Annotated in this window: 40 protein-coding genes, 1 pseudogene and 1 riboswitch; of the genes and pseudogenes, 16 read left to right on the top strand and 25 right to left on the bottom strand. The window is 45.1% G+C overall.

All coding sequences use genetic code 11. From position 1 onward, the window contains the following. Nucleotides 1-617 precede the first annotated feature (617 nt). Both purH and purD read left to right on the top strand, forming a co-directional pair. Nucleotides 618-2,207, top strand: a complete 1,590-nt coding sequence (purH, locus tag Xbud_RS04805) for a bifunctional phosphoribosylaminoimidazolecarboxamide formyltransferase/IMP cyclohydrolase (RefSeq protein WP_099134996.1) — start codon at nucleotides 618-620, stop codon at nucleotides 2,205-2,207. A gap of 30 nt (nucleotides 2,208-2,237) precedes the next feature. Continuing rightward, complete coding sequence (gene purD, locus Xbud_RS04800; RefSeq protein WP_099134995.1) at nucleotides 2,238-3,536, top strand: phosphoribosylamine--glycine ligase; 1,299 nt, start codon at nucleotides 2,238-2,240, stop codon at nucleotides 3,534-3,536. 34 nt (nucleotides 3,537-3,570) lie between these two features. Here purD and Xbud_RS04795 read toward each other — a convergent pair whose 3' ends face one another. The 5 genes from Xbud_RS04795 to hemE form a co-directional block, all read right to left on the bottom strand. Continuing rightward, on the bottom strand, nucleotides 3,571-4,227 hold the full coding sequence (locus tag Xbud_RS04795) for a DUF1481 domain-containing protein (RefSeq protein WP_099135141.1): 657 nt from the start codon (nucleotides 4,225-4,227) through the stop codon (nucleotides 3,571-3,573). A gap of 47 nt (nucleotides 4,228-4,274) precedes the next feature. Continuing rightward, a complete protein-coding gene (gene hupA / locus Xbud_RS04790; protein ID WP_010848914.1) occupies nucleotides 4,275-4,547 on the bottom strand; it encodes a nucleoid-associated protein HU-alpha in 273 nt (90 codons plus the stop codon). Nucleotides 4,548-4,734: 187 nt separating this feature from the next. After that, nucleotides 4,735-5,322, bottom strand: coding sequence for a YjaG family protein (locus Xbud_RS04785; protein ID WP_099134994.1), 588 nt, complete (start codon nucleotides 5,320-5,322; stop codon nucleotides 4,735-4,737). 76 nt (nucleotides 5,323-5,398) lie between these two features. After that, a complete protein-coding gene (gene nfi, locus Xbud_RS04780) occupies nucleotides 5,399-6,076 on the bottom strand; it encodes a deoxyribonuclease V (protein WP_099134993.1) in 678 nt (225 codons plus the stop codon). A gap of 3 nt (nucleotides 6,077-6,079) precedes the next feature. Further along, a complete protein-coding gene (hemE, locus tag Xbud_RS04775) occupies nucleotides 6,080-7,144 on the bottom strand; it encodes a uroporphyrinogen decarboxylase (RefSeq protein WP_099134992.1) in 1,065 nt (354 codons plus the stop codon). A 113-nt stretch (nucleotides 7,145-7,257) separates the two neighbouring features. Between hemE and Xbud_RS20370 the strand changes: the two are divergent. Continuing rightward, a pseudogene (locus Xbud_RS20370) lies at nucleotides 7,258-7,453 on the top strand (hypothetical protein); the annotation flags it as partial. A 106-nt stretch (nucleotides 7,454-7,559) separates the two neighbouring features. Next, nucleotides 7,560-9,767, top strand: coding sequence for a peptidyl-dipeptidase Dcp (gene dcp, locus Xbud_RS04770; RefSeq protein ID WP_099134991.1), 2,208 nt, complete (start codon nucleotides 7,560-7,562; stop codon nucleotides 9,765-9,767). Between the two features lie 170 nt (nucleotides 9,768-9,937). Here the strand turns inward: dcp and nudC are convergent, their stop codons facing one another. Further along, nucleotides 9,938-10,705, bottom strand: coding sequence for an NAD(+) diphosphatase (nudC, locus tag Xbud_RS04765; RefSeq protein ID WP_211283492.1), 768 nt, complete (start codon nucleotides 10,703-10,705; stop codon nucleotides 9,938-9,940). Between the two features lie 237 nt (nucleotides 10,706-10,942). Here nudC and Xbud_RS04760 point away from each other — a divergent pair, with 237 nt between their 5' ends. The 7 genes from Xbud_RS04760 (at nucleotide 10,943) to thiH (ending at nucleotide 17,633) form a co-directional block, all read left to right on the top strand. Continuing rightward, on the top strand, nucleotides 10,943-11,605 hold the full coding sequence (locus Xbud_RS04760; RefSeq protein WP_099134990.1) for an HAD family hydrolase: 663 nt from the start codon (nucleotides 10,943-10,945) through the stop codon (nucleotides 11,603-11,605). A 101-nt stretch (nucleotides 11,606-11,706) separates the two neighbouring features. Further along, nucleotides 11,707-11,831, top strand: a riboswitch (TPP riboswitch). A 206-nt stretch (nucleotides 11,832-12,037) separates the two neighbouring features. Next, the gene (gene thiC, locus Xbud_RS04755; RefSeq protein WP_099134989.1) at nucleotides 12,038-14,023 is read left to right on the top strand and encodes a phosphomethylpyrimidine synthase ThiC; all 1,986 of its coding nucleotides are present in this window, start codon (nucleotides 12,038-12,040) and stop codon (nucleotides 14,021-14,023) included. Further along, complete coding sequence (gene thiE, locus Xbud_RS04750) at nucleotides 14,007-14,693, top strand: thiamine phosphate synthase (protein WP_099134988.1); 687 nt, start codon at nucleotides 14,007-14,009, stop codon at nucleotides 14,691-14,693. The genes thiC and thiE overlap by 17 nt, the downstream gene beginning before the upstream one ends. Next, nucleotides 14,687-15,472, top strand: coding sequence for a HesA/MoeB/ThiF family protein (locus Xbud_RS04745; protein ID WP_099134987.1), 786 nt, complete (start codon nucleotides 14,687-14,689; stop codon nucleotides 15,470-15,472). Before thiE ends, Xbud_RS04745 begins: the two co-directional genes overlap by 7 nt. Further along, nucleotides 15,469-15,681, top strand: a complete 213-nt coding sequence (gene thiS / locus Xbud_RS04740; protein WP_099134986.1) for a sulfur carrier protein ThiS — start codon at nucleotides 15,469-15,471, stop codon at nucleotides 15,679-15,681. Before Xbud_RS04745 ends, thiS begins: the two co-directional genes overlap by 4 nt. Before the next feature lie 15 nt (nucleotides 15,682-15,696). Continuing rightward, nucleotides 15,697-16,464, top strand: coding sequence for a thiazole synthase (locus Xbud_RS04735; protein ID WP_099134985.1), 768 nt, complete (start codon nucleotides 15,697-15,699; stop codon nucleotides 16,462-16,464). Next, nucleotides 16,461-17,633: a 2-iminoacetate synthase ThiH gene (gene thiH, locus Xbud_RS04730; RefSeq protein WP_099134984.1), complete on the top strand. Its 1,173-nt coding sequence runs from the start codon at nucleotides 16,461-16,463 to the stop codon at nucleotides 17,631-17,633. The genes Xbud_RS04735 and thiH overlap by 4 nt, the downstream gene beginning before the upstream one ends. Before the next feature lie 67 nt (nucleotides 17,634-17,700). Here the strand turns inward: thiH and Xbud_RS04725 are convergent, their stop codons facing one another. The 6 genes from Xbud_RS04725 to malT form a co-directional block, all read right to left on the bottom strand. Beyond that, a complete protein-coding gene (locus Xbud_RS04725; RefSeq protein WP_099134983.1) occupies nucleotides 17,701-18,306 on the bottom strand; it encodes a DUF1349 domain-containing protein in 606 nt (201 codons plus the stop codon). 14 nt (nucleotides 18,307-18,320) lie between these two features. Then, entirely contained in the window at nucleotides 18,321-19,472 is a 1,152-nt protein-coding gene (locus Xbud_RS04720; protein ID WP_099134982.1) for an MFS transporter, read from the bottom strand. A 159-nt stretch (nucleotides 19,473-19,631) separates the two neighbouring features. Then, nucleotides 19,632-20,264 carry an HAD family hydrolase gene (locus Xbud_RS04715; protein ID WP_099135139.1) on the bottom strand — a complete coding sequence of 211 codons (633 nt, stop codon included), beginning with the start codon at nucleotides 20,262-20,264 and terminating at the stop codon, nucleotides 19,632-19,634. A 24-nt stretch (nucleotides 20,265-20,288) separates the two neighbouring features. Beyond that, nucleotides 20,289-21,350, bottom strand: coding sequence for a zinc-dependent alcohol dehydrogenase (locus Xbud_RS04710; protein WP_099134981.1), 1,062 nt, complete (start codon nucleotides 21,348-21,350; stop codon nucleotides 20,289-20,291). After that, nucleotides 21,350-22,624, bottom strand: coding sequence for a class-III pyridoxal-phosphate-dependent aminotransferase (locus Xbud_RS04705; RefSeq protein ID WP_099134980.1), 1,275 nt, complete (start codon nucleotides 22,622-22,624; stop codon nucleotides 21,350-21,352). The genes Xbud_RS04710 and Xbud_RS04705 overlap by 1 nt, the downstream gene beginning before the upstream one ends. Nucleotides 22,625-22,829: 205 nt before the next feature. Next, nucleotides 22,830-25,544 (bottom strand): HTH-type transcriptional regulator MalT, encoded by a 2,715-nt coding sequence (gene malT, locus Xbud_RS04700; RefSeq protein WP_099134979.1) that lies wholly within the window; start codon nucleotides 25,542-25,544, stop codon nucleotides 22,830-22,832. A 346-nt stretch (nucleotides 25,545-25,890) separates the two neighbouring features. Between malT and malP the strand changes: the two genes are divergently transcribed. Further along, nucleotides 25,891-28,326, top strand: coding sequence for a maltodextrin phosphorylase (gene malP, locus Xbud_RS04690; protein ID WP_099134977.1), 2,436 nt, complete (start codon nucleotides 25,891-25,893; stop codon nucleotides 28,324-28,326). A gap of 9 nt (nucleotides 28,327-28,335) precedes the next feature. Further along, nucleotides 28,336-30,471 (top strand): 4-alpha-glucanotransferase, encoded by a 2,136-nt coding sequence (gene malQ, locus Xbud_RS04685; RefSeq protein WP_099134976.1) that lies wholly within the window; start codon nucleotides 28,336-28,338, stop codon nucleotides 30,469-30,471. Between the two features lie 126 nt (nucleotides 30,472-30,597). Here the strand turns inward: malQ and malG are convergent, their stop codons facing one another. The 3 genes from malG to malE all read right to left on the bottom strand — a co-directional run bounded on the left by malG (nucleotide 30,598) and on the right by malE (nucleotide 34,435). Beyond that, nucleotides 30,598-31,488: a maltose ABC transporter permease MalG gene (gene malG / locus Xbud_RS04680; RefSeq protein ID WP_099134975.1), complete on the bottom strand. Its 891-nt coding sequence runs from the start codon at nucleotides 31,486-31,488 to the stop codon at nucleotides 30,598-30,600. 12 nt (nucleotides 31,489-31,500) lie between these two features. Beyond that, complete coding sequence (gene malF, locus Xbud_RS04675) at nucleotides 31,501-33,090, bottom strand: maltose ABC transporter permease MalF (protein WP_099134974.1); 1,590 nt, start codon at nucleotides 33,088-33,090, stop codon at nucleotides 31,501-31,503. A 145-nt stretch (nucleotides 33,091-33,235) separates the two neighbouring features. After that, nucleotides 33,236-34,435: a maltose/maltodextrin ABC transporter substrate-binding protein MalE gene (gene malE / locus Xbud_RS04670; RefSeq protein ID WP_099134973.1), complete on the bottom strand. Its 1,200-nt coding sequence runs from the start codon at nucleotides 34,433-34,435 to the stop codon at nucleotides 33,236-33,238. 377 nt (nucleotides 34,436-34,812) lie between these two features. On the opposite strand from malE, the gene malK reads away from it, so the two are divergent. From malK to malM, 3 genes are read left to right on the top strand one after another with little or no spacing between them, the layout of a single operon-like run. Continuing rightward, complete coding sequence (gene malK / locus Xbud_RS04665) at nucleotides 34,813-35,922, top strand: maltose/maltodextrin ABC transporter ATP-binding protein MalK (protein WP_099134972.1); 1,110 nt, start codon at nucleotides 34,813-34,815, stop codon at nucleotides 35,920-35,922. 35 nt (nucleotides 35,923-35,957) lie between these two features. Continuing rightward, nucleotides 35,958-37,235 (top strand): maltoporin, encoded by a 1,278-nt coding sequence (locus tag Xbud_RS04660; RefSeq protein ID WP_099134971.1) that lies wholly within the window; start codon nucleotides 35,958-35,960, stop codon nucleotides 37,233-37,235. Between the two features lie 20 nt (nucleotides 37,236-37,255). After that, nucleotides 37,256-38,197, top strand: coding sequence for a maltose operon protein MalM (gene malM / locus Xbud_RS04655; protein WP_099135138.1), 942 nt, complete (start codon nucleotides 37,256-37,258; stop codon nucleotides 38,195-38,197). 135 nt (nucleotides 38,198-38,332) lie between these two features. Here malM and Xbud_RS04650 read toward each other — a convergent pair whose 3' ends face one another. The 10 genes from Xbud_RS04650 to Xbud_RS04605 form a co-directional block, all read right to left on the bottom strand. Next, complete coding sequence (locus tag Xbud_RS04650) at nucleotides 38,333-39,628, bottom strand: polysaccharide deacetylase family protein (RefSeq protein WP_099134970.1); 1,296 nt, start codon at nucleotides 39,626-39,628, stop codon at nucleotides 38,333-38,335. A gap of 100 nt (nucleotides 39,629-39,728) precedes the next feature. Next, the gene (gene rpoC / locus Xbud_RS04645; RefSeq protein WP_099134969.1) at nucleotides 39,729-43,952 is read right to left on the bottom strand and encodes a DNA-directed RNA polymerase subunit beta'; all 4,224 of its coding nucleotides are present in this window, start codon (nucleotides 43,950-43,952) and stop codon (nucleotides 39,729-39,731) included. A 176-nt stretch (nucleotides 43,953-44,128) separates the two neighbouring features. Continuing rightward, nucleotides 44,129-48,157, bottom strand: coding sequence for a DNA-directed RNA polymerase subunit beta (gene rpoB / locus Xbud_RS04640; protein ID WP_099134968.1), 4,029 nt, complete (start codon nucleotides 48,155-48,157; stop codon nucleotides 44,129-44,131). 424 nt (nucleotides 48,158-48,581) lie between these two features. Continuing rightward, complete coding sequence (gene rplL, locus Xbud_RS04635) at nucleotides 48,582-48,947, bottom strand: 50S ribosomal protein L7/L12 (RefSeq protein ID WP_099134967.1); 366 nt, start codon at nucleotides 48,945-48,947, stop codon at nucleotides 48,582-48,584. Between the two features lie 63 nt (nucleotides 48,948-49,010). Next, entirely contained in the window at nucleotides 49,011-49,508 is a 498-nt protein-coding gene (gene rplJ / locus Xbud_RS04630; RefSeq protein ID WP_099134966.1) for a 50S ribosomal protein L10, read from the bottom strand. A 328-nt stretch (nucleotides 49,509-49,836) separates the two neighbouring features. After that, nucleotides 49,837-50,538 (bottom strand): 50S ribosomal protein L1, encoded by a 702-nt coding sequence (gene rplA, locus Xbud_RS04625; protein WP_099134965.1) that lies wholly within the window; start codon nucleotides 50,536-50,538, stop codon nucleotides 49,837-49,839. Between the two features lie 3 nt (nucleotides 50,539-50,541). After that, nucleotides 50,542-50,970 (bottom strand): 50S ribosomal protein L11, encoded by a 429-nt coding sequence (gene rplK / locus Xbud_RS04620; RefSeq protein ID WP_099134964.1) that lies wholly within the window; start codon nucleotides 50,968-50,970, stop codon nucleotides 50,542-50,544. Nucleotides 50,971-51,200: 230 nt separating this feature from the next. Continuing rightward, a complete protein-coding gene (gene nusG, locus Xbud_RS04615; RefSeq protein ID WP_038260749.1) occupies nucleotides 51,201-51,746 on the bottom strand; it encodes a transcription termination/antitermination protein NusG in 546 nt (181 codons plus the stop codon). Between the two features lie 2 nt (nucleotides 51,747-51,748). Further along, entirely contained in the window at nucleotides 51,749-52,132 is a 384-nt protein-coding gene (secE, locus tag Xbud_RS04610) for a preprotein translocase subunit SecE (protein ID WP_099134963.1), read from the bottom strand. Nucleotides 52,133-52,489: 357 nt separating this feature from the next. Beyond that, nucleotides 52,490-52,588, bottom strand: a complete 99-nt coding sequence (locus tag Xbud_RS04605) for an EF-Tu C-terminal domain-related protein (RefSeq protein WP_422645762.1) — start codon at nucleotides 52,586-52,588, stop codon at nucleotides 52,490-52,492. Between the last annotated feature and the right edge of the window lie 10 nt (nucleotides 52,589-52,598).

Genomic DNA, 52,598 nt, shown 5'->3' with positions numbered 1-52,598 from the left:
TTCCTCCCGCTGCCGCCCGACTTGCATGTGTTAGGCCTGCCGCCAGCGTTCAATCTGAGCCATGATCAAACTCTTCAATTAAAAGTTTGCTGCTCAAAGAATTAAACTGTCTGCTGTTAGTTCATAATGAATTAACTGTTCAGTCACTCTTCAAGACTTTTATCTTTTTTGCCTTGCGGCTTTTCGATAGTGTCCTGCGAGTGCCCACACAGATTGTCTGATTAACTTGTTAAAGAGCGGTGCAACCGAACGTTCGTTCCGGGTTGCGAGGCTGCGTATCTTACGCTTTTCGCCTCCGGAGTCAAGCCTTTATTTTCGCGGCTTTTAACTCCTGTCACGCTGATTCATTTGTGTGTTCATCGTGACAACAGATGCGCATTATAGGGCGTTTTCCGGCGCTGACAATAGTTTTTTTGAAAAAAAATTATCATTTGCTGAATTACACAGCAAAACCTCGACTTATACGAAGTTACACACAAGTTATTAACAGATGGGTATTTCGATAAAATTTATCGGGCATCGCGCAAACGTTTGCGTTACAATCATAACAGAAAAAATTACCACATAATTTTTTCAATAACACATTCTTGTTTGATGAAATCCAAGGGATCACACCAATGCAACAGCTTCGTCCAATCCGTCGTGCCCTGCTGAGTGTTTCTGACAAAGCGGGTATTGTTGAATTTGCTAAGGCCTTATCCAATCGCGGTGTCGAACTGCTTTCAACAGGGGGAACAGCACATCTGCTGGCCGAAGCAGGTCTAAATGTTACTGAAGTTTCCGACTATACTGGTTTTCCTGAAATGATGGATGGACGAGTGAAAACACTTCATCCTAAAGTACATGGCGGCATTCTTGGTCGACGTGGACAAGATGATGCAGTGATGGAACAACACCAGATTACGCCGATTAATATGGTAGTCGTCAATCTTTACCCTTTCGCACAAACCGTCGCGAAGCCGGATTGCTCTCTGGAAGATGCGGTGGAGAATATCGATATTGGCGGCCCGACCATGGTTCGCTCCGCTGCCAAGAACCATAAAGATGTCGCAATTGTTGTTAATTGCCAAGATTACAACAAGATTATAGAGGAAATGGATAACCATCAGAATTCTCTGACCCAATCAACCCGCTTCGATCTGGCTATTAAGGCATTTGAACACACAGCCGCTTATGACAGCATGATCGCCAACTATTTTGGCAAACTGGTTCCTGCTTATCACGATGAATCCGACCAACCGTCAGGTAAATTCCCTCGTACGCTAAATCTGAACTTCATCAAGAAGCAAGATATGCGTTATGGTGAAAATAGTCATCAGGATGCTGCTTTCTATATAGAAGAGAATATAGAAGAAGCTTCTATTGCTACAGCCACACAACTACAAGGCAAAGCACTTTCTTACAATAATATCGCAGATACTGATGCCGCTTTGGAGTGTGTGAAAACCTTCTCCGAACCTGCTTGCGTGATTGTCAAACATGCCAATCCTTGTGGCGTTGCGATTGGAACTGATATCCGTACAGCTTATGATCGTGCATTCACAACTGATCCTACCTCAGCATTTGGTGGAATTATTGCCTTTAACCGTGCACTGGATGCAGATACTGCCAGAACCATCATTGAGCGTCAGTTTGTTGAAGTCATCATTGCACCTACTATTAATGAAGCAGCCTTACCAATTCTGGCAACCAAACAAAATGTCCGCGTTCTGGCCTGCGGAGAATGGTATTCACCCGCTGCCGGGTTAGATTTCAAACGCGTCAATGGTGGTTTATTGGTACAGGATCGTGATTTAGGCATGGTAACAGAAGCTCAATTACGGGTAGTTTCTAAACGTCAACCAACAGAACAAGAAATGCAGGATGCGCTATTCTGCTGGAAAGTAGCTAAGTTTGTTAAATCTAATGCCATTGTTTATGCCAAAGATAATATGACAATCGGTATTGGTGCAGGCCAGATGAGCCGTGTTTATTCAGCTAAGATCGCAGGAATTAAGGCAGCCGATGAAGGGCTGGAAGTTCAGGAATGTGCTATGGCTTCTGATGCTTTTTTCCCGTTCCGAGATGGTATTGATGCTGCCGCAGCCGTGGGAGTGAGTTGTGTGATCCAACCAGGCGGCTCTATACGTGATGATGAAGTGATTGCTGCTGCTGATGAGCATGGCATCGCCATGATTTTTACCGGCATGCGTCATTTCCGCCATTAACCTATCTCAGCTTTATAATAGGAAAACCTGATGAATATACTGATTATTGGTAGTGGCGGAAGGGAACATGCACTGGCGTGGAAAGCAGCTCAATCTCCGCTGGCAAGTCAAGTTTATGTCGCACCGGGTAACGCTGGAACAGCATTGGAAGTGAATCTAAAAAATGTAGATATTGCCGCAACAGATATTGATGGTTTATTGGCCTTTGCTCAAAGCCATGATATTGCTCTCACTATTGTAGGGCCAGAAGCCCCTCTGGTTATCGGTGTGGTTGATGCTTTTCAACAGGCAGGGCTGACAATCTTTGGCCCGACTAAGGCAGCCGCCCAACTGGAAGGTTCTAAGGCTTTTACCAAAGATTTTCTCGCACGTCACCATATACCGACAGCGGCTTACCAAAATTTCACAGAAGTTGAACCCGCTCTCGCCTATTTAGAAAAAATTGGAGCACCTATTGTCATTAAGGCCGATGGTCTGGCAGCAGGTAAAGGAGTGGTTGTCGCCATGACGATGGAAGAGGCTCAAAACGCTATTAAAGATATGCTGGCGGGCAATGCATTTGGTGATGCAGGGCATCGGATTGTCATTGAAGAATTTCTGGACGGAGAAGAGGCCAGTTTTATTGTCATGGTAGATGGTAAAAATGTGGTTCCCATGGCAACCAGCCAGGATCACAAACGGGTCGGTGATGGAGACACTGGACCAAATACTGGCGGAATGGGCGCATACTCTCCAGCACCAGTTATAAATGATGAGATCCACCAGCGTGTGCTGGAGAAAATCATTTATCCGACAGTAGAAGGTATGGCTGCGGAAGGACATACCTATGTCGGCTTTCTCTATGCAGGTTTGATGATTGATAAACAAGGCGAGCCGAAAGTCATCGAATTTAACTGCCGCTTTGGTGATCCTGAAACCCAACCAATTATGATGCGCTTGCGCTCTGATTTGGTCGAACTGTGTCTCGCTGGAGCAAAAGGCCAGTTAGATGGCAAAATATCCGAATGGGATGCCCGCTCTGCGCTGGGTGTAGTGTTAGCGGCAAATGGCTATCCGGCTGATTATACCAAAGGTGATGTGATCACTGGCCTGAATCAAGAAGCGCCATTCAACGAAACTCAATCTGATGAAAAAGTTTTCCACGCGGGAACGGCTTTCAAGGATACAGAGGTAGTAACCGCAGGTGGCCGCGTTTTATGTGTTACGGCATTGGGTGGCAATATTGCAGAAGCACAAAAAAAAGCTTACTTGAAAGCTGAAAAGATTAGCTGGGAAGGTTGTTTTTATCGGAAAGACATTGGTTATCGCGCCATTGCGCGTCTGAAATAAAATAGTCGGAAATGAAGAGCTGGCGAATACAGGCTTACAACTTATCTTTCGTCGGCTCCCAGCGACAAAAATCATCATTGGCGACCAGTAATAACTGCCTCCCTGCTGGCGCTTCCAACCATGCAATTGTGAGTGTACCATAGCTATTCTTGTGCCTTTCTTCGAGCCATACCCGATCCTGAGGCTCAAACTCAATAAATAATTTTTTCCCCGTACAAGTAGTCACTTCACCATTCTGCCAATGTCCCTGAACCAATTTAACTTCTCCTGCAATTAAAGCATCGCTGATTTCCTCTGTCCGCTTAGCACCAAACTGCAAGCTAATAATGTCATCATTGGAGAGTTGTTCACGTCGGCCATCAAACTGGCGCTGCATAAAAATAACGTTGTCCTCTCTATCCAACCGCAAGAGCTCTTCTGTCGGATGATTATTGAGTACATTACGACGCACTTGCCACAAATTTCCTCGGCGGTACTCATAGAAAGAGACAGTGGTATTTTTATGATGGTAAGGACTGAAAACACTCATAATAACTTGAGGTTTACTGTTTTGATCATTCAAGCGCCATAAGCGGATAACACCACCATCGGCAATGAAACCACTGGCGCTGAAAATTGGAGTTTTTGGTTGAACTGAACAGGCGCTGAGCAATGAGATAACCCCCAATGCTAGCAGCCCCTGTAGCGTCAACAAAAGGGGCGCTGAACTCCCCTCTCTCTTCTTTTTTCGCAATACGATTACTTAACTGCGTCTTTTAGTGCTTTACCAGCAGAGAAAGCAGGTACGTTTGCTGCTGCAATTTTGATTTCTTTACCAGTCTGTGGGTTACGACCAGTACGCTCTGCACGATGATTAACTTTGAAAGTACCAAAGCCAACCAGTTGCACTGCATCACCATTTTTCAGAGATTCAGTGATTGCATTCAAAGTTGATTCCAGGGCAGCTTTAGCCTGAGTTTTGGTCAGATCAGCACCTGCTGCGATTGCATCAACTAATTCAGTCTTATTCATAGATTATCCTTACAGTGTGTTTATCGTTTGCAAAGCATCGAGTGCGACGGATATGCCGATTTGACAGCACCCCTGCATACACGCACCGATAGCCACTTCTTTTCGCCCTCAATGTAGAACAGAGTGAGGGCAAATGTGAAGTCTTTAAATCCGGCAATTCAAGCACTAAGTCACGTTTTATGACTTATCACTCCAAATTTATGCCGATATTGCTGACCCCGCACTCACGGAGATCAGCCTTTAATCCTTTAATTAATTCTATGTCCCGTTCTTCGCAGTTCGCCAATAAACGGTAAATCTCCCATTGAATATCCCATTCTTCTTCAATGGCAGGCAATGCCTTTAATTCATCCTCTGTCATTTCTTTACCAGCTTGAGTCATTTCCAGCATGGCGACAGTACGGATGGATATTTCACTGACGGCTATTGCATGCTCTAACGTTGAACCACTCAAACGCGAATGAATGACTTCACCTAATGCAATACACGCATCAATTGCTGGATACACACCATAAATATCATAGCCATCTGCTGATGGGATAATGGTTTCCAGTTTTTCCAGCTGATTATCAAAATTTACTTTTGCGTCTTTGACAACTAATGTCTCCCAAACCAGATCGAGAATACAACGATATTGCGCAGGATCTGCAAACTCAGTTTGGCGACAAAATGCTTGATAGTTTGGATACATCCGCTCACATAGACTAGCCATAAAAGTCAAATGTTGCCAACTTTCAAGTTTCTCCAACCTCAGGTGGATCGGGTTTCTTAACATTAGCTGTTACTCATGATGCTTAATTTGCGCCGAAGTTTACCTGAAAATCAAGAATATCCACATATTTCCGCCTCAATTATAGATTTTTCTGCATTGTTTGCTTAAAAAACGGTCTATTTGAAGCAATTCCATCAGCCCAACGGGTCGGTTCAGGCAGTTTATATCCTTTCATACAATGCTCAACCCAGTAGATGGCACTCTTAATACTGATCTTATGACCGATGGAAATATAGAGTGGATTACATCTTTTTTTACTCCGCCATACGAGACCAATCTGTTCACCATGATCGATCAACGGCTGACTACTACCCAATGCCTCACCCACAAGCTCATGCTCACCACATAAGCGACTTTTAGCGATCCCGATTGTCGGAACATCCACCAGCAAGCCAAAATGGCTGGCAACCCCCAGACGTCTCGGATGGGCAATACCCTGACCATCAACCATCACCAGATTAGGTCGTAGATTTAGCTTATTCCACGCTGCAAGCAATGCTGGATATTCACGAAATGAGAGTAAGCCGGGAATATAGGGGAGTACAGTTTCTACCCTCGCGATTTGATATTCTACCAGTTTAAGGGTGGGATAATGCAAGATAGCAATGGCGGCACGGGTTATCGTACCGTTTTCTTCAAACCCAACGTCCGCACCCGCAATGAACTCCGGTACAAAAGACGCAGAAAAAGCATCATGGCGGATAACCTGCCGTGCTTTTTCTATCTGTTCCTGACGTAATGCCTTCGTATCAATCATAGGCTATTGATGATATTTTACTGAAAGTCTGTGCACTGCTTCGACAAAAGCCCCTGCATGTTCTGGCGGAACATCCTGATGGATCCCATGCCCCAGATTGAAAACATGCCCGCTGCCTGCACCAAAGTCCTGTAGGATAGTCGAAACTTCTTGTTCAATTCGCGCTGGCGCGGCATACAGCATGGATGGATCCATATTACCTTGTAAAGCAACTTTATCCCCGACACGGCGGCGGGCGTCAGCAATATTCGTTGTCCAATCCAGCCCAAGGGCATCACAACCTGTTGCTGCCATCGCTTCAAGCCACTGCCCGCCGCCTTTTGTAAACAGAGTCACAGGTACACGGCGGCCTTCATGTTCACGGATCAATCCATCGACAATTTTATGCATATATTGCAACGAAAATTCCTGATAATCACGCTGAGATAACACACCACCCCAAGTATCGAAAATCATGACAGATTGAGCACCAGCTTTAATTTGCGCGTTCAGATATAGAATAACGCTGTTTGCCAATTTATCCAGCAGTAGATGCAATGTCGCGGGCTCAGCATACATCATGGCTTTGATCTTAGTAAATGCCTTACTGCTTCCCCCTTCGACCATATAAGTCGCCAGCGTCCAAGGGCTACCAGAAAAACCGATCAGAGGAACTTGTCCTGCTAGCGCCTTGCGGATCGCTCGAACAGCATCCATCACATAACCTAGCTCCATCTCTGGATCGGGGACCGGCAACTTTTCCACATCGGCATGATTAAGGATCGGAAATTGAAAACGCGGCCCTTCGCCTGCTTCAAAATAGAGCCCCAATCCCATTGCATCGGGGATAGTCAAGATATCAGAAAACAGGATCGCCGCATCCAATGGAAAACGTCGCAGGGGCTGGAGCGTAACTTCGCAAGCCAACTCAGTATTTTTGCATAACGAGATGAAATCCCCCGCCTCCTGACGCGTAGCTTTATATTCAGGTAAATAGCGTCCTGCCTGACGCATCATCCATACTGGTGTAATATCAACAGGCTGACGTAATAAGGCGCGCAGATAGCGGTCGTTTTTCAACTCATTCATGACAAGCTCCCTTGATTATCGACAAAAAGCGCGCGCATGATAACACGTCGGAAGCCGAACTTCCGTCCTGACCGCCAATAAATAAACGTTCAAGCGCCAATCCCCCATAACGTATGATCCCAGATGAAAAAATTTATGTGCAGAGTCACAAAACCCAGAACAAGGACTATGCACATCGGCTCATCGCTCTCATTATGTTACATTCATGTAACACGCGTGTTGCGTGAAGGCAATACCGTTTCTCACGTTGCCATAAGCCTTCATTGTTCGCGCTCTTCAGTTAATCGTTGGATGAATTGGTTTACGTTAGTTAATTGTTTAGTTAATTAATTATTTAGTTAATTAACTGTATCAAAGCGCTTATGAAGTCATTTTCATTGATAAATAAACTATTTACATGAAGGAGTTTCGACTAATGCGTTTATCCACTTTAGTACTAGCTATTGGCTTGGCACTAGGCACTCAGGCGCAGGCCGAAGAAAATAAACTGGGATCTGACCACACGAACATATCAAGTGATCAGGTTAAGGAGGTGAGTGCGACCGGTGAAGCTAATCAACAGCAACACAAGAAGAACAAAAACCCGTTCTTCTATCCAAGTGTACTACCATTCCAGGCTCCTCCGTTCAATAAGATAAAAGAAACAGACTATGCGCCCGCGATTGCTGCCGGTATTAAACAGAAACTGAAGGAAGTAGAGAAGATCGCCAATAATCCCGCCATACCTGATTTTGAAAATACATTTGTCGCGCTGGAGAAATCGGGTGCAATGTTGACACGGGTGATGAATGTATTTGGGGCGATGACGTTGGCTAATACCACTGACCGGCTGCAAAAACTGAATGAGGAAACCTCACCAAAGCTGGCGGCGATGAATGATGAAATTACGCTGAACAGTAAACTGTTCAACCGTATCAAAGCCATATACCAGCAGCGCGGGACATTGAATCTGGATCCAGAATCACACCGATTGGTGGAAGTGACTTATCAAAGCTTCGTGTTAGCAGGGGCCAACTTGTCTGATACGGATAAAGCGAAGTTAAAAGCTTTGAATCAGGAAGCAGCAAAACTCAGTACCCAGTTTGCCAACAAACTGCTGGCGGCAACTAAAAATGGCGCGCTGGCGATTCAAGATAAAGCCAGGCTGGACGGGCTGTCCGATGGCGAAATTGCCGCGGCTGCGCAGGCCGCCAGTGAGCGTAAACTAGACAAGCAGTGGCTGTTGGTATTGCAAAACACCACCCAACAGCCGAGTCTGCAAAACCTGAAAGATCGTGATACGCGTAAAGCATTATTTGAGGCATCGTGGACCCGAGCCGAAAAAGGTGACGATAATGACACACGTCAAACCTTAGCCCGGTTAGCGAAGATCCGTGCTGAGCAGGCTAAACTGCTGGGTTTCCCGGATTATTCATCGTGGAAACTGCAAAATCAGATGGCAAAAACGCCCAAAGCTGCGTTGAAATTTTTGCGTGATATTGTACCGGCAGCAACTGCACGCGCTGAGCGCGAAGCCAAAGACATTCAGGCTGTGATTGACCAGCAAAAAGGGGGCTTCAAACTGGAGGCCTGGGACTGGTCATTTTATGCCGAGCAGGTACGCAAAGCAAAATATGATTTGGATGAATCACAGATTAAGCCGTATTTCGAGCTGAATAATGTCCTGAACAATGGCGTGTTCTATGCCGCCAATCTGCTGTATGGCATTACCTTTAAAGAGCGCAAAGACATCCCGGTTTATCAATCCGACGTCCGTGTGTATGAAGTTTTCGATAAAGGCGGACAGCCGTTGGCGTTGTTTTATACCGATTATTTTAAGCGCGACAACAAAGGTGGTGGTGCCTGGATGAATAATTTTGTCGATCAGTCAAAGCTCATCGGAACCAAGCCGGTGATTTACAACGTCGCCAACTTTACCAAACCTGCGCCGGGCCAACCAGCACTATTGTCGTATGATGACGTGATCACCATGTTCCATGAGTTTGGCCATGCCTTGCACGGAATGTTTGCCGATCAGGAATATCCGAGCCTGTCCGGTACTAATACCGCTCGTGATTTTGTGGAATTTCCATCACAATTTAATGAGTATTGGGCGCGTGATCCAAAGGTGTTTGCCCATTACGCCAAGCATTACCAAACTGGTGAAGCAATGCCACAAGCATTGGTGGATAAGATCAATAAGGCTGACAAATTCAACAAAGGTTATAGCATGACTGAGCTGCTGTCAGCCGCGTTGCTGGATATGCACTGGCATATGCTGACCGCTGCTCAGCCACAGCAGGACGTGGATAAGTTTGAAGCCAAGTCTCTGCAACAAGACAACATCTATCTCAGCTACGTACCACCGCGCTATCGTTCCAGCTACTTCAACCACATTTGGGGTGGCGGTTATGCTGCCGGTTATTATGCTTATCTGTGGACAGAAATGCTGGCAGATGATGCTTTTGCCTGGTTTACCGAACACGGAGGCCTGACGGCAGAGAATGGCCAACGTTTCCGCGATAAGGTGTTGTCACGTGGTAATAGTGAAGACTTGGAAAAACTGTATATCGACTGGCGCGGTAAGCCACCGAGTATTAAGCATATGCTGAAAAACCGAGGCCTAGAGGAACAAAAACAATAAGGTGTATTAAAGATTAAGAGTTACCCGTTTTGATATGGATATCGAATCCTTATACAAAACATAAGGTAACTCTCATGCTTTATACGGTCGCAGTAGGGGTAGCTGTTACCAGCTACCCCGCACAGATATGGACATGTTTTGAAAAGGATTAACTCATTGATCAATCAACATCACTGCTGACGACATAATGCAACCGCCTCCTCAATCAAACGGCGGGCAATCGTATCAGACGTAGGGATAAGGGGAAGCTGATCATAGCGATACCAATCTGCGCTAATAAGTTCGACAGGGTCATGCTCAATTTCACCGCTATCATAATCCGCCAGAAATCCCATCATCAATGAATTTGGGAAAGGCCACGGTTGAGAAGCGACATAACGCAATTTACGGATTTTTATCCCACTCTCTTCCATCACCTCACGATGTACAGCTTCTTCCAGTGTTTCCCCCACTTCAACAAATCCGGCAAGTACCGTATGGATACCGTTACGATGGCGCTGATGCTGTGCCAGCAGAATGTGATCATCGCGACGAATGCCGACAATAATGCAAGGTGCAATTTGCGGATAATAATGTTCATCACAGCTCTGGCACAAACAAGCCCATTCATGCTGGCTCTGTTGCATTTTTTGTCCACAGTAACCGCAGTAATGATGAGAACGATAGAACTCAGCCAATTGGATTCCGCGTCCTGCCAGTTGAAATAACTTGGGATCTTGCTCTGCAATCCGACGAGGAGAAGACATATCTGCCTCCATCTTATGGCCTACCAGCCAAACAGTTTCCCCTAACCATTCACCGATAGCGTAAGCTACATAACCTTGCAATGACCACTGGTTGGCTGTTCCTAATGGCAATTCCCCTTGTGGTAGCCAAACTCTGTTTTCAAGGCTGACAATCCACCAGCCTCGTTCTATGCCTGTTAATTTTTTTTGCATTATCGGTTCCATCATTTGTTGCATCGGATGTTGTGTCATAGCCACATTGAAATATTAATTAAATGTTATTAAATCTTAGTGTAAGTACAGCATACTCCTCTTCATCGAATTCTGTCTGCAGTCTGTTATATTAATTACGTTTCTGAATGTTCATTTAATGCAGATAAAGTGTTTGATTTGCTTTCAATCAATAATATGCAGGTATCAATAGGTATCCTAAATTGAGGAATAACAACTATGTCACAACAGGTTGCCGTATTTGATTTGGATGACACCCTGATTTGTGGGGATTCCAGCCAGCTCTGGACTCATTATTTATGGGAAAAAGGCATCATTACTGACCCACGCTTTATAGAGGCAGACCAGAAAATGATATTGGATTACTGTGCAGGAAAACTGAATATGCAAGAGTATCTGGCGACCAACTTACAGGCACTCAGCCAAATTCCTCATGAGCAAATAGATATCTGGCTGACCGATTTCGTGGAAACCAAAATCAAACCTGTCTTCTATCCTGCCGCCAGAAAACAATTAGATATCTACCACCATCAAAACATTCCTATTATCATCATTTCTGCCACCGTTTCTTTTGTAGTTAAGAAAATCGCTGCTGCATTTGGAGTACAAACAGCGATGGGGATTGATATGGTAATGAAAGATGGTTGTTATACCGGAGACATTCAGGGTATCCCTACCTTCCGGGAAGGAAAAGTTGCCCGTTTACAACAATGGCTGGCAGAGCAGAATTTATCGCCACAACATATCTATTTTTATACAGACTCTGCGAATGATTTACCGATGTGCCGATTTGCCAGCGAAGTTTTTACCGTCAATCCAGATATACAATTGCGGGCAGCAGCAGAAGTTCATGGCTGGAAACAATTGAATTGGGCTTTATAGTCAAATAATTAACCCCAGGAAGTCAGTTTCACACGAAGAGTTCTGGTTTCAGCTTAGTGCTTTCTGGTTGCAGTTTTCAGAATCCCCTTTATACTCTGGGTGTTTTCTTGTCGGAGTGCCTAGCGTTCACCCTATCTCACGGTGTACACAGGCTGAGACCGTTTATTCGGGATCCGCAGAACCTGATCGGGCTAATACCCGCGAAGGGAACAAGAGTAATCACCCCGCTGATGTGTTCTTCTTGTTGTTGTACAGATAAGTTGTACAGATAAATTGTTGTACAAACAAATCTGTCCGGATGACGTAATTCAGCAATCAACCATTACTCCCTGCGAGCTCCAGACAAGCAATTTTCTCAACTTAAGCCCTATCTGAGCGTCATGTTTTTTATTTGCGCAATGAGACAGGCGATAACACAGTCAGGAATTTGCTATGTCTAATGCTATTACTAACAACAGCGTTACCTCTACCGCTGACATTATCCCTGCAACCAATATTTCACCTAAAGCCCATCCAGCACGGCCACGTAAAGCCCAACGAGATGCAGCACAGGAATTTATCAGTTCGATTCAAGGTGTGACATTTCCCAATTCAAACCGTATTTATCTGGCAGGATCACGCGAAGATATTCGGGTTCCCATGCGGGAAATCCAGTTATCTCCCACACTGATTGGCGGAGAGAAAGAGAATCCTCAATTTGAGGAAAACGAACCCGTGCCAGTCTATGACACTTCCGGCCCTTATGGCGATCCAGAAGCCATACTGAACGTACAAACGGGTTTGCAAAAGCTCCGTCAACCGTGGATTGAAGAGCGCAATGATGCTGAATCTGTCGCAAGCCTCAGTTCTGATTTTACTCAACAGCGCCTTGCAGATGCCGGACTGGATCACCTGCGCTTCAAACATCGTTCCCATCCATTAAAAGCCAAACAGGGCAGGCGCGTGACTCAATTGCACTATGCACGCCAGGGTATCATCACACCGGAAATGGAATTTATCGCACTGCGTGAAAATATGGGGCGTGAGCGTATCCGTGGTGAAATTCTGCTCCAACAACATGCAGGGCAAAGTTTCGGCGCAAACTTACCGGATAACATCACACCGGAATTTGTTCGTCAGGAAGTGGCGGCCGGCCGTGCGATTATTCCTGCTAACATTAACCATCCAGAATCTGAACCGATGATTATCGGTCGTAATTTTCTGGTGAAAGTTAATGCCAATATCGGTAATTCCTCCGTCACTTCCTCTATCGAAGAAGAAGTCGAAAAATTGATTTGGTCTACCCGTTGGGGTGCTGACACGGTGATGGATCTCTCCACCGGACGCTACATCCACGAAACCCGTGAATGGATACTACGTAACAGTCCAGTACCCATCGGCACAGTTCCTATTTATCAGGCACTGGAAAAAGTCAATGGCATAGCGGAAAACCTGACATGGGAAACGTTCCGCGATACGTTACTGGAGCAGGCCGAACAAGGAGTGGATTATTTCACCATCCATGCAGGGGTGTTGCTGCGTTACGTTCCCATGACCGCCAAGCGCCTGACAGGCATTGTTTCCCGTGGTGGTTCAATTATGGCGAAATGGTGCCTTTCCCATCATCAGGAAAACTTTCTCTATACTCACTTTCGTGAAATTTGTGAAATCTGTGCGGCCTACGACGTTTCCCTCTCTTTGGGGGACGGATTGCGCCCCGGCTCCATTCAGGATGCTAATGATGAAGCTCAATTTGCCGAACTGCATACCCTCGGTGAACTGACCAAAATCGCCTGGGAATATGATGTTCAGGTGATGATAGAAGGGCCGGGGCATATTCCGATGCAGTTAATTCGCCGCAATATGACAGAAGAACTGGAGCACTGCCACGAAGCGCCATTCTATACCTTGGGGCCACTGACAACTGATATCGCGCCGGGTTATGACCATTTCACCTCTGGTATTGGTGCTGCAATGATCGGTTGGTTCGGCTGTGCCATGCTGTGTTATGTCACTCCCAAAGAGCATCTCGGCCTGCCAAACAAAGAGGATGTGAAGCAGGGACTGATCACCTACAAAATCGCCGCTCATGCGGCAGATCTTGCTAAAGGTCATCCCGGTGCTCAAATTCGTGATAACGCCATGTCAAAAGCCCGTTTTGAATTCCGCTGGGAAGATCAATTTAATCTGGCGCTTGATCCTGAAACTGCCCGCGCTTACCACGATGAAACCTTACCACAAGAATCCGGTAAGGTTGCTCACTTCTGCTCAATGTGTGGACCAAAATTCTGTTCAATGAAGATAACGCAGGATGTGCGGGATTATGCGGCAAAACTAGAGCAAGAAGCTGGCATGGAACAGATGTCCGAAGAGTTCCGTGTTCATGGTAGTGAACTGTATCACCGTGCCGAGGATATCAACGATGTCAAATCAGCTTAAAGCGATATCCTTTGCTCCAACTGAACACCGATTGGGGTTATATCCCGTTGTGGATTCCCTGATGTGGATTGAGCGATTACTGGAAGCGGGTGTCAGAACCCTGCAATTGCGCATCAAAGATATACCCGAAGAGCAAATGGAGGACGATATCCGGCAAGCCATTACACTGGGAAATCAATATAACGCTCGTCTGTTCATCAACGATTACTGGCGTCTGGCAATCAAACACCACGCCTATGGCGTACATCTGGGGCAAGAAGATTTGGATATCGCCGATCTTCAGTCCATCCAACAGGCCGGACTTCGTCTGGGTATTTCCACCCATAATGAGCAGGAATTGGCGCGGGCAAAAGCTCTGCGCCCATCTTATATCGCACTGGGACATATTTTCCCGACCACGACCAAGGAGATGCCATCATCGCCACAGGGGCTTATCGCCCTGAAACATCAGGTGGAGATCACGCCAGAATTTCCTACCGTTGCCATTGGCGGTATTTCACTGGAGCGTGTGCCGGATGTGGTTGCAACAGGTGTCGGAGGTGTGGCGCTGGTCACTGCCATCACTAAAGCCAAAGATTGGCGACAAGCAACATCCAGATTACTTCATTTAGTTGAAGGAATAATGGTTGAAAGAATCGTTGAAGGAAATGATCGGAGGCTCTTATGTTGAACGATCAAGAATTTATGCGGTACAGCCGCCAATTGTTACTGGAAGACATCGGCCCTGACGGACAGGAAAAATTAAAAGCAAGCAAGGTATTAATTGTTGGAATCGGGGGGTTAGGCTCCCCCGCCGCACTCTATCTCGCCGCAGCAGGAGTGGGGCACCTCTATCTTGCAGATGATGACAAATTACATATCTCTAACCTGCAACGCCAAATCCTCTATCGCACGGCAGATATTTCCGCCGGAAAAGCGGCTCTGGCGGCAGAGCAATTGGCCGATTTAAATCCCCTTGTCAATCTCACTGTTATAAGTGAGCGACAGGATAAGAAATCACTGACAAACCTTGCCCGGCAAGTCGATCTGATATTGGATTGCTGCGATAACATGGCAACCCGACACGCCATTAATGCTGCCAGTGTTGAGACCAATACCGCCCTTATCAGTGGCAGTGCTGTAGGGTTCAGCGGGCAACTTATGGTGTTTGAACCCCCTTACCAACATGGCTGTTATGCCTGCCTCTATCCCGATCAGGAAGAGCCGCAACGTAATTGTCGAACCGCTGGTGTTCTGGGGCCAGTAGTTGGTGTTATCGGCACACTGCAAGCACTGGAAGCAATCAAAATGTTGGCCGGTCTCCCTTCTCATCTGAGTGGAAAACTACGGCTGTTTGATGGCAGACAACAAAGCTGGAGCACATTACAGCTGACTGCATCACCGCAATGCCCAATCTGCGGAACATTATCTTTTATAGATAAAACAGTTTCAGGAAAAAAAATCGCATGAACATCATCGTCAACGATCAAACAGTCACACTGCCAGATCCTGTGAATAAGCCTATGACGGTACAACAGTTACTGGAACATATACAACGTACTCAATTGGGCACTGCGTTAGCCATTAATCAGACCATTATCCCGCGCTCAGAATGGGATATTCACCTGATTAATGATGGGGACAATATCCTGCTGTTTCAGGCCATTGCTGGTGGCTAATGCCGGAGGTTAGTCATGTTAAAAATCGCTGATACCCCCTTTCACTCCCGCCTGTTTACAGGAACAGGTAAATTCGCCAACGCCGGATTGATGATGGAAGCTATCCGTGCTTCCGGCAGCCAGTTAGTCACAATGGCCATGAAACGTATCGATCTGCATGGCAACGATGATGGCATTCTCGCACCATTACAAGAGTCAGGCATTAAACTCCTGCCCAATACTTCTGGGGCAAAAACCGCAGAGGAAGCTGTGTTTGCCGCCCGCCTTGCACGGGAAGCACTGGACACCAACTGGATCAAACTGGAAATTCATCCTGACGTAAAATACCTGTTGCCCGATCCGGTAGAAACTCTGAAAGGTGCAGAGCAGTTAGTCAAAGAAGGTTTTATTGTCCTGCCTTACTGCGGCGCAGATCCGGTTCTGTGCCGCCGCCTGGAAGAAGTGGGCTGTGCTGCTGTGATGCCATTAGGCGCTCCTATTGGTTCAAACAAAGGCTTGCTCACCCGTGATTTTCTGCAAATCATTATCGAACAATCCCATGTTCCTGTCGTCGTGGACGCTGGCATTGGCGCACCAAGCCATGCACTGGCAGCCATTGAAATGGGAGCTGATGCCGTACTGGTCAATACCGCCATCGCCGTTGCCCATAATCCGGTCAAAATGGCGCAAGCATTTAAAGCAGCCATTGAGGCAGGTGAACTTGCTTATCAGGCCGGTATAGCAAGCCAGAAATCCCATGCAGAAGCCTCCAGTCCACTGACTGATTTTCTGGGGGTGCTATGACAGGTAATACAGTAACCAGTAATACAACGACCAGTAATCGATTGACAGAAGCGACCTTCCGTCAACGCTGGCAACAGTTGGATTGGGATGACATCACTCTGCGTATCAACAGTAAAACCAGACAAGATGTCGAACATACCCTAAACAACGAACATCTGACATTGGATGATTTTATGGCACTGCTCTCCCCCGCAGCGCAGTCTTACCTTGAACCTTTGGCTCAGCGGGCACAACAATTAACCCGTCAACGATTTGGTAATACCGTGGGATTTTACATCCCACTTTACCTTTCCAACCTGTGCGCCAACGACTGCACTTATTGTGGTTTTTCCATGAGTAACCACATCAAACGTAAGACGCTCAATGAACAGGAAATTGAAGCTGAATGTCAGGCCATCAAAAAACTAGGGTTCGAGCATATCCTGCTGGTAACCGGGGAACATCAGAAAAAGGTCGGCATGGATTATTTTCGTCGTTATCTTCCCTTAATACACCGTTATTTCAGCTCTGTCACAATGGAAGTACAACCATTGGCACAAGAGGAATATGCAGAACTAAAAACGCTAGGATTGGATGGCGTACTGGTCTATCAGGAAACCTATCACGAACCGAGTTACCAATTGCATCATCTCAAAGGGAAAAAACAGGATTTCCATTGGCGACTGGAAACCCCTGAACGACTCGGACGAGCAGGTATCGACAAAATCGGTTTGGGCGCATTAATCGGTTTATCTCATAACTGGCGCACAGACTGTTACCTGGTGGCAGAGCATCTGCTCTTCCTGCAAAAAAAATTCTGGAAAAACCGCTACTCCATCTCTTTTCCACGCCTGCGTCCCTGTGCTGGTGGCATTGAACCCGCTTCTCTGATGAATGAAGCCGAGCTGGTACAACTGATCTGTGCATTCCGCCTGCTGGCACCAGATGTAGAGCTTTCCCTCTCCACTCGTGAATCCCCGTATTTCCGCGATCACGTCGTGCCACTGGCAATAAATAGTGTCAGTGCCGGTTCCAAAACCCAACCGGGTGGTTATGTCGATAATGACCATCACGAGCTGGAACAGTTCTCTCCAAACGATCATCGTTCTGTTGAACAGGTTGCAGATGCTTTGGCGAAATCGGGATTACAACCGGTTTGGAAGGATTGGGATAGTTATTTGGGACGGTAAAAGTCAACATATTCCCGTCCAATACTGGTGCGGGAATATTAAGATGATTTGCATTCATTCAAAAACACTAACTCAAATCATGCAGAGCTTTGTTCAATGATGACGTCAGTTTGAATTCAGAGAATTTCACCTGTAATCCTTCACGTTCTGGTGAACAACACATAGCCCCAACAAATACCCGTTGATCAATATGATTACTGATATTAAAAGGAGATAATCGCAGCAGTGGCCAGCGCTTACCATCGGTGGAATATTGCAACCGGATAGCCCCTTCCTGATAAGTCAGACGCAGCCAGAATTTATCAGGGTCACCCGGAAAAACTCCCATTGCCCAATCAGAGCAAGGAGCTGTCAGTACACTGCCAATGGTTGACTGCCCATCAGAATGCTCAATACCCGCTTTCAACCAGTGGTGCTCATCCACTAGCAACATAATACCGGCCTGATCGTATAACTGCTCAAAACGCCCTTCAATACAGAGCTGAAAAGTGAACCCTTCTTCGACAAAAGCAGCCTCTACATAACCACCAAAAACATGTCCACTATGACGTTGGAAGCCATACCATGTATCACGCCAAAAATCTGTTTGATTATCAGTTACCACATGCAATTCATCATCTTGATGCTTCCACAAAACGGGTTCATTAAGCCAATGGCAGTGCAACAAATTCATCAATATTTCCTCTGTTATTTTCGGTCGGGTGCAATTAACCAATATCCCGCCAATAATGAAAGAGATAACAAAGCGATACAGCCAAATGCACTATGCAATGTTATCTGATGGGCTAAACCACCAATAATCGCAGGCCCAAGCAGAATACCTGAATATCCCATCGTAGAGACAGCAGAAACAGCCAGAGAGTCAGGCATCACTTTTTGCCGTCCCGATGCGGTAAAAAACATCGGAGCCAGATTGGACAAACCAGCGCCGATCATCAGGAATGCCAACGCTAATGCAATTACACCGGATGCCAGATAAATCAAGATAAACCCTGATGTCGCCAACATAGCGCTTGCCAAAAAAACCTGCCGATACCCACAGGCGGCGATCAGCCTGTCTCCGAAAAATCGACCGCATGTCATGGTAATGGCAAACAGGGTATAACCCAGTCCCGCCTGATGGCTATCTATGCTATGAACACTGCTTAATAAGATCCCACTCCAATCCAGCATGGAACCTTCCATCAGATAAACAACAAAGCAGAGAAAACCTATCAGGATCACAATACCACGCGGCAAAGCAAAAAACGGGGTATCTCCGTCTTCTGCATCATCCAGCAATCCATTCCATACCGGAAACAGCAACAGGATAATCAATAATGTCACAGCGACCATTACTAAAAATGGGGATATTCCCATAAACAACAACAAACTCACCGAACCAGCCCCAGCTATTCCCCCTAAACTGAACAGGGCATGAAAACCTGACATCACAGGACTCTGTACTCTTTTTTCAATATTAACTGCGTGGATATTGGCCGAGACATCCATCGCCCCAATCCCTGCCCCAAATAGAAATAGTGCACAAGCCAGAACTGCGGGAGTAGGCAGGATACTCAATCCCGGCAACATCAAAATTGCCAGTAACGTGAAGAAAGTAAAAACTTTCCGACAACCAAATCGTGCGGACAACATTCCTGCGACTGGCATCATAATGAAAGAACCAATACCAAATGCCAGCATCAGCAACCCCATTGCACCATCGTCCAAAAACAGTCGCTCTTTGACTAATGGGATCAGAGGAGCCCAACTCGCCATACTGAAACCTGCGATAAAAAAAGAGTTTTTTGTCGCCATAATAGGCTGTTTAACCAAAGAAATCGCATACTCCCCAGACATCCGCTCCCTCCATCAATTTCTGCTTATGCAACGTTGTTTTACATACACAAGCCTGATAAAAAATCACCCTTATTCAAACAATGCCCTTCTCTATTTTTTGAGAAAGGCATGAGCATGGGATATAAAACCCAAATCATACTGGCTGAAAATCTTTTTGGATTATATTGAGATTAACCCTGCAAATTGAGGAATATCTGCCAGCCTCTTAATAACACACGTTGCCTGCTTGTACTGTTCCATTACTGACAAGGCATGAGGCCAGGCATATATCTGTGGAATACCCGCTTGTTTTGCTGCCATAATTCCCAAATCAGTATCCTCAATGACCAAAGTCTGCCGGGCATCCATTCTTTTCAATTTAAGCATAGCCAGATAGGGATCGGGAAAAGGCTTAGTTTGTTCAACATCATCACCAGAAATCAACGCTGGTTCTTCCGCCAGACCCAACAACCCAAGATTGGCCAAACACACTTCACGTGGAGCGGTCGAAACAAAGCCAAAAACAACTCCATTTTGCTGTAAGGCTGTTAGCAAGCCAGCAATGCCTGGTCGCAGGTAATGTGTAGATAATTTATCTTGATAAACCGAGATAATCCTATTGGTAATACTTTGCTGTACTTGTGATGGAATACCAATCGCATTCAGTGTTTCTGCCAGACTCAGGCCGATCAATTGTTGCGGCTGAATATCGCGTGTCTGTTCAGGTGCCAATTCACATAGCACATCAAAATGTAACTGTTCACTATCAACAATGACCCCATCGATATCAAAAATGACATTGAATTTATCCATCATCACTATTCCAATACTTATCGATTACTTCAAATCAGCCACACGAATTAACACTTTACAGTTTGGCGTGCTAAGCGGTATTTGAGCCTTGCCTGCAACATCACAACCAACTGTCAGAAATGCCTGCTGATAATCATCAAAATCAAAAACATGACTAATCAGACGATCTGCCGGGATCACACCATCACGGATCATGGTGTAAGCCCGTTCAAAACTGTTGTTCAGGGAATCAATAGAACCAATCACAGAAAGGCTTTTATCCGCAATTTTTAAGATATCGAGATTGGCATGCTTATCTTTTAAGGCAACATTCAACAACTTACCTCCCGGTGCCAAATGACCGAAAATATACTCTGTCAGTTGCCCGGTAGTATCTACACACAGGTCTATCAATGCGGATTTATCACCGTATTCCTGTGTCAGTGCTTCATCAAAATCAGTATATAGTCTGCATTCCGCAGGTAAATTCTGGCAGGCAAATTGTATACGGTTCGGGTTTTTCTCAATCATGAACGCCTTAACGCCTCGCTCATGCAACGCCCAAAGGTACAGCATCCCCATTGGCCCTGCACCTGCCACTACTGCACGAATATTGGTATGAGTAATCCCCAATTTATCCACGCCAGTCAATGTACAACTTAATGGCTCTGTCAATGAAGCTGCTTCCATACTGACATGAGGCTCCAATTTAATCAGTGAACCCTCTTTTGCCAGATACTGCTCAGCAAATGCGCCATCATAGGAAACACCCGCTTCTGTACCCATTTTCTTCTCACAATGATTTGGGTTGCCTGTCTGACACATTCTGCAACACTCGCAAGAGTATGTCGGGTTAATAACTACACGATCACCAACTTGAAAACGCGTCACCCCACTACCCACCTGTGCTACAACGCCTGTCGTTTCATGACCCAATGTCGTTCCGGGTACTGCAACAGGGTAAGAACCAGTGATAATACCTACATCAGTTCCGCATATCCCACATACAGCGATATTCACCACCACATCATCCGGTTCAATACAGTGCAACGGCTCAACGTCCTGGACTTGAATATCCCATACTTGATTAAATTTAAGCGCTTTCATTATGCAACCTCCCTGTGTCCCTGGGCAGAAACCGTCAGCTCCGCAAAAGTCAGATCCAATTTATGGAGGATTTCGTTCAAGTGTACTTGTGTACAAATCAAAGGAGGACGTATCTTGAGTGCTCGCCCCTTACCATACCGGGAACCACGCAGGATAAGTTTATGGTAGTTGGCAACCGCAATCGCCCTTGCTGCAAACTCTGGGCTTGGCGTATCAAAACCAAACATATAACCAATGCCCCTGACTCCAGTGATTTCAGGATATTTATGTTGTAAATCCAGCAACCCGTTACGCAGGAAGGTTTCGTTCTGACGTACATTTTCTAAGATATGTTCATCTTCAATAATATCGATGATTTCGTTAAGCGCGACCAAAGACAACGGATTCGCGCCGGAGGTGCTTGAATGCTCGAATGATTCCAATACATCCAATGAACTACGCATCAGCACACCGCCGATTGGGATGCCAATGCCGCCGGCACCTTTGGCAAAAACGATAATATCTGGCTCTAGTTCTTTGGCATAACCTGTAGAAGCGAAGAAAGTACCAGTACGCCCAAACCCTGTCTGAACTTCATCTGCAATAATGATGATGCCATGCTGGTGGCAAATTTCCCGGATCTTGCGATAGAACTCCACAGGGAAAACAATATTTCCGCCATTCCCCTGAATCGGTTCAATAATCAGACATGCGATATTGTCGCTTGAGCCCAACTGAATGAACTGCTCCAGATCGATATACTGTGTTGCTTCATCTGGGGGTTCAGCCATGACACTACTTGGCGCTGGAATTTTTATGGAGCCTTCGATATTGATATGAAAATTTTTAAGCCGGAACGCATTACCAGAAACCTGCGCCGTAGCAAGAGACTGACCGTGATGGGCAAGAAAGAAAGAAACAATACCAGAACGTCCTGTCGCTTTTTGAGCAATACGAATGGCACACTCCACAGCACCAGAGCCAGAAACATCCCGTAACCAAATACTGTCTATACCTTTAGGGGTATGTTTAACCAACTTACTCAAAATATACTGCGACATTTCTCGTGTATAGGCAGAACTCAAATGCGTGCACCTATCAATCTGCTGCTTTAATTTTTCGGCGATCCTGTGATTGGTGTAACCAAGCGGCAAATTAAACGTTCCTGATGCTGTATCAATATATTTTTCACCATCAATGACCAAATACGGGCCATGACCGACATAACGAGAAAGCATTTCTTCAAGGTGATTCTCTTTAAGGTGATCTTCTTTAAGGTGATAGTTATTTTCCATAATCACTCTCCATCATTAGTTATATTTAACAAAAAACCCGCCAACTATGGAGAATAAGATTAGACCTCTTTCAAATGTGATGTCTATCACAGAACTACCATAAAAAATATTAAATAGTTTTAAAAATTATTTTATATTTTTAAGTTGTATTTTTATTTCTTCATATTTATGTTCTTATCAGTAAGGTCACATCTGGAAAAAATTATCAGACTCCTAATCCCATCATTTGCATTAAATACTGTGCTTGCTGAATAGCTTCCTGACGATGGGAAATACCCATTTTCTGATACAGATTGCGGATATGAGTTTTAATTGTCGTCGCTGCCACTTCCAGTTCAACAGCAATCTGCTCATTACTGTAACCAGAATAAATTAACCCCAATACCTGCCATTCACGTTGAGTTAATGGACTATTGCGAATAAGTTCAGGAACATCAGGATGAGTAAGAAGCTGCTCAACAAAGGTTTCATCAAAGTGGGCAAATTTATGCCGATTCTGGCGATTGATTTCCCGCAGGATACGCTGCGCCCGATGTTGCTCAAATTCAGGCAAAATATTGAGTTGAATGAGCTGGCGCAATTGCTGAGCCATTAATTCACCTTCAAGCACAAAATGACTGATAAACCCCGTGCGATTAGCCAAATGCAAGGCTTCCATCAGCACTTGTTGCGCTTCAGCCTTACGCTCAAGCTGCCAGTAAAGTAAGTTGCATAACAACAAATTGCGATTCAGATCGCTTACCAGTTCCAGCTTTAAAGCGTATTCATTCAGCGTTTCCAAAATGGTTTCTGCTTCTTCATACTGACCAAGCAAGATCTGAGCACGGGCAATATTACGCCACTGGTTCTGGTTGAAATGGTTACTGAAACTTTCAGGTTTTTCTGCCTGAACCAACCATTGTGCCGCTGAAATATTATCCTCCAGATGTTGCCAGATAATGACTCGCAATTTATCAGTATTCGTTCGCCAGTCACGATGATAATGCCCATTATTGAGTAGATTCTCACACCGGGATAAATGACGACGAGCATTATCAATATCTCCACGAATCAAAGAGCATTTCGCCAGTTGAGTCAGACACTGTAATTGCTGCTGAGGTTGAAAGTTAGACAACACATCTAAACCACGACGTGCCGATTCCTCCGATTCATCAATACGCGCCCAACACCACAAAAGCTGTGAACGAATACGCAGCAGAAACTCGTGCATGGGTAACTGTTCCAAATGCTGCTCACGGATCAAGTCAAAAGCGTGATTTTGAGTTTCATAGGCGGTCTGTAAATATCCCTGGGCCAGTAAAATTTCACTTTGCTGCAATAATGCCCATAAAGCATAGTGGTAAACATGGCAGCGGCGGGCGAGCTGTTCTGTCTGCTTCATCAACGTTAATGCAGGAGACAACTCCCCTTTACAGTGCAGTACCTCCCCTTTCACTGACATCGCGACAATACGGCCATATTCATTATCAGGCAGCAGACTTGCCAACGCTTTTTCAGCCAATAAATCGGCATCATCCGGTCGGCCGTCATTAATCGCGACCTGAGCACGCAATGCGTCAAACTCTCCCAGTAATTCAGCCTCAACCTTCATCTCTTTTTGCTCCAAAGATTGCTCTGCCTGATTCAATAACGCATTGACCTCATAATACCGATACTGACTCTGCGCCAGCCATGCCTGTAACAGCACCAAACGCGGATTTTCCAGTAGCTGCTCATGTGGCAAAGCATTCATGCACTCTTCCAGCAGTGATAACTGGCTGTGGTTAAACAACTCCCATGCATGTTGCAGCAAAATATCACATAACAACTTCGTATCTGCTGTCGCCAAAGCATGATGAACCGCTTCTCCCGGATACCCCTGCATCAACCAGCCTTCTGCCGCCGCACGATGCAATTCCGGTAAATCCGCCGCCATTTCCCACTGGCAACGTTGGCGAAGGAATGAAGCAAACAAAGGATGAAAACAAAACCATTCGCCAGAATCATCCATGCGCTGGATAAACAACCCCTGACGTTCAATATCTTCAAGACGTTGCTGACCATTTTCCATCCTTGTCAGACAAACAATCAATCCATCATTCATCGAACGCAGGATAGAACTACGCAACAAAAACTCTCGTGTTTCCTGATCAACACGGTTTAAAACTTCGTCCACAAGATAATCTGACAAATGGCAGGCATTAATTCCTGAAAGACGTTTTGCCGACATTTCTGCTGTATTACCTGCCTGACGGGCAGAAAGAGCAATTAGCTGCAACGCCGTCGCCCACCCTCCCACGTCATGACATAACTGTCTGCAATGCTCAGCCTCTAATGGTCTGGCCAGCCGTTTATCAAAAAATTGCTGAGCTTCCTGATAGCTAAAAGCTAACTGCTGACTATCGAATTCCAACAATTGCTCGCGCACACGTAAATTAGCAACTCCCAATGACGGTAAGTGACGGGAAAGGATAATCAACGTCAGGTTTTCCGGCTGATGGCGTAGAAAGAAACGCATAGCTTCATGGATAAGCTTATTCACTATCAAATGATAATCATCGATCACCAGAAACAGTGGCTGCTTCCATTCATTCAGTTCAATAAACAATTGTGCAAACAGTGCAGATAAATTGGCATATTGATGTTTTTGCGCTAATACTTCACTTTTAACACAATGCCCCTGTGTCGCCTGTTGGACAGCAGCAATCAGATAGCTGGCAAAACGTTCCGGCTGATTATCACTATCATCCAGAGAATACCACCCCAGATTATCCTGTCCGGCAGCCCATTGTGACATTAATGTGGTTTTACCATACCCTGCCGGACTGGTTATCAGCACCAGTCGATAATTCTGTGCTTCATTGAGCTGTTTTAACAGGCGCTCACGCATAACCATATTATTGAGGCGAAGAGGGCGACTGAGTTTCGACGGGATAAGCATTATTTCCTCCCCTCACAAGTAATGAGTAAAACTGATACCTGAAACCTTGTTTCGATGTTATTAAGCAATCAAAATCAGTAACATTTGCTAATGAACAACCAAATTTAGAGAAACGCCCGCCTTTTGCAATTAGGTTGATTGATTTCATTGTGTTAAGTTGCACCTTGTCACATTCTTTACCTGAAACGTTTCTTGTTCCCGATAAAATTGCGAAAGCATTCGAAAAAATAGCTACGCCCCAATACTCATCCCTGTGAATATCCTTACAGGATGATGTGTCTTGCCTACTGAGCCTTCAGCATATCAGGCTAAATAATCTCTATATTTTCCTCAGGATGAAGACTCCATGAAACAGCCCAAACTCGATAAAACCGTATTCCAGGCTGCACTTACCCGTCAGTGGCAGCGCTTTGGCCTTGATTCAGCACAGGAAATGACAACACATCAGTGGTGGCAAGCTATCAGTGCCACTCTTCTGGAATTACTGCCTACTTATCGCCAAGACAATAACCATCAAACTGATAATCCAAACCCCACCGATAGTCCAAAAGGCAATCAACGGCACGTAAACTACATTTCAATGGAATTCCTGATCGGCCGTTTGACTGCTAACAATTTGCTTAACCTTGGCTGGTATGATGACGTTCAGACTTATTTAGCCGAATATGGCGTGGTATTAAGTGACGTGCTGGAAGAAGAAGTTGACCCTGCCTTGGGTAATGGTGGATTAGGGCGTCTGGCAGCTTGTTTTCTTGATTCAATGTCAACCCTTAATCAACCGGCAATCGGCTACGGACTCAATTACCAGTATGGTCTGTTCCGGCAATCTTTCGAACAGGGGCTACAAATTGAAGCCCCTGATGATTGGGAACGCAATACCTATCCGTGGTTTTACCGCAATATACAGCTGAAAGTTAATATCGGTTTCGGCGGTGAAATTGTCACAACAGCAGACGGTCGTGAAACCTGGCGACCTAATTTTAGGCTGACAGGAGAAGCATGGGATCTATCTGTGATTGGTTATGATAATGGTGTTATACAACCCCTGCGTCTATGGCTGGCAACTCACGATAACCCCTTTGATTTATCACTGTTTAATGATGGGCAGTTCCTGCATGCTGAGCAACAAGGCATTCAAGCCACCAGCCTGACCAAGGTCCTCTATCCGAATGATAATCATCAGGCCGGAAAACGTCTTCGCCTGATGCAGCAGTATTTCCAGTGTGCCTGTGCTGTGGCTGACATTCTACGTCGTCATCAGCAAGCTGGCCGCAAAATACAAGAGTTACCGCAGTACGAAGTTATCCAGCTCAATGATACTCACCCAACCATTGCCATTCCTGAGATGATGCGCCTTCTGATTGATGAGCACCAATTGGATTGGGATACTGCATGGGCCATTACCGGTCAGACCTTCGCTTATACCAACCACACCCTATTACCAGAAGGTTTAGAACGTTGGGATGAACACCTGATCAGCGAATTACTGCCGCGCCACCACCGTATTATCCAAGAAATAAACCGTCGCTTCCGTAAAACAGTGGAACAAAACTGGCCTGGCAATCAACAAGTATGGGAAAAACTGGCTGTTATCCATGACCATCAGGTGAGAATGGCTAATCTCTGTGTTGTGGCCTGTTTTGCAGTCAATGGAGTTGCAGCACTGCATTCATCTTTGATTGTGACAGATCTATTCCCTGAATATCATCAATTGTGGCCAGAAAAATTCCATAACGTAACCAATGGTGTTACACCACGCCGTTGGCTAAAACAATGCAATCCAGCACTCTCCTCATTGATTGATCAGACATTAGGCCATGAATGGATCAATGATATTACCGCGTTAAAAAAACTCGAACCCTATGCCAATGATGCGGCTTTCCGTGAAGCTTATTGGGGCGTAAAACAGGACAATAAAATCCGCCTGTCCAACTACGTTAATAAAGTGATGGGGCTTAAACTCGATCCTCATGCCATCTTTGATGTACAAATCAAACGACTGCATGAATACAAACGCCAGCATTTGAATCTGCTACATATCCTCTCACTTTATCGACAAATTCAGGAAAACCCGGCGTTGGATATTCACCCACGTGTTTTCCTGTTCGGTGCTAAAGCCGCCCCCGGTTACTATCTGGCAAAAAATATTATCTCAGCTATCAACCACGCAGCCGAAAAGATCAACCATGATCCGATCGTGCGTGATCGCATAAAAATTGCCTTTATTCCCGATTACAATGTTTCTAAAGCTGAATTAATGATCCCTGCCGCCGATGTATCAGAACAGATCTCTACAGCAGGAAAAGAGGCCTCTGGCACAGGTAATATGAAACTCGCCTTAAATGGAGCGCTGACTATCGGCACACTGGATGGTGCGAATGTCGAAATAGCCGAACAAGTTGGCAACGATAATATTTTTATCTTCGGGCATACAGTAGAGGAAGCAAAAGCATTACTGAAAAATGGCTACAACCCACAAAGCATCCTCCAACAAAACAGTCATCTACAAGACATACTCAATTCTCTTGCCAACGGTGAATTCAGTCATGGAGATACACAAGCATTTGCTTTAATGCTGCATAGCCTGATTGATGGCGGTGACCCTTATTTGGTACTGGCAGATTTTGCTGATTACTGCGCTGCTCAGCAACGGATCGATGATCTATACCGTAATACCCAATGTTGGACACAGAGCACGATCCTTAATACTGCTCGTATGGGGAAATTCAGCTCTGACCGAACTATTCAAGATTATCAACAACGTATCTGGCAGGCGAGATAAGGATCCGTCATGGAAAATAAATGCCTTGATGATTTGGCAACAGAGGCTGGTATTGCCACTGAATATATTAATGCTTACGGGAAACCACAGGCTATTCCTGCTCAAATAAGGCATCGAATTTTACAAGCTATGGGAACAAATATACCGGTCGAAAGACCGGTTTCTGACTTAACTGCTTTGCCTTTACCCACAGTTAAAATATTGATGCAGGGCAAAGCATTTACTTTGACTTTGAATAGCTCAACACAATATCAATGGCAGATACAGACAGAACAAGGAGAAGATTTGCATGGAAATTGCCAGTATCAACTTACATCGCCGACCTCTTTGCCCCTGGGTTACCACACTCTTATTTTAACCCCCATATCAAGGCAAAAAGATGATGCACAACATCACACGATGCAAATCATCGTCACACCAGAACGCTGTTATGAACCAAAACCCCTGAAGAAGGGCCATAAACTTTGGGGAGCCTGTGTTCAACTCTATACCCTGCGTTCAGAAAATAACTGGGGAATCGGTGATTTTGGCGATTTAAAACAGATGCTGAGAAAACTGGCACAACGCGGAGGGGCTTTTATCGGCCTGAATCCGCTACATGCAATGTATCCAGCCATGCCTGAAAACGCCAGCCCTTATAGTCCCTCATCCCGCCATTGGCTTAATGTCATTTATATTGATGTAAATCAGGTAGAAGACTTTAAATCCAGTACCGAAGCTCAAACATGGTGGAAGTCACCGGAAACTCAGCACAAACTTCAACATGCCCGCCAAACAGAATGGGTCGATTATTCCACCGTAATGACATTAAAAATAACGGCGTTACGTTTGGCTTATCAGCAATTCAATACCCGAACTGATGCAGATCCCCTGTACATCGCTTTCCGACAATTTATTACTCAAAGTGGTAAGAGCCTGTATTCACAGGCTGTCTATGATGCTCTGCTCTGTAAACTGTACAGTGAAAACCATGCTTATTGGGGTTGGCCCGTCTGGCCAGAAAAATATCGTGAACCTGATAGTGATACCGTTCAGGAATTTTGTCATACCCACTCTCAGGAAATAGAATTTTTTCTTTGGCTACAATGGATAGCTGACAGTCAGTTAGCTGACTGTTTCAGTGAAAGTCAAAACAGTTCTATGCCAATTGGTATTTACCGTGATCTGGCCGTTGGTGTGGCACAAGGCGGTTCAGAAACCTGGGAGAACCGAGAGCTCTATTGCACCGAAGTATCCATTGGCGCACCGCCGGATATTCTGGGACCACTAGGGCAGAACTGGGGACTTCCACCGATGAATCCCCACGTGTTACAGGCCCAACACTATCGGCCTTTTATTGAATTACTACGTAGCAATATGCGTCACTGCGGTGCATTACGAATTGATCATGTGATGGCACTGCTCAGGCTTTGGTGGATCCCACAAGGCGAAAGCGCAGCCCAAGGGGTTTATGTTCACTATCCCGTTGATGATCTGCTGGCAATACTGGCACTGGAAAGTCAACGCCATTGCTGCATGGTGATAGGTGAAGATTTAGGGATTGTACCAGAAGAGATTGTCGGGAAATTACGCGACCGTGGTGTCTATTCTTACAAGGTATTTTATTTCGAGCGCGACGAAAAAGGGGAATTTAAGTCACCTGATGAATATACCACACAAGCGATGGCAACTATCACCACCCATGATTTGCCAACATTACGCGGGTTTTGGCAAAGTGGCGATCTGAAACTGGGGGAATCAATCGGCCTATATCCAGATAATGCGCTACTTGCTGAGTTATATGATGAACGCGAACATTGTAAGCAAAAGCTATTGGCAGGTTTACACCGCTCTGGCTATCTCTCTGAATCATCGTTCATAACAAATACGCCAATTCAATTGCAGCAAGAGGCATCATCATCACAGATATCAGTCTCCATTAATCATGACATACACTATTATCTCGCCAGCAGTACCAGTGCCTTATTAGGTTTACAACCCGAAGATTGGTTGGACATGGAACACCCTGTCAATGTTCCCGGCACAACCAGGGAATACCCGAATTGGCGACGTAAATTAGCCGTTACATTGGAAGCTATTTTCAAGGATGAGCGCGTAAATCACTTGCTGGAAACAGTGGATAAGCACAGAAGGACGATTTCGTAAGCAACAAGCAGATATTGAAAAAGCCATATTCTTTTGGAAAGACCATCAGAACTTCGTACCGCAATTATTCCGGTACGAAGTTCCACCTTAATTCTCCCTTACCTTGGTTGACTTTCAATCAGATAGTCACCCCTTCACACCACCCGCTGTTAATCCTCCCACTAACCAGCGCTGAGCAAGTAAGAAAACCACTGTGATAGGCACAGCAGAAAGTACGGCAGCCGCTGCAAAATCACCCCAGAGATAATTTTGTAGATGAAGATATTGCTGCATACCCACAGCTAATGTGTAATTGTCCACATCTCTTAACAATAGCGACGCCACTGGCACTTCAGTAATCACACCGATAAAAGACAGAATAAATACAACCGCCAGTATTGGTACAGAAAGAGGCAAAAGTATCAAACGAAAAACTTGCCACGATGTCGCCCCATCCAACATAGCCGCCTCTTCTAAAGAACGATCTAACGTTTCAAAATAACCTTTTATCGTCCACACATGCAGAGCAATTCCCCCCATATAAGCAAAGATCACACTGCCATGGGTATTCAACCCGATAAAAGGAATATATTCTCCCAGTCGATCAAACAGAGCATATAGTGCCACCAATGACAAAACAGCAGGGAACATTTGAAAAATCAGCATTCCTTTCAACAAGGTACTTTTGCCACGAAAACGCATACGAGCAAAGGCATAAGCACATGTTGTTGATAGTGCAACAATACCCGTGGCAGTAATAAATGCGACTTTTACAGAGTTCCATAGCCATAACATCACCGGAAATGGTGGAGGTGTAACACGCCCATCAGCGGATTCTACGCTAATACCAAGTGCCAATTTCCAGTGCTCCCAGGAAATCGCATCCGGAATAAGACTACCTGTAGCAAAATTTCCTGGTCGTAAGGAAATAGCAATAACCATCAGTAATGGAAATAAAATCAAAGCGATAAAAGTCAGCATGAGTATATGTGTTGCCCATACTCGCCACCGTTGTGATTTAGGTTGCACCATCGCCATGTTGTCATCTCCTTAGTCAAATTTAATGCGTGTGGTTTTCAGATTGATAATTGCTAAGGCTCCCACCAGCAGGAAAATTAACGTTGCTATCGCCGCAGCTAACCCAAAATCCTGTCCCCCACCACCTTCAAACGCAATTCGGTAGGTATAGCTGACTAAGAGGTCGGTATAACCCGCAGGTGTTGTTGTGCCAATATGATCTGGCCCACCTTTAGTAAGTAATTGGATCAGAACAAAATTGTTGAAGTTAAAAGCAAAGCTGGCAATCATCAATGGTGTTAGAGGCTTAATTAACAAAGGAAACGTGATATAGAAGAAATTCTGTAATGGTCCTGCACCATCCATTGCAGATGCTTCATACAGATCATCAGGAATCGCTTTCAGCAACCCCATACACAGGATCATCATATAGGGATAGCCCAACCATGTATTGACAATAATCAGCATGGTTCTGGTCAGAGTCGGATCAGTAAACCAATCCGGTTTCAGACCAAATAACCCATTTAGCAGCAAATTAATTTCGCCAAAGCTCTGATTAAATAACCCCTTAAAGATCAAGATGGAAATAAAGGAAGGTACAGCATACGGTAAGATAAGTAATACTCGGTAGATTGCCCTGCCTTTAAGTGCTTCCCACTGCACAATACAAGCCAGAATCATACCCAGCGCTACAGTCAATATTACTGTCAACAGAGAAAAGATCACCGTCCAGACAAAAATGGAGAGAAAAGGTTTTTGAATCCCTTCATCCTGTATCACCCGCAGGAAGTTTTTCCATCCAATAGAAACGGTAAATCCGGGACTCAACGTTTCTTGCCCCCATCCCCCTTTGGCATTAATGGATTGATAGAAGCCCGTCTCCATATTTGGTCGGTATTGCACACCAGTTTGATTATTAGTTAGGGTGTTACCATCTTCACTTAGAGTATAAAGTGAATGTATACCGGAAAATTTCCGTAGGGAACTCATACGTAACTTACTGCCATCGGGCAAAATCACCACAATTTGCCCTAATATCTGTCGGTTCTGAGTGATAGTACGCAATGTAGCAGCACTGCGTTCAAAACCAACTGTTCGTTCATGCAATGGCAGAATCATCTCTTCCTTTTCAGATTCAGATAAAGAAAAAGGCTCTGATACTAATATATTAGAACTGGATATCTTGGAACTATCCGAGATACTCAATGCCAAAACCCACCGCTCAGCTTCAGGATAAAGCTTGAAATCAAATGCTTCTCCTGTCTGATATTGACGACTCATTAATACTGTCTTAGCCCGTTCAAGAGTGAGTTGGTTGGTACTGCTATAATTTGTAAAAGCAATCGCAATGGTGCAAATGAGTGGAAACAATACAAACAAAGCCATTCCGGCAATACCCGGATAGGTATAACGCCAAACATAAGATCTGCTATTGACAAAGATATAAATACCACTGCCCAGTAATACCAGTGTCAGCATAGCGAACAGATATTCCCCTTGTGCATACATCAACACAGTCAAATAACCCGTAAAAAATAGGCCCAGCCCCGCTATCAGCCCCACGACAAGCCGTTTCAGGACAGAGCGTGACCACCATACTTTTTTGTTCAATCTCGTTGACATTATGCACTTCCTGTTACTATCCCAGTTAATAACTATTCCCGTTACAAAAAGACCTTTATTCAGAATCTGTTACTGAAATCCAGTGACCAAACCTGTCCCTCAATAGACAAAAAAGCTCCTTCAAAATCAGGAGCCTAATATTCGTTTATTTTACTATTCGAGCCTCTGCATCATTGAGAGCCGCATCTACAGATTGTCGACTACTTATTGAATTGAGTACGGCGCTACGCATGCCATACCAGAAACTGCTCATTTGTGAAATATTCGGCATAATTTCCCCTTTCTGAGCATTTCCCATCGTGGCAGCAATTCGAGGATCTTTGGCAAGGATATCCTGATAGGATTTCAACGCTACAGCGCCTAATGGCTTATCCTTATCCATCATGGTCAAACCTTCATTCGTCAGCAGGTAATTTTCCAAAAACTCTTTCGCCAATTCCTTATTAGGACTGGCTGCATTGATTCCCGCACTTAAAATACCAACAAAAGGTTTAGAGGGTTGACCTTTAAAAGTGGGTAACAGAGTGACACCGTAATTGATCTTACTTTTGTCAATATTCGCCCATGACCAAGGGCCATTGATAGTCATTGCTGTTTTACCTTGATTGAAAGCAGCTTCAGCAATGGAGTAATCGATATCCGCACTGAGATGTTTGTTTTTTACCAAGCTGACTAAAAATGCCAAACCTGCTTTAGAGCCAGCATGATTTACACCACTATCTTTAATATTGTAGGTATCTCCCTGCCTCTTAAAAGCATACCCACCATCAGCAGCAATCAGGGGCCAGGAGAAATAAGGCTCCTGTAAATTAAACATTATTGCACTCTTTCCCTGTTTTTTTAGTTCGTTATCCAATGCCGGAATTTCTTCCCATGTTGCGGGTGGTGACTTAAGCAGATCCTTATTGTAAATAAGGGAAAGTGCTTCAACCGCAACAGGATAACCAACTATCTTGCCATCATGGCGAACCGCATCCCAAGTGAAAGGAAACAGCTTCTCCGTAAGATTTTTATCGGGTGTAACCTCAGCCAGCAGCCCAGACTGTGCATAGCCTCCGAAACGGTCATGTGCCCAGAAAATGATATCTGGACCATCTCCCGTTGCAGCAATCTGGGAATACTTTTCTTCTAGTTTGTCTGGGTGTTCAACACTGACTGAAATGCCCGTTTCCTGCGCAAATTTATCACCAACCTGGGACAGACCGTTATACCCCTTATCCCCATTGATCCAAATTACCAGCTTACCTTCTTCCAATTTTGCAAAAGCAGGAGCAGAGAGTACCCATGTAGATAAAACGGAAAGCATCAGAGTACGAACACTCACTTTCAAGGTTGTTTTTGTCATCATTCCGTCCTTTTCATCGTCTACTAATTTAAGCTAAATTTCTCATTACACTTTCAGAAAATAGTCCTCAGTGTGCAATCAATAGAAAACAGGCTCATCCTCCTCCATCCTACGCCTCCCATCAAACGAGTGTGAGCGTGATTACAAAAGCACTGTAAACCATACTGTTAGCCTTAAAAAGGCATCAATTTTTGGGATTAAAATCACATCTTATTCCGTGACTTATCAAAGAATTTTTCAATTTCATTAATCTCATCCTCCTACTTCCTCCCCCATAAAAAACTATCAAATGGAGGATTTTTGTTCCTGTTATTTTGCACACAATCCTGCCATCTGCTTTTCACTACAAACCAGGATGGCAACTCCGAGGGAAACACATGTCCAGCGTCACACTTCGTAATGTATCTAAGGCTTATGGTGAAAATATTATTTCCAAAAATCTCAATCTTGATATTAAAGAAGGGGAATTCGTGGTTTTTGTTGGCCCATCAGGATGTGGGAAATCGACCTTATTAAGGATGATTGCCGGTCTGGAAGATATTACTTCCGGTGAAATACTGATCGCAGGACAAAGGATAAATGATGTACCTCCTGCCAAACGCAGTATCGGAATGGTTTTTCAATCTTATGCACTCTACCCCCATCTGTCTGTAGCAGATAATATGTCTTTCGGCTTAAAACTGGCAGGTGTTAAAAAAAGTGAAATTCAGAAGCGAGTAGAGCGAGTTGCAGAAACTCTCCAGCTTGCCCATCTATTAGATCGCCGTCCAAAAGCGCTATCAGGCGGGCAGCGTCAGCGAGTTGCTATTGGCCGAACTCTGGTAGCCGAACCTAATATCTTTTTGCTGGATGAGCCCCTTTCTAACTTGGATGCAGCCCTGCGTGTCCAAATGCGTATTGAAATTTCACGCCTACATAAACGCCTGAAACGCACCATGATCTATGTCACCCATGACCAAACTGAAGCTATGATATTGGCAGATAAAATCGTCGTATTAAACGCAGGCAATATTGCTCAGGTCGGAAAACCTCTGGAGATTTATCACTACCCAGCCAACCGTTTTGTAGCCAGCTTTATTGGCTCTCTGAAAATGAATTTCTTACCCGTCAAGGTTTCTGCTATCGCCGTCGATCAAGTGCAAATCAGCCTGCCCAATGGACAGCATGTTTGGCTCCCTGTCGAAAGTAAAGGCCTCACCGTTGGCAGTAACGTATCCCTGGGCATTCGCCCAGAGCATCTACTGCCTAATGATATTGCCGACGTAACACTAGAAGGAACAATACAGCTAGTAGAGCAGTTAGGAAATGAAACGCAAATCCATATCCACATATCCGCTATTCATCAAAACCTCGTTTATCTCCGGCCTGATATTGTTCTCGTGGAAGAAGGGGAAACCTTCACGATCGGGTTAGCTCCTCATCGCTGCCATCTGTTCCGGGAAGATGGAACGGCATGTCAGCGTTTGCATAAGGAACCAGGAGTTTAAATCTACTCCATAAAAAAATAACAGGAGAATTATTAATGCGTATCTTACCTCTCTCATTGACTATACTGGCTGGATTCTTTTCCATACAAGCCGCTGCGGTAGACTTTCACGGTTATGCCCGTTCAGGTATCGGTTGGACAGGCAGTGGAGGTGAACAAAAATGTGCTCAAAGTACAGGAGCACAAAGTAAATATCGCCTCGGCAATGAGTGTGAAACCTATGCCGAATTAAAATTAGGGCAAGAATTGTGGCAGGAAGGTGACAAACGCTTCTATTTTGACACTAATCTGGCCTATTCCATCTCGCAAAAGAACGATTGGGAATCAACCAGCCCAGCTCTCCGTGAAATGAATGTGAAAGCAAGTAACATCATTGATTGGCTGCCCGGCTCGACTTTATGGGCAGGTAAGCGCTTTTACCAACGCCATGATGTGCATATGATCGATTTTTATTATTGGGATATCTCAGGCCCTGGTGCAGGTTTGGAGAATATTGATCTTGGTTTGGGCAAACTTTCTCTTGCTGTGACTCGCAATACCGAAAATGGTGGCTCATATGGCTGGATTGCAGGTAAACAGGGCTATACCTCCACCTCTAATGATGTTTTCGATATTCGGCTTGCTAATTTACCTATCAATGATGGTGGAACGCTGGAATTGGGGATTGACTATGGGCGCGCTAATGCACGTAAAGGCTATCATCTGAATAAAAATGCCTCCAAAGATGGCGTTATGCTAACGGCTGAACACACACAAAGTATGTTGGGAGGATTCAACAAGTTTGTCGTTCAGTATGCAACTGACTCTATGACTTCCAGCAATAATGGTCGTCCAGAAGGTGCCAACATCAACAATAATGGTCATATGCTGCGTATTTTAAATCATGGTGCAATCAATCTGGCAAAAAAATGGGATCTGATGTACGTGGCTATGTATCAGGATATTGATCGCGACAATCGTAACGGCACCACATGGTATACGGTTGGGATCCGACCAATGTATAAGTGGACCCCCGTTATGAGTACGTTGATGGAAGCTGGCTATGACAATGTAAAATCTCAACGCACTAAAGCAACAAATAACCAATACAAAATTACATTGGCTCAGCAATGGCAAGCTGGGGATAGTATCTGGTCCCGCCCTGCTATCCGTTTATTTGTTACTTATGCTAAATGGAATGAAAAGTGGGGTTATGCCAATAACAATGTCGGTTATCTTGATGGCGTTGCTTATTCTGACACATCGGCACACCGTTTCAGCCGTGGTAAGAGTGATGAATTCACGTTTGGGGCTCAATTTGAGGCTTGGTGGTAATGTCAGGCAAAGGTCATAAGATGAGAATCAAACTACTTCCTATTTGTTTCGGTATCTTGTTCTACATGAACATACCCACAATAACTTATGCTGTCACTGAGACTGTTTCTGATAAGACCATAACTGATTTGAGAAAGCGCAACCTCGTTGCGCCTTCTTTACCTATCTCCGTTTTACAGAAATTAGCATGGCAATCGGTGAATACCAATGCCAAGCAAACAGTGACTCTTAGTCATGCATCACTTCAGCTTAACCAAGGAAATATCCAGGGTCCAGTTGCTGCTCTTGCTTTACCTGCCAATCATGGAGCATTGAAAATAACCCTGAGTAGCCCGATAAAAGATAGGCAGGTTTATTCACCTAATGTGTTAGTGCTTGATGAACAATTCCGTCCTGCTGCGTTTTATCCAAGTCATTATTTTACCTATCAGCAGCCAAGTATTATGTCGGCAGACAGGCTTGAGGGAACATTAAAACTGACACCCGCATTAGGGCAACAGCAAATTTATATGCTGATTTATACGACCCATGCAGATCTACAAACATCCACAGAAATGGTTAATCCAGCCAAAGCCTATGCACAGGGAGTCGGTAATGCTGTGCCTAATATTCCTAATCCGATAGCTCGCCATACCGATACTGGTATTTTAACACTGAAAGTGAAATCGGAACGAGATGCTGGAAATATTTTAATTGGTCATTCTTTTACTGTATCCGAGCCTAAAACAGTGACTGTTGGTTCTACACAACTAAATACAGCTCCTTCTGGACAACCGTCACCTATTACACCGGAAACCAAACCAGTCTTAGGTGATACCGAACAGTATTTCAATGATGCTATTAAAAAAGCGATTAGAAGTGGTGATATTGATAAGGCACTGAAGTTATTAGATGAAGCAGAACGTCTTGGCTCACCAAGTGCACGAGAAATTTTTATCAAAATGGTAAAAAACAAAGAATAAGCTTGATTCAGCGAAAGCTATAGTGAGATTCAATAATTAAACTTAGGGCCTAAAGGAATAGGCTCTATATCCTATAAATTCAGATATGTTTATAACTATGGTGAACCCCTAAAAACCTGGTAATGTATTAATATTTTACATCCTGTTATCTATAGGCTGTAAAGATACAGTATCTGCCTGGTTAGAAATCATTTTTGCCATTTTTTCAATGGGATTTGTCCGTAATATATATAATCGCTTCAAAGAGAAAGGATTATCACCTAGCTTTACTTTCCCTTGTACTGTAGTAACCGCTAAATGAAATCCTGCATTTTTGGCAGCTTTCATCGCTGTCTGATTATACCCACCAAAAGGATAAGAGAGATAAAGTACATGGGGATTAAATTGTAATAATGCCCGGCGTGAACGCTCAAAATCATACAAGATATTGCGGTATGAACGACTGAATAATATTGGCTGTTTATTTTTATTTAGACGATGCAAGAAATGGGTATGAGATTGAAAATCAAAAACATTCTGCAGGGAGTATAATTCAGAAAGGCTTAAAAATTGCAGGCTATTAGGGTTCCATTTCTGTGGATGACGCTTAATTCGGGATGAAATAATAAAAAGTGTTGCCTTCTGCCCATTCTCTTTCAATATTGGATAAGCATACCGATATACAGATTTCAATCCATCATCAAATGTCAAAGCAACCACTTTAGCTGGCAAGTTAATGGCTCCATTTAGGTATCCTTCCAATTCATACAATAAAATCGTGGTATAGCCCGCCTGTTTCAGATAAGCCATCTGATTACGAAAGGCAGTCAAAGATGTGGTCGTTGAAGTATGGAAAAAACGTTTATTTTCCTTATCTTTAAGAATATGGTGATAAGTCAATACAGGAATACCATTATCCAACTCAGCATCTTGGTCACTAATGTAACCCAAGCGATCGCCTAAATTAATTTCATACCAAATATGATGTGAAGCGTCCTGTAATTTATCCAAAATTGGATAACGGAGATCCGCTGCCAAAATTGCGACGGGTTTATTATCTACTTTCGGTGTGCTATAGACTCGAATGTCCTTAAAAATAACTAAGCCTTGTGATGCTTTTTTATTGAGAGTCTGGAAAGGGTCAATAGGAAATGTAGATTTTTTTATTTCTCTTAAGTTACCTTTAGCAATATAACCTTTTCCATTACCAAAGCTAAATTCGTAATAATCACTGTTTTCCCCTTCTTCCTGAATCACTTTCAGGTTTTGCCCTTTTTTGAATAGCCCAACCTGAATAACATGTTCACCAATCCAGGCATAGATTTCACTGTCTCTGGTTACCTCCATATAGAGATAGTCTGACCGATCATGCTGATGTGCTACGGCCGGATTGAGAAAAAATATCAAGGACAGTAAGAAAACCATTACAGAAACATGAACGATTCGTCTCATTTGTATTTTCCACTCAATAAAAAATGCCCTCTACCAAGAGAGGGCATTTTACAATTAGCTATACTGATTAAGTATACTATTATTCATCATCATCACGAGTTTACTCGTTATTACTGCTACCGAAACCAGCATTCAACAATTCAGCAAGGTTTGCAGTGGCTTCGTCAACACTGACTTGTGGTGCTTCAACCACTTCATTTTCGTGACGACGACGCATACGATCCTGATGGTAAGCATAACCTGTACCCGCAGGGATCAAGCGACCCACAATAACGTTCTCTTTCAGGCCACGCAATTCATCACGTTTACCTGCAACAGCTGCTTCAGTCAATACGCGGGTTGTTTCCTGGAACGACGCCGCAGAGATGAAAGACTCTGTTGCCAGTGACGCTTTGGTGATACCCAGCAGATCACGGTGGAAAGTCGCAGGTACTTTGCCGTCCTGCTCCAGCTTACGGTTAGCAACTTTAACGCGTGCGTATTCAACCTGCTCGCCTTCAAGGAATTCAGAACTTCCCGCACTTGCAATGGTAGCTTTACGCAGCATCTGACGAACGATAACTTCGATGTGTTTATCGTTAATCTTAACGCCTTGCAAACGGTAAACTTCCTGAACTTCGTTGGTGATGTAACGAGCAACAGCATGAACACCTCGCAAACGCAGAATGTCATGTGGAGATTCTGGGCCATCGGAGATCACGTCACCACGTCCAACAACCTCACCTTCGAACACGTTGAGCTGACGCCATTTAGGGATCATCTCTTCGTAAGCATCACTACCATCCAGTGGGCTGATTACCAGACGGCGCTTACCTTTGGTTTCTTTACCGAAAGAAACGATACCGCTGATCTCTGCCAGAATAGCAGGCTCTTTCGGACGACGAGCTTCGAACAGATCTGCAACGCGTGGCAGACCACCGGTGATATCTTTAGTACCGCCAGATTCCTGAGGAATACGCGCCAACGTATCACCCGCAGAGATAGCCATGCCATCTTCCAGCTGAACAATCGCTTTACCCGGCAGGAAGTACTGAGCAGGCATATCTGTACCTGGGATCAGAACATCGTTACCCTGAGCATCTACGATTTTCAGAGCCGGACGCAAGTCTTTACCGCTACCAGTACGCTCTGCGCTATCCAGAACTACCAGTGATGACAGACCGGTCAGTTCATCCGTTTGACGGGTGATGGTTTGACCATCAACCATATCGTAGAACTGGATGATACCGGACACTTCACTCACGACTGGCATGGTGTGTGGGTCCCAGTTCGCAACGGTTTCACCGCCAGTTACTGCTTCACCATCACCTTTAGCCAATACCGAGCCGTAAGGTACTTTATAGCTTTCTTTTGTACGACCGAAGTCGTCAATCAGGCGCAATTCGGTATTACGGGAAGTAATAACCAGTTTGCCCACAGAGTTAGTCACAAATTTTGCGTTAGTCAGTTTCAGCTGACCTTTGTTACGTACCTGAATGCTGGATTCTGCTGCTGCACGAGATGCCGCACCACCGATGTGGAACGTACGCATCGTCAGCTGTGTACCTGGTTCACCGATTGACTGTGCCGCGATAACACCAACTGCTTCACCTTTGTTGATGATATGACCACGAGCAAGGTCACGTCCGTAACATTTTGCACAAACACCGAAATCAGTTTCACAACTAACTACGGAACGTACTTTCACACTGTCAACAGAATTTTCTTCTAACAGATCACACCATTTTTCGTTCAGCAGTGTATTACGTGGAACCAGAATATCCGCTGAGCCCGGTTTCAGAACGTCTTCAGCAGTCACACGACCCAGTACACGCTCACGCAGAGGTTCTTTAACGTCACCACCCTCAATGACCGGAGTCATCAGGATACCGTCGTGAGTACCACAATCATCTTCAGTGATAACCAGGTCTTGAGCAACATCAACCAGACGACGTGTCAGGTAACCGGAGTTCGCGGTCTTCAATGCGGTATCCGCAAGACCTTTACGAGCACCGTGAGTTGAGATGAAGTACTGGAGTACGTTCAGACCTTCACGGAAGTTCGCAGTGATTGGGGTTTCGATGATGGAACCATCTGGCGTTGCCATCAGACCACGCATACCCGCCAACTGGCGGATCTGAGCCGCAGAACCACGAGCACCGGAGTCTGCCATCATAAAGATATTGTTGAAGGAAACCTGCTGCTCTTCTTCACCATTACGGTTAATAACAGTTTCAGAAGAGAGGTTTTCCATCATCGCCTTAGCAACACGTTCGTTCGCCGCAGCCCAGATATCGATAACCTTGTTATAACGTTCACCCGCAGTTACCAGACCTGACTGGAACTGTTCCTGAATTTCGGCAACTTCAGCTTCTGCTTCAGCAATGATGCCTTCTTTCTTCTCAGGAATAACCATATCATCAATACCTACGGATACCCCTGAACGGGCAGCGTAAGCAAAACCGGTATACATGGTCTGGTCAGCCAAAATAACGGTTGGTTTCAAACCCAGTATGCGGTAACAGGTATTCAGCATCTTAGAGATAGCTTTTTTACCCAGTGGCTGGTTAATCAGTGAGTATGGCAGACCTTTTGGTACAATCATCCACAGGATGGCACGACCAATGGTCGTATCAACCAACCCTGTATTAACGGTGACATTACCTTCACCATCTTTCACTTCTTCAGTGATACGAACTTTGACACGGGCGTGCAGAGAAGCCAGACCTGCACGGTATACGCGCTCTGCTTCTTTAGGACCGGTCAGAACCATGCCTTCGCCTTTCGCGTTAACACAGTCACGGGTCATGTAGTACAGACCCAATACAACGTCCTGAGATGGAACAATAATTGGTTCACCACTCGCTGGAGACAGGATGTTGTTGGTAGACATCATCAGCGCACGCGCTTCCAGCTGAGCTTCCAGTGTCAACGGCACGTGAACAGCCATCTGGTCACCGTCGAAGTCGGCGTTATAAGCCGCACACACCAGCGGGTGCAGCTGGATTGCCTTACCTTCGATCAGAACTGGTTCGAATGCCTGAATACCCAGACGGTGAAGGGTTGGTGCACGGTTCAACAGAACCGGGTGCTCACGGATAACCTCATCAAGGATATCCCATACAACCGCTTCTTCACGTTCAACCATTTTCTTGGCTGCTTTGATGGTAGTCGCCAGACCACGCAGTTCCAGCTTGCCATAAATGAATGGCTTGAACAGCTCCAGTGCCATCTTCTTAGGAAGACCACACTGATGCAGACGCAGGTATGGACCTACGGTAATTACAGAACGGCCTGAGTAGTCAACACGTTTACCCAGCAGGTTCTGACGGAAACGACCTTGTTTACCCTTAATCATGTCTGCCAAGGATTTCAGAGGACGTTTATTGGAACCTGTAATCGCACGACCGCGACGACCGTTGTCCAGCAATGCATCAACCGCTTCCTGCAACATACGTTTTTCGTTACGTACGATGATATCTGGCGCAGCCAGATCCAACAGGCGTTTCAGACGGTTGTTACGGTTAATAACGCGACGATACAGATCGTTCAGGTCTGAAGTTGCGAAACGACCACCATCCAGTGGAACCAATGGACGCAGATCCGGTGGCAGAACTGGCAGAACGGTCAGAACCATCCACTCTGGTTTATTACCAGACTGAATGAAAGCTTCCAACAATTTAATGCGCTTAGTCAGCTTTTTGCGCTTAGTTTCAGAGTTGGTTTCATTCAACTCTTCACGCAGGGTTTCACATTCGTTTTCCAGATCCATGTTCTTCAACAAAGATTGGATCGCTTCCGCACCCATTTTAGCGTCGAATTCATCACCGAATTCTTCCAGTGCATCCAGATACTGTTCTTCAGTCAGGATCTGGCTGCGCTCAAGGCTGGTCATACCGCCTTCAACAACCACATAGGATTCGAAGTACAATACGCGTTCAATGTCGCGCAGCGGCATATCCAGCAACAAACCGATACGGGATGGCAGAGATTTCAGAAACCAGATGTGAGCAGTCGGAGATGCCAGTTCGATGTGCCCCATACGTTCACGGCGAACTTTAGTCTGAGTAACCTCAACACCACACTTCTCACAAATCACACCACGGTGTTTCAAACGCTTGTATTTACCACACAAGCATTCATAATCTTTTACTGGCCCGAAAATACGTGCACAGAAAAGGCCGTCACGCTCAGGTTTGAACGTACGGTAGTTAATGGTTTCCGGCTTTTTTACTTCCCCGAATGACCACGAACGGATCATATCTGGAGAGGCCAGAGCAATTTTGATCGCATCAAACTCTTCGGTCTTGGTTTGCGCTTTCAGAAACTTCAATAAGTCTTTCACGAAATGGCTCCTGTCGGAGTTAGACCTGTTAGGTGAGTGGCCCATGCCACTCCCCCCTATGACCAGTGTAACCACTGGCTGGCAAACTGCCCGACATTGCTATATGTTTCAACACGCAGTCTATCTTTCAACACCCGGTTTCAACATAAGGCCGGACAGTGCCAGCGGAAAACAATTTATTCGTCTTCCAGCTCGATATTGATACCCAAGGAACGGATCTCTTTCAGCAATACGTTGAAAGATTCCGGCATACCTGGTTCCATCTGGTGGTTACCATCCACGATGTTTTTATACATCTTGGTACGACCGTTAACATCATCAGATTTAACGGTAAGCATTTCTTGCAGAGTATATGCTGCACCGTATGCTTCCAGTGCCCACACTTCCATCTCACCGAAACGCTGACCACCGAACTGTGCCTTACCACCCAGCGGCTGCTGAGTAACCAGACTGTAAGAACCGGTAGAACGAGCATGCATCTTGTCATCAACCAAGTGGTTCAATTTCAGCATGTACATGTAACCAACAGTTACCTGACGCTCAAATTGCTCACCAGTACGGCCATCAAACAGTGTGATCTGACCGGAGGTCGGCAAACCACCCAATTTTAACAGCTCTTTGATTTCAGTCTCTTTCGCACCGTCAAAGACTGGAGTTGCGATTGGCATACCGTTTTTCAGGTTTTCAGCCAGACGCATGACTTCGTCGTCAGTGAAAGTATTCAAATCAACTTTCTGACGGGTGTCATCACCCAGATCATAAGCTTTCTGGATGAATTCACGCAGTTTGGCAACTTCCTGCTGCTGTTTCAGCATCGCATTGATCTTGTCACCAATACCTTTCGCCGCCATACCCAAGTGGGTTTCCAGAATCTGACCGATGTTCATACGTGATGGTACGCCCAGCGGGTTCAGTACGATGTCAACCGGAGTACCGTTTTCATCGTAAGGCATGTCTTCGATCGGGTTAATCTTAGAGATTACACCCTTGTTACCGTGACGACCTGCCATCTTGTCACCAGGCTGGATCTGACGTTTCACTGCCAGATAAACTTTGACAATTTTCAGTACGCCCGGTGCCAAGTCATCACCCTGAGTGATCTTACGGCGTTTAGCATCCAGCTTCTTCTCGAACTCAGCTTTCAGTTCGTCATACTGTTCTGCCAACTGCTCAAGCTGATTTTGTTTATCTTCATCAGCCAGACCCAGTTCTAACCAGCGCTCACGTGGCAGTTTGTCTAATTTCTCCGCTTCAATGCCACCGGAAATCAGTACATTGCGAATACGGGCAAACAGTCCGGCTTCGAAAATTTGCAGTTCTTCAGTCAAGTCTTTTTTCGCCTGACGCAACTGCATCTCTTCGATTTCCAGCGCACGCTTGTCTTTTTCTACACCATCACGGGTAAAGACCTGTACGTCGATAACAGTACCGGAAACACCGTTCGGTACGCGCAGTGATGAGTCTTTAACGTCAGATGCTTTTTCACCAAAGATCGCACGCAACAGTTTTTCTTCTGGCGTTAACTGCGTTTCACCTTTCGGTGTTACTTTACCCACCAGAATGTCGCCACCTTTCACTTCCGCACCGATATAAACGATACCGGATTCGTCCAGCTTAGACAGCGCTGCTTCACCCACGTTAGGGATGTCAGCGGTGATCTCTTCAGGCCCCAGTTTGGTATCACGGGATACACAAGCCAGTTCTTGAATATGAATAGTAGTGAAACGGTCTTCCTGAACTACACGTTCCGAAACGAGGATGGAGTCCTCGAAGTTATAACCATTCCATGGCATGAACGCCACGCGCATGTTCTGACCCAGCGCCAGTTCACCCAAGTCAGTGGATGGACCATCAGCCAGAACGTCACCACGTTCTACGTGTTCGCCCAGAGATACACATGGCATCTGGTTGATACAAGTATTTTGGTTAGAACGGGTGTATTTAGTCAGGTTATAGATATCAATACCCGCTTCACCCGCGTACATTTCATCTTCGTTTACCTTAATCACGATACGGGATGCGTCAACGTACTGAACCACACCACCACGTTTAGCAACGGAGGTTACACCAGAGTCAACCGCTACCGCACGCTCCATACCTGTTCCAACCAGCGGCTTATCTGCACGCAGAGTTGGAACCGCCTGACGTTGCATGTTTGCACCCATCAATGCACGGTTGGCGTCATCGTGTTCAAGGAATGGGATCAAGGAAGCACCGACGGACACGATCTGTTGTGTCGAAACGTCCATGTACTGAACCTGATCACGGTTAAACAAACTGGATTCGTCATAGTGACGGCAAGTTACCAGTTCTTCGATAAAGTGGCCTTCTTCGTCCAATGCGGAGTTAGCCTGCGCAATGACGTAGTTACCTTCCTCAATCGCTGACAGGTAATGAATCTCATCTGTTACTACACCGTCGCGTACTAAACGATAAGGGGTTTCAAGGAAACCATACTCGTTAGTACGTGCATAAACAGACAGTGAGTTAATCAGACCAATGTTTGGACCTTCAGGCGTTTCAATTGGACATACACGACCATAGTGAGTCGGGTGTACGTCTCGAACTTCAAAGCCTGCGCGTTCACGGGTCAGACCACCCGGACCCAAAGCAGAAATACGACGTTTATGGGTGATTTCAGACAGTGGATTGTTCTGGTCCATAAATTGAGACAACTGACTGGAGCCAAAGAACTCTTTCACTGCCGCAGAAATTGGCTTGGCGTTGATCATGTCCTGTGGCATTAGGGTATCCAAATCACCCAGAGACAAACGCTCTTTCACCGCACGTTCTACACGTACCAGACCAACACGGAACTGGTTTTCAGCCATTTCACCAACGGAACGAATACGACGGTTGCCCAAGTGGTCAATATCATCCACTTCGCCTTTACCGTTACGGATATCAATAAGCTTCTTCATGACATCAATGATGTCATCTTTGCTCAGGATACCGGAACCTTCAACCTCTTCACGATCCAAGGAGCGGTTGAACTTCATACGGCCAACTGCAGACAGATCATAACGATCTTCAGAGAAGAACAGGTTCTCAAATAAGTTTTCTGCAGCTTCGCGGGTTGGTGGTTCACCCGGACGCATCATGCGGTAAATTTCAACCAATGCGCTCAAACGATCGTTGGTTGGGTCAATACGCAGAGTTTCGGAAATGTATGCCCCGTGGTCCAAGTCATTGGTGAACAGGGTCTCAATGGTTTTATGACCAGATTGGCTCAAACGCGCCAGCAGATCCAAAGAGAGTTCCATGTTAGCAGTACAGATGATTTCACCTGTGTTCTGATCGATGTAATCTCTTGCAACAACTTTACCCGCAATATATTCGACAGGCACCTCAATACGGTCTACCTGATCTTTTTCTAACTGACGGATATGGCGAGCAGTGATACGACGGCCTTTTTCAACATAAAGTTTGCCGTTTGCTTCAATATCGAATGAAGCTGTTTCGCCACGCAGACGTTCTGGAACCAGAGTCATCTGCAATTTATTGTCGCGGATTTCGAAAATAGTTTTGTCGAAGAACAGGTTCAGAATGTTCTCAGTGGTATAATCCATCGCGCGCAGAATAATCGAAGCCGGTAATTTACGACGACGGTCGATACGCACAAACAGGTTATCTTTAGGATCGAATTCGAAATCCAGCCATGAACCACGGTAAGGAATGATACGTGCATTATACAGTACCTTACCGGATGAATGGGTTTTACCCTTATCGCTGTCAAAGAAAACGCCTGGGCTACGATGCAACTGAGATACGATTACACGCTCAGTACCGTTGATAACGAAAGTCCCGTTATCAGTCATGAGTGGAATTTCACCCATGTAGACTTCTTGTTCTTTGATGTCTTTAACTGTGCCTTCTGGCGCTTCACGCTCATAGATCACCAGACGCAGTTTAACACGCAGTGGAGCGGAATAAGTCACGCCACGGATCTGACATTCTTGAACATCAAAAACAGGTTCGCCAAGACGGTAGCTTACATATTGCAGCTCAGAACTGCCGCTGTAACTCTGAATTGGGAACACAGAACGGAAGGCCGCTTCCAGTCCATTCTGGCCTTCAGGATCTTGCTCGATAAACTTCTGGAACGAGTCAAGTTGGATAGAAAGAAGGTATGGAACATCCAAAACTTGTGGACGTTTACCAAAATCCTTACGAATACGTTTTTTCTCGGTATAGGAGTAAACCATAGGGTTCCTCAGCTCGCTGATAAGTGACCCACTCTGTCCGCCCTTAAGGACAGCACTCTGCAACACTATTTTTTCGACCAGAAAATAGAATATTTTCCGTAATACTCATTACTATTACTCTTAAATCATTTCATTACGTTACCTTACTACCGAGCTACCCGAGTGGATAGTAGCTGAGAACGCAGTATATTAAGTCGTCAATAGGAAGGAGTATTGTGGGTTCATTAGTAGCCAAACAGTGTGAAATGCTACTAACTCCCTGCGTTGTGCTCTATAGAGCATATGCCTTATAAAACTCCAAAATGACTTTATAAAACAACATGACTTTAAAACAACAAGGTGCTCTACAGCGCAAAAAGGCTGGCGATTAAAAAAACCGCCAGCCGCCAGCCTAGTAAATCAGGCTGCGAACTTCAAACTGATCTTACTTGATCTCAACAGAAGCACCTGCTTCTTCCAGAGATTTTTTCAGAGCTTCAGCGTCTTCTTTGCTGATGCCTTCTTTCAGTGCTGCTGGTGCACTTTCAACCAGGTCTTTAGCTTCTTTCAGACCCAGACCAGTTGCGCTACGTACTGCTTTGATTACAGCAACTTTGTTAGCACCAGCGCCAGTCAGGATTACGTCGAATTCAGTTTTCTCTTCAACTGGTTCAGCAGCAGCACCAACTACAGCTACAGCAGCAGCAGCAGAAACGCCGAATTTTTCTTCCATCATGCTGATAATTTCAACAACGTCCATTACAGACATTTCTGCAACTGCGTCCAGAATTTGTTCTTTAGTGATAGACATAACAAGTGTTCCTAAAATTCAGAAAAAATTTATACGTTAAAAAGCAACGAAAGAAATAAGCAATTAAGCTGCGTCTTTCCGATCGCGTAGCGCAGCCAGGGTGCGAACCAGTTTGCCTGCAACGGCTTCTTTCATGGTTGACATCAGGCGTGCGATTGCTTCTTCGTAAGTTGGGAGTGTTGCCAGACGATCGATGTTGCTCGCTGGGATAAACTCACCTTCAAAGGCTGCTGCTTTAATCTCGAATGCTGGGTTCGCTTTCGCGAAATCTTTGAACAGACGAGCAGCTGCGCCCGGATGTTCGTTAGAAAAAGCAATCAAGGTTGGACCAACAAACGCTTCTTTCAGGCACTCATACTCAGTACCTTCAACAGCACGACGCATCAGAGTGTTACGAACAACACGCATGTAAACGCCAGCTTCGCGACCTGCTTTACGCAGTTCAGTCATTTTATCTACGGTAACGCCGCGAGAATCCGCAACAACCGCAGACAGCGCGCCTTTGGCTACTTCGCTGACTTCAGCAACAATCGCTTGTTTGTCTTGAAGATTTAGTGCCATTAGCTTCTTGCTCCTGGATTAACCGGGCAAACCCGGGACTCACTTCACTCAAAGCACGAAATGTGCCTGAGCGCTGAAACACGGTGAGCAGAATCCAGAAAATAAATTTCTTTTGGCTCTGTCACCGTCTACGCAGGATATTAAGTAATTTTACGCCTGCGGTCTTGGACGGGGCTTGGATTAGGCCAAGCTCCAACCGAAAACTGTGATTTGTCCTGATACGTTTTATGTATCAATTATTATACATCTGTTCAGGCAAATTTGAAGCGTCAGATTTTAGACAAATCTGACGCCAAGGTAAAGCGTTATTCGCTTTTAACTTAAATTATTAAGCTACGGTGTTCAGACCAGATTGGTCGATCGCAACACCTGCGCCCATGGTAGTGGACAGGCTAACTTTCTTGATGTAAACGCCTTTAGCAGAAGATGGCTTAGCTTTTTTCAGCGCAACCAGCAGAGTTTCCAGGTTTTCTTTCAGTTTGTCAGCGTCAAAGTCAACTTTACCGATGGTGGTGTGGATGATACCGTTCTTGTCGTTACGGTAACGAACCTGACCTGCTTTAGCGTTCTGTACAGCTTCAGCAACGTTAGGAGTTACAGTACCAACTTTCGGGTTTGGCATCAGGCCACGTGGCCCCAGGATTTGACCTAATTGGCCAACAACGCGCATTGCATCTGGAGATGCGATAACTACGTCGAAATTCATCTCGCCTTTCTTAATCAGTTCAGCCAGATCTTCCATACCTACCAGTTCTGCGCCAGCAGCTTTAGCTGCTTCAGCGTTTGCACCTTGGGTAAATACAGCAACGCGTACTGAACGACCAGTACCGTGTGGCAGTACAGTTGCACCACGAACATTCTGGTCAGATTTACGAGCATCAATGCCAAGATTGACAGCTACGTCAATGCTTTCTACGAATTTAGCAGTAGCCAATTCTTTCAGCAGAGCAACAGCTTCGTTAATGTCATATTGTTTAGTTGCATCAACTTTTTCACGAATAGTGCGCATGCGCTTGGTCAGTTTAGCCATTGATTAACCCTCCACTACCAGGCCCATGGAACGAGCAGTACCTTCGATCGAACGCATCATTGCGTCAACGTCAGCACCAGTCATGTCCGCAGCTTTAGTTTCAGCAATTTCACGAATCTGAGCGCTGGTTACTTTACCAACTTTGTCTTTGTTCGGCTTGCCAGAACCAGATTTGATGCCTGCTGCTTTCTTCAGCAGGACAGCCGCTGGTGGGGTTTTAGTAACGAAAGTGAAAGAACGGTCTGCGTAAACAGTGATAACAACTGGAATTGGCAGGCCTTTTTCAATGCTTTCAGTTCTAGCATTGAACGCTTTACAGAATTCCATGATATTAACACCTTGCTGACCCAGAGCTGGACCAACTGGTGGGCTTGGGTTAGCCATACCCGCCGCAACTTGCAGCTTAACGTAGGCTTGTACTTTTTTAGCCATTATATTTCCTCAATATGGGTGTTATCGCCTCCAGAAAGAGGCTCCCCTACGATTCAGGCCTCGTCTAATATTCTAATGTAAGACCAGACCACAAAAAAAGTTATGTCTGTGACCAGACTTAGTTGCTTATCCAGACAACTCAAAATGGCGTCCAGATAAAAACAAAAGGCGCGAAATTGTATGTTAATTTCACACCCTTTGCAAGCCAATTCGCTTAATTAAGCATCAGATCAGACTTTCTCGACCTGACTGAAATCCAGCTCAACTGGCGTAGCACGACCAAAAATAGAAACCGAAACTTTCAAACGGCTCTTCTCGTAATCGACTTCTTCCACTACCCCATTGAAGTCCGCAAACGGACCATCGCTGACACGAACCATTTCGCCTGGTTCGAACAAAGTTTTTGGACGTGGTTTATCACCAACTTGCTGAAGACGATTCATAATCGCATCGACTTCTTTATCACTAATTGGTGCCGGGCGGTCAGATGTACCACCGATAAAGCCCATTACGCGTGGCACACTGCGAACCAGATGCCAGGTCGCATCATTCATTACCATTTGTACTAAGACATAACCAGGGAAGAACTTACGCTCGCTTTTACGACGCTGGCCACTGCGGATCTCAACAACCTCTTCTGTCGGCACCATCACTTCGCCGAAAGAATCTTCCATATCATGCAATTTGATATGCTCACGCAGAGATTGAGCCACACGACCTTCAAACCCAGAAAATGCCTGTATGACATACCAACGCTTTTTTGGAGATTCAGACATTCTTAAAACCTCAGGCCTGTAATAAATGAAACTAAACGCACCAGAATACCATCCAGTCCCCACAAAATAAGAGACATAACAGCCGTTACTGCCGCAACAATCAGTGTTGTATGCAGGGTTTCCTGGCGTGTTGGCCAAATGACTTTACGCATTTCAACGCGGGATTCACGAGCAAATGCTAATGCAGCTTTACCTTTCGCAGTCCACAATGCAACTGCTCCTGCAAGGGCAACAATAGCAACAACAGCTATCGCGCGCAGAGGCAGGTTATACTCCCGGTAATAGTAATTACCCACAATAGCAACCACCAGCAGCACTGCCACCAATAGCCATTTTGCTATATCAAGACCACGCCCGCTTTCTTGAGCATTGCTATTCGCACTCATAAACCAACCTGTAACTATATGTAAGTAACTATGATGTAAATAGATAGCCAGCTTGCCTCGCAAGAGCAAAACAAATCAGACCGAACCCAAAGATAATTGTAATTGTATCTGACTCGGTGCCATAATTCAGCAGGACTTTTTGTATCTGTTTTCTTGAAAACTATTTTTTGGAAAGAATTCTTGAAAACTGGGCGATACCAAAGTCTATCCGTTGTATCAGAGCCTATCTCACCAATAATTCACAGCTGTTCAGTCAGCGTACCATCAGACAACTATTGATGAGATAGGTTCTTCCTAAGACAACGTATAAAAAGGGCATCTGTCGATGCCCCTTCCAAAATGAACACATTAAAAAGATTATGCGATCACTTTAGCAACAACACCAGCACCTACCGTACGGCCACCTTCACGAATTGCGAAACGCAGACCTTCGTCCATCGCGATTGGCGCAATCAGGGTTACTTTC

Source organism: Xenorhabdus budapestensis, from assembly GCF_002632465.1.
Classification (GTDB): Bacteria; Pseudomonadota; Gammaproteobacteria; order Enterobacterales; family Enterobacteriaceae; genus Xenorhabdus; species Xenorhabdus budapestensis.
The sequence above is the reverse complement of the archived record's forward strand: the minus strand, read 5'-3'. Positions and strand labels throughout refer to the sequence as shown.

Coding starts and splice junctions, on each gene's coding strand:
- purH (WP_099134996.1), top strand. CDS start 618: ATGCAACAGCTTCGTCCAATCCGTCGTGCCCTGCTGAGTGTTTCTGAC.
- purD (WP_099134995.1), top strand. CDS start 2,238: ATGAATATACTGATTATTGGTAGTGGCGGAAGGGAACATGCACTGGCG.
- hupA (WP_010848914.1), bottom strand. CDS start 4,547: ATGAATAAGACTGAATTAGTTGATGCAATCGCAGCAGGTGCTGATCTG.
- Xbud_RS04785 (WP_099134994.1), bottom strand. CDS start 5,322: ATGTTAAGAAACCCGATCCACCTGAGGTTGGAGAAACTTGAAAGTTGG.
- nfi (WP_099134993.1), bottom strand. CDS start 6,076: ATGATTGATACGAAGGCATTACGTCAGGAACAGATAGAAAAAGCACGG.
- hemE (WP_099134992.1), bottom strand. CDS start 7,144: ATGAATGAGTTGAAAAACGACCGCTATCTGCGCGCCTTATTACGTCAG.
- dcp (WP_099134991.1), top strand. CDS start 7,560: ATGCGTTTATCCACTTTAGTACTAGCTATTGGCTTGGCACTAGGCACT.
- nudC (WP_211283492.1), bottom strand. CDS start 10,705: ATGCAAAAAAAATTAACAGGCATAGAACGAGGCTGGTGGATTGTCAGC.
- Xbud_RS04760 (WP_099134990.1), top strand. CDS start 10,943: ATGTCACAACAGGTTGCCGTATTTGATTTGGATGACACCCTGATTTGT.
- thiC (WP_099134989.1), top strand. CDS start 12,038: ATGTCTAATGCTATTACTAACAACAGCGTTACCTCTACCGCTGACATT.
- thiE (WP_099134988.1), top strand. CDS start 14,007: ATGTCAAATCAGCTTAAAGCGATATCCTTTGCTCCAACTGAACACCGA.
- Xbud_RS04745 (WP_099134987.1), top strand. CDS start 14,687: ATGTTGAACGATCAAGAATTTATGCGGTACAGCCGCCAATTGTTACTG.
- thiS (WP_099134986.1), top strand. CDS start 15,469: ATGAACATCATCGTCAACGATCAAACAGTCACACTGCCAGATCCTGTG.
- Xbud_RS04735 (WP_099134985.1), top strand. CDS start 15,697: ATGTTAAAAATCGCTGATACCCCCTTTCACTCCCGCCTGTTTACAGGA.
- thiH (WP_099134984.1), top strand. CDS start 16,461: ATGACAGGTAATACAGTAACCAGTAATACAACGACCAGTAATCGATTG.
- Xbud_RS04725 (WP_099134983.1), bottom strand. CDS start 18,306: ATGAATTTGTTGCACTGCCATTGGCTTAATGAACCCGTTTTGTGGAAG.
- Xbud_RS04720 (WP_099134982.1), bottom strand. CDS start 19,472: ATGTCTGGGGAGTATGCGATTTCTTTGGTTAAACAGCCTATTATGGCG.
- Xbud_RS04715 (WP_099135139.1), bottom strand. CDS start 20,264: ATGGATAAATTCAATGTCATTTTTGATATCGATGGGGTCATTGTTGAT.
- Xbud_RS04710 (WP_099134981.1), bottom strand. CDS start 21,350: ATGAAAGCGCTTAAATTTAATCAAGTATGGGATATTCAAGTCCAGGAC.
- Xbud_RS04705 (WP_099134980.1), bottom strand. CDS start 22,624: ATGGAAAATAACTATCACCTTAAAGAAGATCACCTTAAAGAGAATCAC.
- malT (WP_099134979.1), bottom strand. CDS start 25,544: ATGCTTATCCCGTCGAAACTCAGTCGCCCTCTTCGCCTCAATAATATG.
- malP (WP_099134977.1), top strand. CDS start 25,891: ATGAAACAGCCCAAACTCGATAAAACCGTATTCCAGGCTGCACTTACC.
- malQ (WP_099134976.1), top strand. CDS start 28,336: ATGGAAAATAAATGCCTTGATGATTTGGCAACAGAGGCTGGTATTGCC.
- malG (WP_099134975.1), bottom strand. CDS start 31,488: ATGGCGATGGTGCAACCTAAATCACAACGGTGGCGAGTATGGGCAACA.
- malF (WP_099134974.1), bottom strand. CDS start 33,090: ATGTCAACGAGATTGAACAAAAAAGTATGGTGGTCACGCTCTGTCCTG.
- malE (WP_099134973.1), bottom strand. CDS start 34,435: ATGACAAAAACAACCTTGAAAGTGAGTGTTCGTACTCTGATGCTTTCC.
- malK (WP_099134972.1), top strand. CDS start 34,813: ATGTCCAGCGTCACACTTCGTAATGTATCTAAGGCTTATGGTGAAAAT.
- Xbud_RS04660 (WP_099134971.1), top strand. CDS start 35,958: ATGCGTATCTTACCTCTCTCATTGACTATACTGGCTGGATTCTTTTCC.
- malM (WP_099135138.1), top strand. CDS start 37,256: ATGAGAATCAAACTACTTCCTATTTGTTTCGGTATCTTGTTCTACATG.
- Xbud_RS04650 (WP_099134970.1), bottom strand. CDS start 39,628: ATGAGACGAATCGTTCATGTTTCTGTAATGGTTTTCTTACTGTCCTTG.
- rpoB (WP_099134968.1), bottom strand. CDS start 48,157: ATGGTTTACTCCTATACCGAGAAAAAACGTATTCGTAAGGATTTTGGT.
- rplL (WP_099134967.1), bottom strand. CDS start 48,947: ATGTCTATCACTAAAGAACAAATTCTGGACGCAGTTGCAGAAATGTCT.
- rplJ (WP_099134966.1), bottom strand. CDS start 49,508: ATGGCACTAAATCTTCAAGACAAACAAGCGATTGTTGCTGAAGTCAGC.
- rplA (WP_099134965.1), bottom strand. CDS start 50,538: ATGGCTAAACTGACCAAGCGCATGCGCACTATTCGTGAAAAAGTTGAT.
- rplK (WP_099134964.1), bottom strand. CDS start 50,970: ATGGCTAAAAAAGTACAAGCCTACGTTAAGCTGCAAGTTGCGGCGGGT.
- nusG (WP_038260749.1), bottom strand. CDS start 51,746: ATGTCTGAATCTCCAAAAAAGCGTTGGTATGTCATACAGGCATTTTCT.
- secE (WP_099134963.1), bottom strand. CDS start 52,132: ATGAGTGCGAATAGCAATGCTCAAGAAAGCGGGCGTGGTCTTGATATA.